This is a genomic window from Phyllobacterium sp. UNC302MFCol5.2 (assembly GCF_000686005.1).
GTDB lineage: Bacteria > Pseudomonadota > Alphaproteobacteria > Rhizobiales > Rhizobiaceae > Phyllobacterium > Phyllobacterium pellucidum.
Genome location: NZ_JMLL01000014.1, coordinates 113,721 through 170,863, shown reverse-complemented (window position 1 = coordinate 170,863; position 57,143 = coordinate 113,721). Strand labels below are relative to the sequence as shown.

The window sequence follows — 57,143 nt, the reverse complement described above, 5'->3', positions numbered from 1 at the left end:
GACGCCGAGAAAACGCGCCATCTGGCCTATGATCCACCGTGCAGTGTCGTTCGTCCACCTGTCCGGGCGGAAGATATAGGCGGCCCATACCTGACGCATCTCAGGCGGATATTTCGCCAGCAGATCAGCCTCCAGCCGCATGAACGGCTCCCAACTGGCATGGAGATGACCATCGCTGATCAATTTCACGATATCGAGGCGCTTGTCCTGTGTGGCCATGAGCAAAAAGGCGACCAGAAGTTCGTCTTGCTTGGCTGCTGCCACCATCGCCTCCACCGAGAGCGACAGGGCGTTGGCGAGTTTATCCAGTCCGACCGGGACGAAGGTTTCGTTGAGCCAGGCCATCACGGTGTTTTCCCTGACCGTTGCGGGCAATTCCAGCGTGAGGCTTTTCTTCTTGAAAAGGATGCCGGACGTCGTGACCTTGATGCGCTCCAGTGCAGCGCGCAGGGGCGGATCGTCCCCTTCAAAGCCGGGCAACCGAACCAGCAGTCTTGCAGCAAGGTCGCGCACGCGGGGCGCGCGATCCTTGTCGAGACCCTTGAGAAAAGGGGCGTCGGCTTCCGACAGGTTCTCCCGCAAAGCTTCGAGAAGTCGTACGCGGCTTTCGGCGCTTTCAGCCTGCCAGGCCGTTGTCACCAGGCCGCGCGCCGCTTCCGGGTCCGATTTGCGGCGTTCCTGGATGTATCCCGCCTTCACCGCGGGCGTCGCATACATCCAGTTGTTGTCATTCAGGCTGTCGGGCGAGAAGTAGTTCTGCTGTTGCGTGACAGGGACCTCCCGTTGCGAAAAAGCAAGGGCTTCGGCGCCGAGATGCTCCGCATACGCCCTCACCATGGTCTCGAGCTTTGGCAGGTCGAACGGATGCAACCGAAGCCTTCTCTCGGTCAGTTTGCGAACGATGGCGGCTGTCAGTCGGCTCGATGCCTGGTTCTTGGCGGTGAGGAGCCGCAGCAGAAGCTTTCTTGCTGCGTCCGGAACGATTGTCGCGTGATCAACGACAGCGTTCCCGGCATCAAACTGTTCCGGCGATAAGGGACGCTCAAATCGCATCGCCTGGCCCACCAGCGCGAGAGCCTGCAGGGCGTCGCCAACACCTGCCGCGTCGAGCGGCAGACCGTCCTTTGCGCCCGAGAGAAGACGCGGCACGATCACATTTGTTAGACTGGACACGTTCACGCTGTCCACCGCCCGATTATCGTTTCCGCCCAGAACAGCGTGAACTCATTGCCATCCCAAAGACCCGCACCATCGATGTTTTCGAGTTGCAGAAGCGGCCAGACCGCATCGGCTTGCGATTTCGCCACCGGCAGGCAGATCGTTTCATCATCGAGATAGATGTTCTCCCCCGAGGTCCTGAGCCGGGCCGCGCGAAACATCACTGGAAACTCGCCGAGCCAGGGCTTGGCAATCAACGCATCCTCGTAACGGCCGTAGGCCGATGCGAGGTTTTCGGCGGGAAGGTTCAACGGTGCGTCGGACGGCATGGTGCTCCCGGTCTGCTCCGCGATCTGCGCCCGCAGCGGAACGCTGGACGGATAGAAGACGAGCTCGGCATCGAATGTATCGCCGATGCCATAGACGCCCGCGGACACACCTGCCGCAACCGGGACGTATTCGATGAGAACGGCGGGCCGGTCGCTGCCCAGGAGCCAGGTTTCGATACGCCGCAGCTTGTCAGGCTGGGTCTCGCTGCGGGTAGCCCAGACGCGCCAGGTATCCGATATGCGGAGCGCCTCCTCGTCATCGAGCAATGCGGCACGCGTGATGTTCCAACCAACCATCTGGCGGACGTCCTGACGCAGCGGATCGGCGAGGTGGACCTGACGGCGATAGGCGGCGGCCAGAAGATGCAGCATGGCAAGTTCGGTGATTGCCGCAGTGGGACGGGCCGGTGCGGGAAGCACAAAAAGTCGCGTTGACAGGGTATCAACACGCAGCGCCAGGCCGGGCGCCTTGGCATCAAACAGGCGCTGTGCCATCACCCGGCATGCGGCCGAAGCTTTGGCCGGAAACGCGGCAATACCGCCGTCCAGTTGATCGCCAAGCCAGATATCCAGTTCATCGAGACCATTGGCGATGGAAGCCTCACGCTCGATCCGGCTTCGCTCGCGGGCAGCGGCGGCGCGGGCATCCGCTTTTGGATCAGTCGGGGCCTCGGCGTCTTCAACCGCCTCGATCGAGACCCGAGGTTTATCAGCAGCGTTCGTGGCGGGCCCGGCAGAAGGACCACGGCGGCGCGATACCCATTCGGCTACCCACTCGGGAGCCGCTACCGTCGCAAATTCTGCCTCGCCTTCAGCGCGTAGCCACATGAGCGCTAGGCCGTGCTTGCAAGGAAACTTTCGGCTTGGACAACTACATTTATACCCGGCGTCGATTTCCGAGACGACTGTCCGGTAAGGCGTGGAGCCGGACCCCTGGCACTCGCCCCAGACCAGGCCAAAGCCGTCCTGGGCGAGCGTTGGCCAATTCGAGCGGTTGAGGAGTTTCTTCGCAGCCGCAAGCGATGCCTGATCCGGCGCAAGCGCTTCGAGCCTTGCCAGGGTCAGGCTCAATGAACCCTCCGGCACGGTTGCATCTGCCTGGGGCTCTTCATTCTCGCTCTGCTTTGCGAAGCTTCAGTCCGGTCTAGCATAGGCTTTGATTACAAATTCTTGCGTAAAATTCGTCTAATACAAGCTAATTGCCGCAATCTTACGTTACGTCTCATGCCCTAGTAAAGCAGCCCAAAGTTGTCTTTGGATGTGTTCGGACGGAACGCTTCATCAAGCTGCGATCAGCCCGTCCGGATTGCGTAATCTGCCGGTTCACTCCTAGGCGCCTTGCGCCTCGGCCACGAGACGCAGGTCAGCGTGAAACCGCTTGATTTCCAAGTGCTGGCGCTCGAGGTCCGGCAGGCGCAGCAGGTAGGAGGGATGAACCGTCGCAAGAAGCGATCGTGTACCATCGAGCGGCATCAGGACGCCTCGAACATCGGTCAAGCGTCCTTGCCGACCGGTCAAGGAGGCCAATGCGGTCGCCCCGAGAGCAACCACGAGTTGCGGCCTCACAAGATCGATCTCCTGCCGCAGCCACCATTTGCAAGCTTCGATCTCGCCGGTATTGGGCTTTTGATGAATGCGTCGCTTGCCTCGCGGCACGTATTTGAAATGCTTGACGGCGTTGGTAACGTAGACATTTCTGCGATCGATGCCGACTTCCGCCAATGCATTGTCGAATACTTTGCCAGCCGGACCGACAAAGGGGCGTCCCGCCAGATCCTCCTGATCGCCCGGCTGTTCCCCGACAAACATTACTCTCGCATCGGCCGGGCCTTCGCCGAATACGGTTTGCGTGGCGTTGCAGTGAAGCGGGCAGCGGGTACAACGCCGCGCTTCTGATCCAAGGTCCTCGAGCGAGCCCGGGACAGGGGTTTCGTGGTCCCCGGAAATTCGAAGCGTCGTCGCTTCCTGCAAGCGATCGTGGAAAAGCGGTGGCATCGTGGGCTGCCGCTGCCGCATTTCCATTACGCTTCGTTCGGCGTTCCCCACGAGCTCAGGTATCAAAACTGCCTCGGGAAGGTTCTTCCAGTACTTTTTCGGCATTTCCGCCCGCATTGCCTTTAGCTTCAATCGTGCCGGATTGAAGATGCTCGCGTAATAGGTGCGCCAGAGATCGTCAGTTGTATCGGAGGCAGTCGACTTTTCCGCAGGCTCCCGCGACGTGACAAGATTTTGGCCATCCCACATCATCGACCCCCGGGGAGTGGCGATGATCCAATCCATATCCGTGAAACGCCGCTGGAAAAACGGCGCCACACGCTCCACGATAAAGTGGTCGGGTTCGAACCACGCCACGAACTGTCTTCGTGCGCGGGCCTCCTGGTGGACGACCTCCTTGAAGCGCACAAACGCCTTCATCTTGTGACTGTCACGCCGCACCGATTTTTCCAGTTTCAGCACTGCCGCCACGTCCTCGTCAGAAGCCACGTTCAACAGGCTCTTGTCACTCTGCATCCGGGACAGGATACGGTACAACAAGCCAAACCGTGCGGGGCTGCTGTGGCAGATAACTGTTTCGGCGAGGTCGATGAATCTTTCAGTTGCAGTGACGGCATGGGACCCGTTCGCCGCTTCGCTCGCGTCGGGGATCGAAAGGCCGAGCATGTCTGATGCCCCTGCGGCATCGCTCCACATGACGTCGTTGGGTTCAATGCCGTGCGACAGCAGGCGCCGCGCGGCATCGCGCCATTCGATGAAATCTCCCCTGCCCTCCAGAATGACGCTTCGCATCAGAGCAATGCGAGTTGTTCGGGTTTTCTTTGAAACATGTGGTTGAGGTCGGCACTGTCTATCAGCCGGTGCGGCGACCAGCCGTCAGCGACAATGAACGCCTTGACCTTTTTCAACGACACGCCAAGCCTTTGCAGATCTTCGAGGCGTAGGCGGCGGTGCCGCCGCCCCGAAAGGATCGCCTTGACCGTCTTCGTTCCAAGCCCGGGAATGCGCAGCAGGATTTCGCGCGCCGACCGGTTGATATCCACGGGAAATCGCTCACGATGCGCCAGAGCCCAGGCGAGCTTTGGGTCCATGTCCAGATCCAGCATTCCGTCCGGCCGCGCCGATGTGATTTCCTCAATGTCGAAACCATAGAATCGATACAGCCAATCTGCCTGATAGAGCCTGTGCTCGCGTTCGAGCGGCGGCCGGATCAGCGGAAGGTTCTTCGACGCGTCCGGTATGGGACTGAACGCGGAATAATATACCCGGCGCAGCTGGTATCCACCGTAAAGGCGCGAGCTGGCGCGCAGGATCGTCGCATCGCTAGCCCCATCTGCGCCCACGATCATCTGCGTGCTCTGCCCTGCAGGAACGAAACGCTTCCGCCGCTTTGTCTGCAGCGTCGGCTCGTTTGCCGCCTCGATTTTCAGCCGCAGATCGGCCATTGATTTTCGTATTTCAACCGGCCGCTTGTCCGGTGCAAAACGGGCAATGCCCGAATCCGTAGGCAACTCGATGTTGATCGAAAGGCGATCGGCATAAAGCCCGGCCTCCTCGATCAAATGTGGCGAAGCGTCGGGTATCGTCTTCAAATGAATATAGCCGCGAAAGCCGTGGGTCGTGCGCAGTTCCCGGGCAACGCGGACCAGTTGTTCCATCGTGTTGTCCGATGAGCGGATGATGCCCGATGAAAGGAACAGGCCCTCGATATAGTTGCGCCGATAGAATTCGAGCGTGAGCCAGACCACTTCCTCCACGGTAAAGCGCGCCCGCTCAACATTGCTCGAAGATCGGTTGATGCAGTAGGCGCAATCGAAGATACAGAAGTTCGTGAGAAGAATTTTGAGGAGCGAGATACAGCGCCCATCCGGTGCGTAAGCGTGGCATATGCCTGCGCCCTCGGTCGATCCCAATCCGCCCGACCTGGACGAGTCGCGCTTCACCGTTCCGCTGGAGGCACATGAAGCGTCGTACTTTGCCGCATCCGACAAGATGGCCAACCGCTGTTTTAAGCTCTTCTTCATAATGTTCATGATATGTTCTTGCTGGAGTTACGTCAAGACTGAGCTTTCTCGGAAAGGGACCGCGCCAATCGGAAGCCATCAACCCGAAAAAATGTGCGACCATGAAATGGCAGTGCTTCCCGGCCGATCCTGCCTTGTTTATCGAGCCAACTTGAATTTTGCACCCGCGGTCTTTGTGGATCAGGCCAAGTGCCGGCGCGCTTTGCTTCAGCCTTGTCGATTTTATGTTGCACTTGGAACTTAGCGTTTGACGCGGCCTGCCAATGGTTCTCTAACTGGTGCAGCGCTGGGTCTTCTGACGGCATGCCAGCGCTTGCGAGCGTTCAATGCTCCCGCCATGACGAGCAGGAGAGCGATATGGCCAAAGGTCAACAACGTAGCAACAAGGAAGTTCGAAAACCCAAACAGGCGAAGGCCCAGGAAGTGAAAGCGGCGCCTGCAGCCTTTAGCACGACGGCGAAGCGCCTGGAGAATCCGAAAGGACGCTGACAACAGGCGAGTTCTACTATCCCCTCTCGCGGCGCAGCGCGAGAATATGCCGGATCTTGCGGGCGAGTGCCTCACGCTGATAGGGCTTGGAGAGAAGTTCCACGCCGGAGTCGAGCCGCCCGCCATGGACGATGGCATTTTCCGTATAGCCAGACGTGAAGAGCACGGCGATCTGCGGCAGACGCTGGCGGGCCTGGCGCGCAAGCTCGGGGCTTCCCAGCGGTCCAGGCATAACGACATCGGTAAAGAGCACGTCGATCGGAACGCCGCTCTCGATGATCGATAGCGCGCTCGCCGCATCCTTGGCCTTGAGCACGCGATAACCGAGGTCGCCCAGCATTTCGACGACGGTCGCCCTCACCTCCTCGTCGTCCTCGGCGACGAGGATCGTCTCCGTGCCGCCGATCGTCGGGCCAAGATCGGTCTCGATCAGTTCGTCTTCGTTCTGCTGCGCGCGCGGCAGATAGAGTTTTACCGTCGTGCCCTGGCCAACTTCCGAATAGATCTTGACGTGACCGCCTGACTGCCTGACGAAACCATAGACCATGGAGAGGCCCAGCCCAGTGCCGCGACCGACCGATTTCGTCGAGAAGAACGGTTCGAACGCCTGGGCGAGGACGGCGGGCGTCATGCCCGTCCCCGTATCCGTAACCGCCAGCATCACGAATTGACCGGCTTCCGCCTCCGGATTGCGCCGCACATAGGCATCGTCGAGCGAAGCATTGCCGACCTCGATCGTCAGCTTGCCGCCATCGGGCATGGCATCCCTCGCATTGATAGCGAGATTGAGCAGCGCGTTCTCGATCTGCGCCGGGTCAACCAGCGTATTCCACAGCCCGCCGGAGCGAACGATCTCAATCTCGATCGATTCACCGATGGTCCGTCGCATCATGTCGCCCATACCGGCGATGAAACGGCCGATATTGACGACCTTGGGTTCGAGTGCCTGCCTGCGTCCAAACGCGAGAAGCTGGCTCGCCAGCTTCGATCCGCGGCTTACGCCCGCCAGGGCGTTTTCGATCCGCCGTTCGCCCCGCGCATTGCCGGCCATGTCCTTGGCAAGGAGTTGCAGATTGCCCGATATGATTTGCAGGAGATTGTTGAAGTCGTGGGCAACGCCGCCGGTAAGCTGGCCCAATGCTTCCATCTTTTGCGACTGGCGCAGTTGTTCTTCCGTTTTCGAGCGCTCGGCGATTTCGTCGAGAACCCGCTGTTCCAGAGTGGCGTTAAGCCGTTGCAGCGCCTCTTCCGCATTACGCCGGACGGTGAGTTCGCGATCGGCCGCCTGAAACAGCCTGGCGTTGTCGATGGCTGTCGCCGCCTGTCCAGCTACGCCGACGAGGAGCGTTTCATGATCAGGCTGGAACTTGCCAGGTTCGTTATGTCCGAAGAACAACCCGCCGAGTACCTCTCCGGTGCGCGAAGTCACGGGTACCGCGAGATAGCTTCGAACCGGCAGATGACCCTTTGGCATGCCCTTGTGAGGAGCATTTCGGCCATAGCGCGGATCTGCGATAATATCGTGCGAGAGGACGATGCCCTCGCCCTTGAATGTCGGCTCGAATACCGCCGTATTGCGCGGCATCGGAAATTTCGAAAAGGCATCCTTGTCGACGCCGGAGAGCGCGTAGAGCATGTAGCTCTCGCCCTCCTTGTTGAGAACATTGTAAAAGAATGCGCCAAACTGCGCGCCCGTCAGCTCGACGCCTGCGTCAGTCACCATCTGGACCACTTTGCCAAGATCAAGTTCGCCGGCAATATTGGCGCCGGTACGGTTCAATATCTGAAGCAGGCGCGTCTCATTGCGAAGGGCTTCTTCGGCTTTGATCTTCGCAGTCGTCTCGACTACGATCGCCATGACGCCGCAGGGCATACCCTCCTCGTTGATCAGCGGCGAATAGTCCAGATTCATCCAGACCCGTTCCGGCTTGCCGCTGCGATGAAGGACGAGTTCCTGATCCAGATAGGCGAGCGTCTTACCCGCAAGCCCGACCTTCATGACATTGTCGTTGAAATCGGCGACCTCCGGCCAGCCTTTTCTCACCTCGCTGCCGAGCAGCTGGGGGTGTCGCCCGCCGGCAAAGCGCGAGTAGGCGTCGTTATAGATCATAATGCCGAGCTCGCCCCATAGTGTCACGATCGGCACTGGGGAATGAAGAATGAGCGAGATCGTCGACTTCAGACTTTGCGGCCAGGCGTCAATTGGGCCGAGGGGGGTCAAAGCCCAGTCATAGGCTGCGATCAGCCGGGCAAGTTCGCCGCCGACGCGCAGGAATGTGTGATCGTTGACAGGTGACACTCCTTCTTCAGCGCGCATATCGGCTCCCACAGCTCCAGGCGTTGATCAATTGCATGGCTAAGGACGTTAAGTCTTTGCAACTCCCCTGCAAAACGCACTAACGCAAAGGTGTGAAAGGTTGTTCCCGGCGCTGTCATGCCGATCCCTCCTGCCGCCTCATTTCGCGAGCGCCTTGGCGATCTGTGATGCAAGTTCCGCTTGCGTATACGGTTTGCCAAGCCGCGGCAGATCAATTCCCGAACCGGGCGGCAGGTCCGCATAGCCGGTTGCAACAAGGATCGGCAGCTGCGGATTTAGCGACAATGCGCTTTCCGCAAGTTCAGCACCGGTCATGTGCGGCATGGAGTAATCTGTGATCAAAAGGTCGATTTCCTTGCCACTTTCGAGGAATTTCAGCGCATCGGCGCCGGAATTCGCCTCATAGACCTCGTGGCCGAGGTCCTCAAGCATGTCCACGGTACTCATGGCAATCAGAGCGTCGTCATCGACAACCAGTATGCGCGCCCTGACGCCGCTGCTGGCAGTGCAGGCCTCTTCACTGACAGGTTCTGCTTGCCTCACGGCCCCGGTAACCGGTAGCCAAAGTTCTGCGGTGGTCCCTTTGCCGAGCCGGCTTGTCATACGGAGCGCGCCCTTGAGTTGGAGAGCAAGGCCGTGAATCATGGAAAGGCCCAGTCCTGTTCCCTTGCCGAGTTCCTTGGTCGAAAAAAACGGGTCAATCGCGCGCTTCAGCGTCTCCGGCGCCATGCCCAGACCAGTATCGCTGACCCCCAGAATGATATAATCGCCGGCACCAAGGTCATCGGTCGTCGCAGCGATGTCGGCACGCCTGAGGCTGACGATGACGGCGCCGCCATCCGACATCGCGTCGCGTGAGTTGACCACAAGGTTGAGCAGGGCAAGCTCGATCTGGTTGGCATCGGCGAGCACCGGCGGCAGGGCATCGGGAACGTCGTAGCTGATGTGAACTCCGTTTCCGACGGATTTCGCGAGGAGGTCGTGCATGCCGCCGACAAGCGCCACCAAATCGGTGGGTTCGAGCTGCAGGTCCTGACGGCGCGCGAAGGCAAGCAGACGCTGCGTCAGGGCGGCGCCCCGTTGCGCCCCTTGCAAAGCGCCGTCGACAAGCCGCGCCGCCTTTGAATTGTCGGCAACCGACTTGCGCAACAGGTCGAGATTGCCCAGCACCGCCATCAGCAGATTGTTGAAATCGTGCGCAACGCCGCCGGTCAACTGGCCGATCGCTTCCATCTTTTGCGCTTGCCGCAACTGGTCTTCGGCGACCTCGCGCTGGCGGATTTCGTCAAGCAACGTGCGGTGAGCCTGTTCGAGTTCACGCGTTCGCTTGAAAACCCGATCCTCGAGAGTCTCGTTCAGTTGGACAAGCTCGGCCTCGGCAATTTTTCTGTTGGTGATATCGGAACATACCCCGACCAGGCGTTCGGGCTGGCCGAGCCTGTCGGAAACGACGCGCGCCCGTGCGTCGGCCCAGTGGGCGCTGCCGTCCGGCCACACCGTTCGGTGTTCGACCTGGAAATCGCGTCCGGTGCCTTTCGTCGTCGCAATGGCCGTGAGGACACGTTGCCTGTCGTCAGGATCGATGCTCGCGATGAGATCGTCATAAGTCAGTGCCTGATCGCCGCTTCGACCGAAGATGCCCCTGAACACATCGGATGTGATCAGTCCGTTGTTGGCAAAATCGAGTTCCCACGTGCCGAGATTGCCGGCGAGAAGCGCCGTTTGCAGCCGCTCTTCGCCCTCCCGGAGTTCTTCAAGGCGGCTGAGGGCCTCATATTGCCGCCCGCGCGCCTTGAGCGCCGTCTTGGCGACACTGACAAAGGTGGTGGCATGGAACGGACGCTCGAGAAACGTCACGTTGCCGAGAACCTCGGACAATCGCGCGGCCGCTGGATTGCGCTCAGGACCGCCGCCGCGATGCGTCACGATTATGAATGGCAGATCCGACCAACTCGGCTGAATTTCGACCCATGCCGCGAGCGGCTTCAGGTCAACGTTCCTTATGGCTTCCTCGGTAATCACCACAAAGCTGGCGCTCTCGCTAAGTAGGGAGGTCAGCACGTCGAGGCTCGGACAAACCTCTGACGCAATTGACGCTTCCGCGAGAATGGCCGCAGCAACAGCCGCGTCGCGGCCCATCGGAGCGTGTATAAGCGCCCGAGTGACATGATCGTTAAGAATTTTCATCCACTACGCCCAACGCCAGCAGCGGTTCGGCCTTGCCGACGAATGTGGGAACGCCGCGCAAAACACCTTGGAATTCATCAAGAGGCTGGCCGAGAGAAAGGCCGTTTTTTGTTATCCGGAATTCGCGGATGGTATCCTCGTGATTTCCAGTGCGTTTCTTTATGACGGAGACCGCACGCCGCACCTTGCCGCGCGCCTCGAAATAGCGAAGCAGCACTACGGTATCGGCAAGGTACGTAACGTCGACGGGCGCCTTCATGTCGCCGACAAGCCCGTGCTGGGCCACCGTGAGAATCGTGGTCGTGCCCTGGCGGTTCAGATATTGCAGCAATTCGTGCATGTGCAGGACCAGGGCGTTTTCCTCGGGCATCGATGCCTGATAGCCATTGAGGCTGTCGATGATCACGGTCCTTAGGTTGGCGCTATCGACGCGCTCCCTCACCCTATGTGCAAATTCACCCGGCGAAAGTTCGGCTGCGTCCACCTGCTCGATGTGAAGGTTGCCTTCGTCGCGCATTTTTTCGAGGTCTATGCCGATGGCGCGAGTGCGATCGAAGAGAAGGCCCAACTCTTCATCAAAGACGAAGATTGCCGCTTTCTCGCCGCGCCGGATGGCAGAAACCACGAATTGCAGCCCAAAGGTGGTCTTGCCCGTTCCGGCAGGACCGAGAACGAGGCAACTCGATCCCCGCTCGAGCCCGCCGCCGAGAAGATCGTCTAACTCTCCGATGCCGCTCGAGAGGCGGTCGCGTGTAAACTGTTTACGATGTTCGAGAGCGACGAGGCGCGGAAAGGCGACGACGCCTCCCGTTTGAATGATGAAATCGTGATAGCCACCGCGAAATGCCTGACCGCGATATTTGACAATGCGCAGACGCCGGCGCTCGGAACCATAGTTCGGTGCCAATTCTTCAAGCTTGATGACGCCGTGGACGACGCTGTGCACCGTCTTGTCGAGCACGTCCGAGGTCAGATCATCGAGCAGCAGGACCGTTGCGTTACGCTTGGCGAAATAGTGCTTCAGCGCCAGTATCTGCCGACGATAGCGCAGCGAACCCTGCGCCAGCAGGCGGATTTCCGAAAGGCTGTCGAGAACAACGCGCTTCGGCTGGAGGCGCTCGAAAGTCTCGAAGATTGCCTTTGTCGTTTCGCCAAGTTCAAGATCGGATGAATATAGCAGACTTTGCTGTTGATCGGCGTCCAACAGGCTTTCGGGGGGTACCAGTTCGTAAACGTCGATGTTTTCATCGATGATTAGCCCATGGGAGAGCGCACCCTCGCGCAGTTCGTCCTCGGTTTCGGACAATGTGACGTAGAGGCCTTTCTCGCCCGCCGCAGCCCCTTCGAGCAGAAAGCGCAAGGCGATGGTCGTCTTGCCTGTGCCCGGATTGCCTTCAAGCAAGAAGACCCGCCCTTCGCTCAAGCCACCCGACAAAATGTCATCCAGTCCCGGTACGCCCGTGCGCGCTTTTTTCGAAGTCGTGGGTGCAACCATGCTTTGCTTCGTTCCCTTTGCCATCCAATAAGCACACGCAATTGCTCTCGCTCCCTAGCGTAGCAATTGAATGAAGGGCGGAATAGAGAAGTGCGCCCCCTGCGCTGTCTGAGAGCCAATAACGTAATGGCGAGCCAATCGTTCCACGCGGCTCGAAATTATAGACAATTAGTATAATGCAGCCAGCCGGCTGGCCTGACCCTTTGCTATGTTATTTCGGATTGACGAAGCTTCCCGGTTTGGCATCGTGCGGCAGCGACCAGCCGAAATAGACTTCAACCGCGGCAATCTTGCCATCGCGGATTGTCAGTATCTCGGTATTGCGAAACCGGTGTCCATCAGACCGCTTGCCCTCATAGGTGACGAACACCTCGTTGCCCTGCGCCACAAGGTGGATGAAGCTAAATGCCTCTATGCTATAACTCGTCGGCCAGCAGCGCTCAAAATAAGTCTGCCGGTCGATGCCGTTGTCGAGCGGGCTGGTGAAATGAAAATCCTCTGCGACGAGGCGCTCCATCGCATCTCTGTCCTTCGCCACATAGGCGTCGTAACTCGCACGGGCGACGGCGATATTATTGTCCACCATCACGATCTCCCTAAGGCAATCGTTTGACTACTGCGTTCCATTCGGTTTGGCCGGCTGTTGATCGCCTCCCGAACCCGTCTGCGGCGTGGGATTGGTCTGCGCCGGAGTGTTTACCGTGGGCTCGTTTGTCGCCGGAGCTGATGGCGATGCGGTCGTGCTGTTGTCGGCTTTCGGCGTGTTATCGGTGGTTCGGCCGTACAATTCCGCCGCGCCCCAAGCAACGATGGCAAGGAGCAGGCCACCGATGAGAATCTTGAGCACCGGGCGGCCGGGCGGTCCCTGACGGGCCTCGTTGGCAGTCTCCTGAACCGGAGCTTTCGCCGTATCATTGTCCATGACGACATCCTTTTCATTTAGATAGGAACCGACGAAACAGCGGGAAGTTCCGTTGCGCCCGACTTTCCGCAAGTGTAAAGACGCTCCCCCGACGATTGCCGGGGGAGCGCTCAAAATTCATGCGTCCATCAGAGCGGGCGGTATTCACGCGCTCGCTCGCGTTCGCGGACGAGCTCTTCTTCCGTAAGATCCGGATTACGTTCGTCAAACCCCTGCCAACCCTCTTCCCGATACATTGCGCGGCGCGCGTTGACATCGACCGGAGTGTTGTCGTCGAGGATCGAGCGGACAAGGTCGGTCTGGCTCTCTTCCGCCTGGACTGTAACCAGCGTCCCGCCTCGGCGAACGCCCTCAGCGTAGACGTGAGCATCTTCCTCACTGACACCAGCGCCTGTCATCGAACCGATGATCCCGCCGGCGGCGCCGCCCGCAACTGCGCCTGCTGCTGCACCGGCTGCCGTTGCAGCAAGCCATCCGGCCGCTACCACGGGTCCAACGCCCGGAATGGCAAGCATACCAAGACCGGCAAGAAGGCCACCGGCACCGCCTACAACAGCGCCCACGCCTGCGCCGGCCGCTGCACCTTCGCCCGCATTGCTTTCTCCGTCACCCGCGCCGCCGCGGCGCACGATGCTTATGTCTGAAGACGCGACACCCGCATCTTCCAGGGCGTTTACGGCCGCACGCGCATCATCATAATCGTCAAACAGTCCAGTAACTATCGTCATTAGGATTCTCCCTTGATCTCTTTATTTGGCGGATGCTGTGATATTGCCCTGGAAATCGAGCTTTACCTCGACCGACTTTCCGTCCTTCATGGCAGTACCGGTCCAGATCCCGTCCTCGCCCTTCGTCAGGCCACTTACATCGGTGTAACCTTGCCCTTCAATGCGTTCCTTGGCCTGACCTTCGGTGAAGCTATTTGCACCTGGAACGGGAGCCGCGGGATTGTTTGTGTCCGGCGTTGCAACCGCCGGCGTCTGCGCGTCCGGCTTTGTGGTTGTGTCCTGGGCATAAGCTGCCGAAAGAATGGAAAGTGCGCCAAGCGCAAGTGCGATACGTTTCATGGTTTCTCCTTTTTATGATTGGCGATCATGGAAGAACTAACCCATAGATCAGCGTGAAGTTCCGCGACGAACCACGGCTTGAGGGCAGTTTATTTTTTTGCCATTCCGGAACTTTTGGGGCTGTGCTGTCATCGTTCCATAACCGCTGCCCCACGGTAGGATGACGTTTCGGGCAGTGGGTCCCAGGGACCATGTTCCGCACGCCTGGGGCAGTGTCACCTTCGCGCTGAGGATAGCGCGGCAGGCGCCTCTTTCTAGATTTGAACCGGTTTGACGTTGTCTATTCTGATATTGCCACTGATAATTCCGCGCGCAAGATCGGTTCGATCGCGCTCGATTTCGATGACCGAATAGAGTTTGTCGTCTCTGAAGGCGCTTGCGTTTATGGTGGTAACATCGTCCGCCGGCGCCGCGTCGATCTCCATGAAGTCAAGTTCGCCGCCCGCAGCGACAATCCTGGCGTCGCCTGTTGTTCGGGCAGCGACCGTTACTTCGCCCTGATAGGGCGAGTTTTGCCATCGCGGATCATCCGCCGACGCAGTGGGGACCAATCGGTAAACGTTGAGCGCCTCGCCGCTTCCAACTTCTGACGAGGTCCGGCTTTCGGCATCGGCAATTTGCGCTTGGCTTTCCACGGACTGGCCAAAGCTGGTGGGACTGCTTCTTCCTGTCTTATCTTCTTGACCAATGGACATAGCGAACCTCCTGTTGAAAGTTCGCCAACGCCACCCCGCCGGGATTGTTCCACACCCGGGGCGTCCCCGAAATTGTAAGCGGCGTGAGATCCACAGTCGATTTCGACGGCCGCTCGGGATGGGCGAGTCATCAGGAAGGACGTCTAGCCGGTCTTATCTTCCCACATTGTCGAGCGGAGAAGCGCCTGCATGTGCTCAGCCAGGTCCAGTTCGCCTCGCGCCTCGATTTCCAAAAGATATCGAGCCTTGGCCTTGCGGTCCGCTTCGCCAACTGCTGGATAGGCGCAGACAGCCACCAGCGCCTTTTCTTCAGCTCGGCTGGCACTTTCGTGGTCGCGGCTGCTTCTGACGATTTTTTGGAATGCCGCGTACATAGCTTTGTGCGCCGCGATGAGCGCCCGCAGATTGCGGGACAATGGCAGATCCCGGTCTGTCGATGCGGTGGCGGGCACCGGACCCGCAACCGTTGAGGCGATGATTGCACCGCCGGAATTGAGAAAGAAGGCGCGGCGATTGATCCTGGACATGACGTCTCCACTTCACTTCAACGCAGTCGCGCGATCGTAGCACGATCGATGGCGCGTTCATGTCAGGAGAGGTCGGAACACAAGTGTCTCGCTTCTTTCTTACCCTTCACAACGCCTCCGGTTCGTAATCTCGCAGGCCCTGCTCTTTTGCGAATAGCACACAAGCGCCATAGGATCCCCGCGGGTCATAAGCGAAGCCTTTTGCGGCGAGCGCCTGCGTGATCTCACGGATGCCCGACAATCCGTAGAGATGATCGTGCAGTTCAAGAAAGACCCGATCGATGCCGGCAAGCTCAGACTTGCAAAGCAGATCCTGTTCGGCGCCCTCAATATCCATGACGAGAACGTTGATGGCATGGTGCGCGATGAAATCATCGATATTCGTTGAAGTCAGCGATATTTCGCGTTCGTAAGGACCCTGGTTTTTATCCATGGAAGACATCCAGAGATCCTTTCGGACATAGAACGGAATGGTGCGCGGTTCGCCCGCTGCCAGCAATCCTTGGGACAAAACCACGTTGCCGACGCTGTTCGCACTGATCACGCGTTGAGCAAGTGCTGCTGTCGATGGATTTGCTTCAAACGACCACACCTGGACACCTGAAATCTTTGCGATCAGCGAAGTGATCACTCCGATCCCTGCCCCCAGTTCCAGCACCCGGTCATTTGGCCTGACGGCCTTGAACACCCACTTGGCTTCCTTTGCCTCGTAGCATCCACCTGTAAGCGCCTGCCAGATAACGGGTGATACTTCATCTGATGCCAGAGGCACCGTAATTCCGTGGACGGTCAGCAATTCGAACTCAAACTCCCTTGTTGCCTGAGGATGGCAGGCGTTGCCAAGCGGCTAGCTACCCCTGCCCGACACTGCCTTCACATCAACAAGACCTTCATATTCAGCCAAGCTTACGCCATTGCTGGCCTGGCGGAGATGGTCCAGTTGCGTCGCGGGTACGGGCCGGCCGATCAAGAAGCCTTGCACCTGCTCGCATCCAACCTGTTTGACACAAGCGAACTGCTCCTCGGTCTCGATACCTTCCGCTATCGTCGTCATCCCCAGGCTTCGTCCAACGCCCGTCACCAGTTCCACGATGGCGAAGGCATCTGCGCGCGTGGTGACGTCACGGATGAAAGAGCGATCGATCTTGATCTTGTCGAAGGGGAAGCTCCTGAGACTGCCAAGCGACGAGTATCCCGTGCCAAAATCGTCCATCGCAATCTGGATGCCGACCGCCTTTAGTTGCGTCAAGGTCTCGAGCGTCTGTTCATTCTTGTCCAGGAGAACGGACTCGGTAATCTCCAGCTCCAGCCGGTCTGGATCGAGGCCGCTTTGAGTGACGATGGTGACGACGCTCTGAATGAGATTTCGACTGCGGAACTGAACCGGCGAAAGGTTGACCGCGACTTTGAGCGACCGTGGCCAACGGGCAGCTTCCGTGCAGGCCGTCCTTAAGACCCAATCACCCAATTCATGGATCAACCCGATGTTTTCTGCCACCGGGATGAATTCGGATGGGGGAACTTGCCCACGTATCGGATGAAACCACCGCAGGAGGGCTTCATAGCCACAAATCTCACGTGTAATCGTGTTCACTTGCGGTTGGTAGAATATCTCGAGTTCCCCCTTGCGTAGCGCCTGTTTGAGATCGGCTTCGAATGACTTCTTTTCCGTCAGCCTTGTTTGCATCTGCGACTGGAAGACACACGCATGCCCGGAGCCAAGCGACTTTGCTTCGTAGAGCGCAAGGTCAGCCTGTTTGAACAATTCATCGGTCCCGGACCCGATCACCGACAGGGCAACGCCGACACAGGTGCCGATCTTTATCTCACGCTCGCTGACAAGGTAGGGAAAGCTGATTTCCTCCATGACATCGCGGGCAAAATCAAAAGCCTGCTGCTCGTTCAGCCCCGCGGTCAGGATGGCGAACTCATCTCCGCCCAATCGGCAGACAAGGTCGCCTTCGCCACCAAGCTTTGTAAGGCGGCTTGCCACACCCTGGAGCAGGCCATCACCGACGTCGTGGCCCAGCGTATCGTTCACATCCTTGAAGCCGTCGAGGTCAAGGAGAAAGATCACAGCGGTTGGTCCACCGGCTGTCGCTGTTTTCAACCGGTTTTCCAGATCCTGCCGGAACAGCACACGATTGGGAAGTCCGGTCAGGGCGTCATGGTGAGCCACATGTTTCAGCCGGTAGTTCTGCAGCTTCAATTCACCTGAAGCCTCGCGGAGATTGTCTGTCAGGTCCTTCATCTTGCGGTGAGCACCGTCAAGAAGGCTGTTATGGCGCAGAAGGAGAACAACGAGCCCCACTCCGCAGAGTATGAGCCCGCCCGCAAGGCCCGTATAGATCAGATGGAGCTGTCGCAATTCCGCCTGGGCGGCGTCTATCAGACCGACATCATATTCAACTGCAGTGGATGCAAGCGCTGTCATAGACGCATCGAGGGCGGCCATGGTTTTCAGCGTCGCTTTAAGGCCTTCGGTATCGAGGGTCTCGAACCGCTGATCAAGCACATCGAGCACTTTGGTCAGCTCTGAAAGCAGTTCGCGGCGCTGCGCGTCATCCTCGATAAAGCTATGGAGACTACCCTGCTTGAGCAGCTGCAACCGACCGATCATAATATCAAGACGCAGACGTACCTCATCGCGATCGGCGTCGTCCATACCCATGGCATAGGCCGCCACGCGATGTTCGAGCCTCATATATTCGGAGACAGTCTGTCCGATGGCCCAGGAGTCATTATAGCGGGCAAACTTCTGCAGCGCAGTTTGGCGCTCCGCAATGACATAGGCGATGTAGGCCGTCGCCACGACAAAGCAACAGATAATGATCCCTAGAAACCGTTTCACTGCGTCTCTACTCGATGATCAGTTTGGCCACCTGCCACGCGGATCGTGTGTAATAAGTCTGACTTTGCAGCTGCGGATCACTTTCGTAAGGATAGACAATAAACAACGGTCCCTTATCGCGGACCGGCATGTATTCTCCATCGCGCTTGAGGGCGAGCACGACCTTGAATTTCTTGAAATCGTCCAGCGGAATCGTTGTCACATAGTCGTTGAGCGCAACCGCGGTCACTTTCGTTCCGGTGGCACCGACCAGTTCCATCAGCTTGTCGAGCGGCACACCCTCGAAGCGTACGCGCTTGTCATACCAAGGCGTTGTCGTTTCAATGGTCTGCAAGCCGATGGCTTCCAGCATCGCACGGTCGAATTCGGCCGTAGAACCCTTGTTTGTGTTTTCAATTTTCCCGGAAATAACCAGAATAGGCTTGCCATCAGGCTTGGCAAGTGAGCCAGCAGACGCGCCTGAAATCGTCGCGATCGACAAGGCCAGGTAGATGATTAGGCGGATTAGGCTCATTACATTTCTCCATGATCCATTAGTTTAATAGAGCAAATGAGCTAGACCAGCATTAAAAATAAACATCGGAAGCAATTCGCCGCACAGTTTCTTCGCATATCGACCCGCAGCACTCCTCAATCCGGCATTTTGAGGTGTAGGGTGCGAACGAACCCTTGCGGGAAATCAGGCGACAGGACCTCTGGGCGATCTCAGCAGGAACTCACAGAACTTCGCGGAGCATTCATGTTCGACCACGTCAAATTCGGCGTTACCAACTATTCGGCAAGCAAAGCGTTCTTCCTAAAGGCGCTCGAACCGCTCGGCGTAGCGGTTGTCTCGGAGGGGTCGCCGACATACGGCGTCGAAATGAGCTCAAACGGCAAGGCATCACTTTGCCTGTACCAATCCGATGAGAAGCCAGCGCATCTCCACTTGGCGTTCACGGCCGAGAATCGAAAGCAGGTCGAAGCGTTCTATCGCGCCGCTCTGGAGGCTGGCGGCAAAGACAATGGTACGCCCGGTCTGCGCCCGCACTACCATGCGAACTACTATGCAGCTTTTGTCATTGGTCCGGACGGGCACAACATCGAAGCGGTTTGTCACACAGCCGAAGCCTGAAACACGCCGTCACTTCATGTCGACAGTTTCGCCGGCAGTGTAGAAAACCATTGGAGGGCCGTATTCGTCCCCTTGCTTCACGTCCTGGCTCCAGGCAATGACGCCTGCATGCTTTGACGCCAAATCATCGGCAGCCGTCTGCGCCTCTTCCTCTGCGTCGAACCGTTGCGGTTCGCCGGATCGAAACAATTCTCCAGCTTCACCCTGATCATACACCGCTACAATAAACCTGTTTCATCCCATCTCCTGAAAGCACTGGACGATTTCGCCGAAATCGATTCCAGTCCATGACAATTTCTCGTTGTTTGTCAGACTGAAACGCGCAAGCCAAATGCGTGTTCCAAGGAGCGGTCGACCGACTCAGCCAAAAGACGTCCGATTTTGGAGGCAATGCCTCGTTCACGGCAGTTGCACGCGGCGACGGCTTTTCAGCTCACATCATCCAGGATTTTCGGTGGGCTATGGGCTTCGTTCTGGACAGATACCGCTACGATCCCCTCGTCCTCTGCCATCCACGCGTCCAGGAGGGTGTAGGCAACCGCAAGCAGGGTCGGTCCCACGAATATTCCGAGAATCCCGAATGAGATCAGGCCACCGATGACGCCTGCGAAGATCAGCAACAGCGGCAGGTCCGCCCCCTTTCGGATCAAGAACGGCCGCAGGAACCCGTCCATTGTCCCGGCGATGATGGCAAACAGCAAAAGTACTGTCGCCCAGAGGGTGTCGCCGCTGTAGTACATCCAGAAAACGGCGGGCGCCAACACCAAGGCAGGGCCGATCTGCATCAGGCAAAGGACAAAGACAAGGGCCGTCAATACGCCAGCCAATGGTATGCCGACGACGAGAAGCCCGATCGCGCTTACGGCAGTCTGCGCGACAGCTGTGACGACCACGCCGAGAGCAACGCCGCGGATGGCCCGGCCAGCGAGACGTACCGCCATTTCACCCCGGTCACCCCCAAGCCGATGCCCGAACCGGACGGCAGTCGCAGCGCCCTGCTCACCTTTTGCGTACATGATGGCGGCTATCGCGGTCGTTAAAAGAAACTCGAGGACCATGCCGCCAAGACTTCCCGCTGCCGCCGCAAACCAGTGCGCAAAGGAGCCGGCGTAGGGCTGGAGCCTCGGCCCGAGTTCATTCACGCCAAGGCGCCCAAGCCGTTCCCAGCTGTCATGCAGCCGCTCTCCGACCAGCGGAATTTCATTAAGCCAGATTGGCGGCTGCGGTAATTTGAGCGCAAGCGCAGTCTGGATGTTGTCCGTGATGCGATCCATGTTGTCCATGATGAGACTGATTGCCAGCAGGAACGGCACGATAAGGACAAGGAGAAGGACGACGGTCATGACGAACACGGCAACGCCGCGGCGGTTGCCCGTGTGACGCTGCACCCAGATCATCAGCGGCCACGTGGCGATGACCAGGGTCAAGGCCCAGATGATTGCCGCAAGAAATGGCAGCATGATCCAGATCGAGCTGACAAGCAGGCCACCAATAAAGAGGACCGCGAGTGTCACCCGGGTAATATCCTGGTTTCGAACACCGGTCGAAGGAGCAGTTCCCATCAGCTGATCGTCTCCCGTCCGCTCTGGCCCGGAGCCAGCCTTGCCATCGCGAGGACCTGGTTTGAGTACCTGAATTCGCCTGTTATCTCGATGCCCAACCAAACAGGACGCGGAAACAGGTCGCTTTCGCTTTGCAACTCGATTTCTGCAACCGTCAGTCCCTGATGAATGCCGTGGTATACATCAATTTCCCAGCGCTGGCCTGCATCGACAACTTCGTGGCGGGTCTTTTCAACAACAACGCCTATGCAGTGACGAAATATCTGGAGAGCGTCCGCGTAGGGTATTTCATATTGGAATTCTTCGCGTCGAAGTGGGCCGAGACGAACCTTTACCGTGAGTGTCGCACGTAAGTCATCGATGGTTCGAACCCGCACCGATCGCTGTGCGGCTGCCAGCAGATAGGCTTGGCGCAGAGTTGAACCGTTGGAGGCATATTTCCTCCAGCGTTTGTCCTTGACGAGGTATTTGCGTTCGATCTCGATAGCCAATTTTGCAGTTCCAGTAAGTTGTGGTTCAGTCCGTTAAGTTCGGTCAGGGCCGGCCTTAAGGATAGCCCTTGGACCCGAGCGCTTCAGCGATCTCCCTCGCGAGACTATCGGCCATCTCCGCGAATTCATCGCGCCGTTTCTCACGAATATTAACAGGCAGGTGTCGAGCATCTTCAAGCGCGCGTTCGGCTGCCGCGAGGTCGGAGCACAGCTCCTTAAATGCTTCGTTTCCCAGCATGAGTTGTCGAATGCGAAATGCGGATTCCGGAAATCTGCGAAGAGCCGCAGCCAATCCATCTTCCCGCTCCGTGTCCCAGGATCGCGACGTCATCGGTGCCTCCGCTGACTGCTCTCGTTTGTCGACGCATAGTATTGGAATAACTTCAGTTAGAGGCGTAAGATACTGTACCATACAGCCGTAAAGGACGGTTGCTTGTTCGGGGAAACAAGGGGTGAGCGTTGCCGCTGACGGCGTGCCGGTAGACAAGCAAGCTCTGCCGACGGATGCCGATGTCCTTGCGCAACTTGATCGCATTCGATCGAGTGCCGAATTCGATGTGCCTGAGCGCGCGCGCAGATTCCTGACCTATGTTGTTGAAGAGACAATTGCGGGTCGCGGCAACCGGATCAAAGCCTACTCGATCGCCATGGAAGTCTTTGGGCGCGAGTCATCGTTTGACGCGCAATTGGACCCCGTGGTCCGGATCCAGGCGGGTCTGATCAGGCGCGGCCTCGAACATTACTATCTCGTTGCCGGCAACGACGATCCAGTCATTATCACCATGCCCAAGGGCGGCTACATTCCCATCTTCTCGCGCAAGGATCCGGTAACGGCGCCCGAGAGCTATTTTAAGCCGATGCATGGAAAAAACCTCGGCCGCCTCTTGGAGCGCGCGTCTACGGGCAAATGGTCGGTACTGGTCTTGACCGCCATTGTCATTGGCTCAGTCATGTTCGCTGGCGGCTATCTGTTTCGCCTGGACCCGCTGGACCTTACGGGCGGAAATAATATGAGGCAGGCTGGACCCGACATCCCGAAAGTGCTGGTCGAACCTATCGAAGACCTTTCGGGGACACAGCGCTCTGCAAATATCGCGCAGGATTTGACTGATGAAGTCATCAGTCAGCTTGCGAAATTCAAGGAAGTCGTCGTCGTAGCAGGACGCTCATCCGACGCTTCCAGCACGTTGTTTAGGATCAACGACACGCGGCCAAGCTTTGCGTTGCAAGGGCGTGTCCGCATCGACGGGGAGAAGCTTCGTTTAAGCACCCGGCTCATGAATCGCGCCGACAGCTCCATTGTGTGGACCGGCAACTACGAGAACGACCTAAAAGCCGAGGGGTTGGTCCAACTTCAAGGCGACATAGCTCGCTCCGTGGCCACCGCGCTGGCACAACCTTACGGCATTCTCTTTCAGAAGGATTCGGCTCAACTCGCACAATCACCGCCAAATAATATCGAAGCCTATACCTGTACTTTGGCCTATTATCGCTACCGCGCAAACCTTAATCCGCAAACCCACACTGCGGTCCAGAGCTGCTTGAAGCGGGCCGTCGAGCGTTATCCGGGCTATGCTACTGCCTGGGCACTTCTTTCATTGACCTATCTCGATGAGGTCCGCTTTCGATACCGCCTGGACTCGCTGCCTGCCCCGTCGCTGGAGCTTGCGGCCTCCGCCGCAAAGCGGGCCACCGAACTCGATCCGCAGAACGTACGCGGTCTGCAGGCGGAGATGCTGACGTACTTCTTCCGCGGTCAAGTCCAGGAGTCACTGCAGATTGGCGCACGCGCCTACGCGATCAACCCCAACGACACGGAACTATCGGGCGAGTATGGATTTCGCCTCGCATTATCGGGAAAATGGGACGAAGGTTGCAAGCTGATCGCCTCGGCGGTGTCGCGCAATCCAGGACCGTCCGGATATTTCGAGGCAGCGCTTGCCGTCTGCTCATACATGGCGGGCGACTATGTTGCGGCCGAACAATGGTCGCAATTGTCGGACCTTGGCCCCAATCCGATCTTTCATATCATACGCATGGCGATCCTTGGAAAACTCGGCAAGCGCGAGGAAGCCGACAGTGAACGGAAGTGGCTTGAACAAAATGCTCCGGCTTTTCTCCCGGACATCAGGAATGTCGTCGCCACACGCATCCTTCGACCGGAAGACCAGTTGATCTTTATCGATGGACTGAGAAAAGCGGGCCTTACAATCCCGGGAAACTAGCCGCTTTGCTGCCCGCTCTGTAAGCGGGCGCCGTATATTACACGATGCTACACGTATTGCCGTTCGCATCGGTCTACACTCTAACCACATGAAACGGGCACAGCGCCCGCTCGAGGGAGGTAGCCGTGTTTCTCGATTACTCCGCGTTGGGTGTGCTCTTGTTCATGGCCTTGACCCCGATTGATGGGATCATCGCCATTCACAATATCGATTAAGATGGCCGCGGCAACGCACCCCTGGCCTGTCTTTAAGAGCCTGGCTGGCTATCGGGCCAATTGGCTGGGACGCGATGTCGGCGCGGGTCTTGCGGTTGCCGCCGTTGGATTGCCCAGTGCCATCGCTTATCCGGCAATTGTCGGCCTACCCCCGGAAACAGGTATTTACGCTAGTATCGCTGCACCAATCGCCTATGCACTATTGGGACCGTCTCAAAGGCTCGTACTCGGACCCGATGCGGCTACGATGACGGTGCTCGGCGCCGCCATCGCGTCAATCATAGCGTCGATGCCGGCGGACGCAGCGGTGGACCGTGTAACAATAGCTTCGGCGTTGGGACTCGCGGTCGGAGGAGTATGCCTGGCAGCCCGGTTGTTGCGGCTCGGGGTCGTTGCCACGTTTCTGTCCCGCCCTATTCTGGTCGGCTTTTTCGCCGGCATCGCGATATCCATAGTCGTCGGTCAGATTGGCCGGCTGACGGGAGTGAAAATACAATCCGAAGGGCTTGTCGCACCCGTGCTCGAACTGATCGGCAAAAGCGCCGAAATCCATTGGCCGTCCCTGCTGCTCGGTGCCAGCATGTTCGTTCTCCTGCAAGCGGCAAACAGATTACGGCTCCCCATTCCCGGGCCAGTCCTTGTCGTCGTCCTTGCCATGGTCCTCTCGGCGCTTTTTGGATTTCGCGAAATGGGCGTGAAGGTGGTGGGGGACATTCCCCTCGGACTCCCATCGTTTTCTATTCCCTCGTTTCGTGGGCTGCCATTGGACAAGATGCTGCTCGGTGCTGCCGCGGTTTTTCTTGTGAGCTTTGGCGCGGGCATTATTACGGCGCGCAGTTTCGCGGCGCGCTCGGGTGAAGCGGTCGACGCCAATGGTGAACTGATTGGGCTCTCGGCCGGCAATATTGCTGCCGGTCTCTTCGGCGCATTTCCGATCAGCATGTCGGACTCGCGGACGGCGATCGCGTTCGCGGCGGGCGGCAGATCGCAAATTGTCGGGCTCGTCTCGGCAGCTACCCTGATCGCCACGCTGCTCTTCCTCGGAGAAGCATTGCGGATTTTGCCCCTGCCAGCGCTTGGAGCAATCCTCGTATCAGCGGCCATCGGCTTGATCGATATCGGCGAGTTGAAACGCATCTGGCAAATCAGCCGGCCCGAATTCGTGTTCGCCATGATCACCATGTGGGGCGCGATAAGCTTTGGCGTGCTCAATGGGGTGGTCATCGCTATCGCCGCGACCCTGGTCTACTTGTTGCGCAAGTCGATGTACCCCCGCGACGCCCAGCTCGGCCGCATTCCTGGCCGCGACGGACTCTATAAGCTGCATCGCTCGCCCGAGGCCGCCCCGATACAGGGTCTCGTACTCTACATGATCCAGGGCAGCCTGCTTTTCGTCAACGCCGATTACGTTGGGGAGCGCATAAAGACCACGGTCCGCAAATTGGCGCCCGGATGCCGCTGGTTCGTTATAGACGCCAGCGCAATCGTCCAGGTCGACAGTACAGCCGCTGCAATGCTCGATGAAGTCAGGGAGGAACTTGCTGCCAAAGACATCAGGCTGTGCCTTGCGGAGGTCCACACCGAGGTGAGGGAAATACTTGAACGCAGCGGCGTGATCGAGCGTATCGGCACGCAATATGTCTTCGATGATTTGGAAGACGCGGTCGCTGCTTTTCAGACTGAAGCAGAGCAGCCTCGCGCCCAAGAAGGATTGTTGTCATCGGCATTGCCGATCCACGTTTCGGAGGTGAAAAGATGAGTAAGGACAATCACAAGTCTGCTGCCACGGAAGTTGACGACAAGAAGGGTTTCAAGGACCGCTACAACAAGGAGATGAGAAAGCTTCAGATCGAGCTTGCGCATCTGCAGGCATGGGTAAAGAAATCAGGGGCCCGTGTCGTCATCCTGTTCGAGGGGCGCGATGCAGCCGGCAAGGGGGGCATGATCAAACGGATTACCGAGCGTGTGAGCCCGCGGGTTTTTCGTGTAATCGCCCTGCCAGCGCCAAGTGATCGGGAAAAATCCCAGATCTTCATGCAGCGCTACATTGGATACCTGCCCGCTGCCGGGGAGATCGTGATCTTTGACCGGAGCTGGTACAACCGGGCAGGCGTCGATCGCGTGATGGGCTTCTGCAGTGAAAAAAAGGCCCGCCGCTTTCTTGAGCTGGCTCCGCGTTTTGAAGCAGCCATCGTCGAGAGCGGCATCATTCTGTTGAAGTATTTCCTGACAGTCAGCGAGGAGGAGCAAGACCGCCGCTTCCGTCGTCGCATTGACGATCCGTTGCGGCAATGGAAGCTCAGTCCGATGGACATAACATCCTATCAGCGGTGGTGGGATTATACGCGGGCCTATGACGAAATGCTCAAAATGACGGACAGCCAACACGCACCGTGGTGGATCGTGCCATCCGACGACAAGGAGCGCGCGCGTATAAATTGCATTTCTCACATCCTCAAATCGATCCCTTATGAAAGGGTCAAGTTTGACGAACCCGATCTTGGCAAACGCCAAAAGCGGCCCGGCGACTACATCGACCCCGAGATGACCCTAAACGTGGTTCCGAGGATTCTCTAAGCGACGAGGTGCTGGCCTCATATTCTCGACGAAGTGGAGGAAAGAGATGTCTGACAAAAAAGAACTTGACGTGAACGCGATGCCTCCGAGTGCGACGGAGCTTCGCCAGGAAGTTAAGAAGCGGGAGTCGGAGGAGACAAAAAAGCAGGCGAAAGCCAAGTCCGTCCAAGAACAGAAGATCGCCGATTTCGCCGAAGACTTTCTCAAGAACCATGTCGGCGAGGCGGACATTCTCGCTGTACGCCGCGCCGTGGCGGCTGCGGTCGAAAACGGCAAATTCGAAGCCATGGTCTATACCTTCTCCTCAGACCTTTGTTCGGACAGCGGCCGCGCGATCAATAGCGGCGACAAGAGCTGGCCTGATACCCTTCAGGGGAAGGCGAAGGAATTTTACGATCGCTACCAGAAATTCGGTAAGCCGCAAGGGTTCAGGCTCAAGGCAATGATCATCAGTTTCCCCAATGGAATGCCCGGCGACGTCGGCTTCTTCCTGAATTGGGGTTCCGATCTAGGCAGCTGAACAGCAAGTTACTCAAAAGGAAGCCGAAACATGAAGTTAGCGCTTTTGCTGGTCTTGCTTTCAGTGTCGCCGGTCAACGCAATGAGTGCAGCCGAACTCTTGAAAGCCGATAAGGGATTCGCCTCAGGCTACATTTTCGGTGCGATCGAATATCAGATTGCCGTCGCATGCGATGACGATGTCTCGGTGCGCCGTCAGGAAATTCGCAAGTGTCTGGTCGACGGCAAATTCATGTCCCAACAGCTCTATGGGACAGTCATCAGCTTCATCCAAACTCATCCTGAACAAACGAGCGCGGTGGGTGCGATCGTGCACGCGGTGGATGAAATTTGCCCGCGCTCGGGGAGATAAGCAACAATGAAAGCCACGAACGCCTGTGTGTTGAAATCAGCGATTGCCATGCGCCAGATCTCGTTGGCATTGGCGATCTCGTGCCTCAGCGTTTCCGCCCTCGCGGAGGCGCCATCCTTCGCAAAACTTCAAGCGATGTGCGGCAATGTGAAGGACCCCTTGGACCATGGATATTGTGTGGGGTTTCTGGAAGCGGTTGCGCTTCGTATTGTCCACGACAACAAGCACTGCACGGTCCTTCAAGAATATATCGACCACCCCAACTCAAGCCTCGCATTCCCGGATTTGATCGCAGACGTGGATCCCAAGGAATATTCGGGGAGCGCTCTCGAAGGCGTCGAGAAGTATTTCCTCAACAAAGGCTGCATGTAGGGTATCGGTCAGGAAATGAGCGCGAAAGCCAGGGAAACACGGCGCATTTTCTTCAGAGAGTTCTTTCGCCAGCTCGGAGTTGTTTGGCCAATCCTGTCCGGAATTCTTGTGTTGATGATCGGGTTTGGGCTCTTGATTGGCAGAATAGAAGATTGGCAGGCAATGGACACGCTCTACTTCACCTTCGTTACCGGCCTGACAATAGGCTATGGTGATCTCGCGCCGACCCACGCTTCATCGCGCTTGCTGGCTGTAGGGATTGGTTTTTGTGGAATCGTCATGACTGGGCTCATCGCGGCGGTCAGCGTGCAAGCGCTTGTAGCTGCAGCCACAGCCAGGAAGTGATGACTATCGTATGCAGTGGATTTCAGTTTCGCATAATTTTTAATTCAAAACAGAGCACAGGAGAAGATCATGCATTTATTCGCTTGGACTACCCTAGCAGTCGCTGTCCTCGCCGTTCCATGTGAGGCCGCCGTCACCAAATATGGTTCGGCGGCGGGCTGGGACATATATGTCGACGACACCATGGGACCTGGTTGCCTTATCATGCGGGACAATCCCGATGGTGAAACACAGGCGCAGATCGGTATCGATGCGACCGCGGCCCCCCGCGGCTTTCTCGCGCTTTATACCAAGACACCCACAAAAATTACCGCGGGTGAAAAGCTTGATGTCGTTTTCGATGTCGATGGTCAGAAATACACGGGCGTAGCCAAGGGACAGCAGATGCAAGGATATGACGGCGCATATGTTCCGTTCGACAACCTCGATTTCATCTACGATCTCGCCAAGAAGAAGGCGCTGACGATCACCGCGAAAGGACGCAAAACCGTGGTGGTAAATCTCACCGGCACCGATGACGCGTTCAAGGCGTTGCGGGCTTGTCAGGCCGCCCAGAAATAGCCGGAAGCCTTTCTGATGCCCGCGACATGGGACCAACCCATGTCGCGGCAGCGCCCTTGGTCAGGCAAGCAACATCACCAGCACCATGCCCCAGATGGTCAGCAGCGTATTCCCCACCGCATAGGTGACCGTATAGCCGAGGCCGGGGATCGTGCTCTTTGCCCGGTCGTTGATCATGCCAAGGGAAGCAGTGGTCGTTCGAGCGCCTGAGCAGCACCCCAAAAGGATGGCGGGATGGAACCGGAATACGTATTTCCCGACATACATGGCGAGGACGAGCGGGATCGTGGTCACGACAATGCCCCAGAGGAAGAGGCTGAAACCGAGCTGCTTCAACCCCGCTACAAAGCCCGGCCCGGAAGAAATTCCGACTACCGCGATGAAAATATTGAGGCCGACTGAATTCATGAACCAGACGGTCGATGAGGGAATGCGGCCAAACGTTGGATGTACCGAGCGCAGCCAGCCGAAGAAGAGCCCTGAAATCAACGCACCGCCTGACGTCGACAGAGTGAGCGGAACGCTGCCGATCTTGAAGACAAACGCGCCAACGAGCGCACCGATAGCGATAGCCCCGCCGATGAAGGCGACATCGGCGATGTCGGTCTGCCGGTCGGGTACTCCGAGAGCCTTGGTCGCTGCTGTGGTATCCTGGGTCCGCCCCACGATTGTAACGATATCGCCGCGGTTGATTTGAGTGTTAGGCAGGATTGGGATCGATATTGCGGTGGCGCCCCGCGTTATCTTTCGCAGAAACACACCACGTGCTGACGGCATTTTTGCGAGTTCAGCCAAGGTCTTTCCATCGACCTCCTTATTGGTCACAAATACGTCAACGCCTTCAGCCGGAACCGCCAAAAGCTGCGGATCGTCGATTTCTTCGGCGGTGTGGCCAATGACATTTACGAGGACTTCGCGGCGCCCGGCGACGGCGACGATGTCGCCCGCCTGAATCACAGTGTCGGCGGTGGCGTCCAAGAGCTTGCCGCCGCGGCGTATGCGCTCGATGAAAACTCGTTGCTCTGGAAGGAGTGCTTCGGCTTCGTGGGCCGTCTTGCCGACTATGGGTCCGCCTTCGCGCACCCGGTAGGCACGCAATTCGTAGTGGTGCCAGGCCGTACCAGCGCCCCCGATTTCCTTGTCGCCGCCGCCTTGTTCCTGCTCGTAGCGCTTGCACTCCGCCTCGAGATCGATCCCGAGCAAGGCGGGTCCGAGAAGCGCAAGCACAATAGCTGAGCCTACGGTGCCGAAGATATAAGTAACGGCATAGGCAACAGGCATTGCATCAAGCAAGGCCTTCGTCTGGTCGGGCGGCAGCGCGAGGCGATTGATGGCATCGGTGGCAAGCCCCATGGAAGCCGAAATCGTCTGCGAACCCGCGTAGAGGCCGACAGCGGAGCCGACGTCATAGCCCGCGAGAATTGCGCCAAAATAAGCGGTCACCAGACAGAACAGGCAAACAACGACCGCAAACAGAGCCTGAGGAATCCCGTCTTTGGCGATGCCCCTGACGAATTGCGGGCCAACGCCGTAGCCAATGGCGAATAGAAACATCAGGAAAAATGTTGCCTTCAACGGCGGCGAGATGGTGATGCCGAGCTGTCCTATGAGGACGGCGGCAATGAGGGTGGCCGTGACCGCGCCTAGTCCAAGGCCCTTATAGGTGAAGGACCCGAAATAGTAACCGAGCGCAAGAGACAGGAAGATGGCGATTTCGGGATAGCTACGCAGCACATTAACGAACCAGTCAATCATCATGCCCCTCCCAGAAAGCTGAAAGAAACGCCCCGCCATCCAACAATTTGGAACGGTCCATCGTTGTCGGCCAGAACAGATCAATCATGCGAGCTTTACACTGCGGAGCCCAGGGAAAAAGTAGTATCCTGTATCATACTGTATGGTACGTGCTGCAAACCTATTGTGTTTGCTAGTCTCAACTGTGACGCCTTCAAGTACTTTGAAGAGTTGCATTATGGCTTACCAGCTTCTCGATTCTGCTCGCCGAAGTGAAAGCCGGAATGATTTTTCCAAAACTGCCGTGGCTACTTTGTATTACCGGGGAGGAAGACCCTATGACAGTCATCGATTACCGCGACTACGAGAAGATGAGCCCGTTTGAAATAAAGGACGGCTTGATCAAGCTCGCCAAACGCAGTTCACAGAAATCGGCAAAGGTGCTGCTCAATGCAGGGCGCGGCAATCCGAACTGGATTGCGACCAGGCCTCGCGAGGGGTTCTTCCTGTTCGGCCAGTTCGCCTTGTCCGAATGCCGCCGTACGATGGACAATCCCACCGCTGGCGTTGCGGGCATGCCGCAGCAGAAGGACATCGCCGAGCGCTTCAAGGCCTGGATCGAGAAGCATGCCGATATGCCGGGCGCAGACTTCCTGGCGAAGATGGTTGAACATGCCGTCACGGCTTTCGGATTTGACGCGGACGCCTTTGTCTTCGAGCTAACGGATTCGATCATTGGCGATAATTACCCTGTGCCTGATCGCATGCTGGTCCATGCCGAACAGGTGGCGCACCGCTACCTCATGTGGGCGATGTGCGGCGACAAGGTTCCACCCGGCAAATTCGACCTTTATGCGGTGGAAGGCGGCACTGCCGCGATGTGTTACATCTTCAAGTCATTGATCGCCAACCGCATCCTCAAGAAGGGCGATACGATCGCGCTGGGGACGCCCATATTCACGCCTTACATCGAGATCGCGGAACTTGAAGACTATGCGTTCAACGCCGTCCACATCAAGGCTACGCAAGAGCATCGGTTCCAATACTCGGACGAGGAGATAAAGAAGCTCGAGGATCCGAAGATAAAGGCCTTCTTCGTCGTCAACCCCGGCAACCCTACTTCGATGGCGATCGATGCGCCTACAATCAAGAAGATCGTGGATCTCGTCAAGAAGAAGCGGCCCGACTTGCTGCTGCTGACCGACGATGTCTATGGCACCTTCGTGCCGGGCTTCCGCTCATTGATCGCCGAGCTGCCGGAAAATACCATCGGCGTCTACTCGTTCTCGAAATACTTTGGTTGCACTGGCTGGCGGCTTGGCCTTATCGCCATCCATGAGAAGAACATCCTGGACGAGATGACAAAGAAGCTGCCGCAAAAGGAACTGGAGGCCGTCGACAAGCGCTACATCTCGATCACACTCGAGCCCCGCAAGCTCAAGATGATTGACCGGATCGTTGCTGACAGTCGCGACGTCGCTCTCAATCACACCGCAGGTCTGTCCCTGCCGCAACAGGTGATGATGACCATGTTTTCGCTCAGCGAATTGATGGACACAGAAAAGCTCTACCAGAAGGCGTGCATGGATATCTGTCACAGCCGCGTCGATAGTCTTCTTGAAGGCCTGCCGCTTGATGTCCAGCCAAATCCAAACTTTGCCTATTATTACGGCACGATCGACTTCGAATTTTGGCTGCGCAGATATGTCGGCGACGACATGGTAAAGTGGCTGAAAAAGCATGTCCATCCGCTCGACCTCGTCTATCGCCTGGCGGAAGACCATTCGATTGTGCTTCTCAATGGCGGCGGTTTCGATGCGCCGAACTGGAGCGTCCGCGTCTCCTTCGCCAATCTTTCCGATGATGTCTATGACGATATCGGCAGAGGCGTCCGCGCTGTCGCACGTGGATACATTGATACGTTCAATGCATCGAAAAAGGGAAAATAGGCTTGGCGCGTGCAATTAGCCGGCAAACTCACTGTCGATCGTGCGAACTGACAGTCGATCGGCAGAGGGAACCATTTGGAGGGCAATATGTACAGGGTTCGAGTAGCGCTTTTGGTCACGCTGTTTGCCACAGTGACCGGATATGGTGCGCAAGCGGCCACGATAGAGGATCTCCAGGGTGCCTGGGCGATGAAAGGTAGCAAATGCGAAGAGATCTTTCAGAAGGTCGGCAGCAAAATCGAGTTCAAGGATAGGATTGCTTCAACCACAACCGGCCTCCTCTTCGCTGGCAACAAGGTTGCGGGGCCAATGGCGGTCTGTACGGTCACGAAGATTCGAAAGAAGTCGTCGCATCTTTCGGCCCAGCTAACCTGTGAGACGTCGATGATCGTTGAAAACGTTTCCGTCGGTTTCGACATTCCCAACCCGTCGGAGCTTAAGCGATTCGATCCCTTCGGCGAGAACACATATGTAACTTACCGGAAGTGCGATTTATAGCGGCAGCATGCGGCATGGATTGACAGAACGAATTGTCTGACCTAAGTCAGATAAATGCCGTACGACCCAGTCTTTCGCGTCCGTCGCTTCAACCGTGCTGTCACCGCCGAAGTTGGAGCCCTCGATACCTCGTTCCTCGGACGCGGCCGGCCGCTTGGCGCGGCACGCGTGCTTAATTTGATCGGCCAGGGGCAATCGGATGTTGCGGCTATCCGCGATGATCTCGATCTCGACTCGGGTCTCATGAGCCGTCTGCTGCGCAGCCTTGAAGAGGAAGGTCTCATTGAGACTGTATCGAATCCGCAGGATGCGCGTCGGCGCATCGCCAGGTTGACCGAAACCGGCAGCTCGGAGTTTCAGGCATACGAAGCGCTTTCCAATGCGCAGGCGACAGCATTTCTGGCGCGCCATTCCCAGCCGGAAGAACTTCTGCGCGCCATGGATATTGTTGCTTCCGCGCTGAGGCGCAGCCACATCGCGGTCGAGGAGAAAGATCCGCGAAACGCAGACGCCTCCTATTGTCTCGGTGAATACTACGCCGAGCTTGGACGCCGTTTCGAGAAGGGTTTCGACGTGTCGCTGTCGCGGGATCCGGACGCCGGGGATATGATCCGCCCGCGCGGCGTATTCCTGGTAGCCACATCGGATTCTCTGCCCATAGGCTGTGTCGGGTTGAAGGGCAGTGGCGGCGACGTTGCGGAGATCAAAAGGCTTTGGGTCGCGCCATCGGCACGGGGACTTGGGCTGGCAAAACGGCTTATGGCTGCCGCCGAAAATTGCGCCCGTGAACTATCCATAGAGGTCCTGCGTCTGGATACGAATAGTGCGCTGACCGAAGCACAGCAGCTTTATCGCAGAACCGGTTGGACTGAGATCGCACGTTTCAATGACGACCCCTACCCTGACACCTTCTTCGAGAAGCGCCTCTAAAGCGGCGGCGGCCCAGACCGCCGTTGGTCTATCGTGCGTGGTTTGATCCCGTCTACCCATTATACGGCCAGCCATACCCTCCTTGTTAATGGATGAGCGAACCTATGCTTTGGTATCGCTGCCCCATGCTGCAGGGCCATCAGCTTTACCAGCGCGCGTAACATTTGCCCTCGCGCGCCGAATGGTGCGCTCGAAGGCAACCCCAATTCTGATGCCGCCAAAGGCTGCTCGAAACGCCGTTTTGGCGGCACTATAGCCCGTTTCCCCTGCGTTGGTTCGCCCGTCGGCCGTGGTAGCCGGACCTATACGACCGTATGGCCCGGTCTGTCCCTGACACCAATTGTCCGCAAGCAGGGCGAGAAATAACCTCAACCATGCCGTGCACAAGACGGCGGTCAGCAGGCGAAGAAACAGGAGAACTGATATGAACTTACAGACCTCACACCCCGCCGTTAAACCTGCGCCCGACGAGCTGGTCCCGTCGCGCTACGCGTTGAAGATCGGCGAGATTTTCGTAATGGTTGTAAGCGATGGTGTACTGCCGTTGCCAGGCAAGATGTTAGGCCACAACGCCGATGCTGCCGACCGGGCGGCTTGGCTCAGCTACAATTTCCTGCCGACGGATAAGCTAGACTGGGGGTTGAACGTGGTCGTGGTGCGTAGTGGCGGCAAGACCATCCTCATCGACGCCGGGCTGGGGGACGACCCCAACTTGAACTTGCCGCGGGCCGGGCAGCTGGCCCATCGGCTGCAGGCCGCCGGCATCGAGCTTGCGTCGGTGACCGACGTGATCCTGACCCATATGCACATGGACCATATTGGCATGTTTCTTGTCGACGGGGTGAAGGAGCAGTTGCGTAAGGACCTGCGAATCCACGTGGCGGAAGCCGAAGTCAAGTTCTGGACCCACCCGGATTTTTCCCACGTCTCCATGCCTGAGGGGTTTCCGGATGCGCTTCGTGCGGCGGCCAAGCGGTTCGCTGAAGAGTACAAGAGCAATTTGCAGACATTCAAGGAGGAGTACGAGGTTGCGCCCGGGGTGGTCGCCAAACGCACGGGCGGTCATACCCCGGGGCACAGCGTGGTGCGCCTCGCGTCTGGCAACGACCGGTTGATGTTCGCCGGCGACGCCGTGTTCGCGGTCGGCTTCGAGCATCCCGACTGGTTCAACGGCTTTGAACACGACCCCGAGGAGGCGGCGCGCGTCCGCATTCGTCTTTTAAAGGAGCTGGCAGCGACCGGCGAGCTGCTGGTAGCAACGCACCTGCCGTTCCCATCCATCGGCCATGTGGCGGTCGAGGGGGATGCCTTTCGCTGGGTGCCGATCTTCTGGGATTACTGACCGGACCGGGGCGTGAACCACTACGTCGCGTGGTCCACGCCCTGGCTCAGTCTGCATTACTACAGTCGTCCGTACCGACGTGCCCGCGTCACGGGCTGCTTTGAGCATGAGATCGATAATTGATGGCTTAGTGAAAGAATCGGCCAAGGACCACGGAGAACCCCATCCGCTCATTGGTCCCGATGAATAAATTGGCGTGCCCGCGTGTTTAGTTTGAATGGCCTTGTTCGAGGAGGGCATTGAATGCCTGGAGCAGGATAGACAGGACTGGGACATCGAAAACACAATGGAGCGAGCCGCTGACGACGACATTCGCCAAATCCGCTCCACCAGCTGAAACGGCCGAATTATTCGGTGGAATGACGCTTGCCCGTCAGTTCATCCTCGCTGCGAGCGCCGTGTTGATCGTAGGCATGGCCATCATTGCCTTCTGGGTCACCTCCCGCATCGAAGAGTCCGTTACCCGCAATGCGGCATCCGCCACCGCGCTCTATGTCGATAGCATCATCGCCCCCCTTACCCAGGAGCTGGCCGACTCGGACACTCTTGGGGAAGGTGCGCGCCTGGCATTAACGGAGACACTTGGCCAGGGTGTGCTAGGCGACAAGATTGTTTCCTTCAAAGTGTGGAAGCCGGATGGGAGCGTAGTGTTCAGCAATCAACCTGAAATCGTCGGGCGCCGTTTTCCAATCAGCCACCGTTTGCAGGGAGCTTTCGCGGGTACGGTTCAGGCGGAATTCGACAAACTTGACAGCGCTGAAAATGCGCCGGAACGCGCCAAGGGAATTCCGCTCCTCGAAATCTACAGTCCCATCCGGCAACCATGGTCCGGCAGGGTGATCGGCGTTGCGGAATTTTATGAGATCGCCACGGACCTGAAAGCCGATCTGAACCGCGCCCGCCTGCGCAGCTGGATTGTCGTCGGTCTGGTCACACTTGCCATGCTCGGGGTGCTTTTCGGGATCGTGGCGCGCGGCAGTCGCCTGATCACACGGCAAGCCGCGATCTTGAGAGACAGGTTCGACGAACTCAATCGTCTGCTGAATTCAAATCGGGCGCTTCGATTGCGAGCCGAGCAGGCCGCGCACCGCACCGCGGCGCTCAATGAGCGATATCTTCGCCGCATCTCCGCCGATCTGCACGATGGTCCCGCCCAACTCATCGCTTTCGCCTGTCTGCGGCTCGAAACTGCAACAAAAGGATCGGTGATGGGTCCTGATCTCGAAACAGTCACGACTTCGCTCGAGGAAGCACTGCAGGAGGTCCGCAATATCTGTCATGGACTGATGCTGCCGGAACTCGATGATCTCGAAACACGGGAGATTTGCATGCGCGTGATCAAGGCGCATGAAAGCAGAACCAGAACGAGCGTTGAATTCCAATGCGGTGACAACCTCCCGGAATTGAACCAGGCCGAGAAGATAGGCCTATACCGATTTGTCCAGGAAAGCCTCAACAATGCGTTTCGCCATGCGAACGGGATAGGCCAGAAGGTCACCGTCGTATCGTCAAATGACGGGCTAAGCGCGACAGTAGCCGATCGAGGCAAGGGCTTTGATCCAGTCAAGGCAGACAAGGGCCTCGGATTGACCGGACTTGAGGAGCGATTTGCAGGTTTGGGTGGCACATTCGTCGTCAACTCATCGCCGGGGCACGGCACGATCGTTACAATGCATCTACCGGGAGGGCGGGACGCATGAGCACGGCAAGCATCAGGATCATCATCGTTGACGATCATCCATTCTTTCGCCAAGGCGTTGCAGTCAGTCTTTCCGAGCAGGGATTCACAGTCGTCGGCGAAGGCTCTAGTGCCGATGATGCCGTCCGCCTGGTCAACGAACTGCGACCCGACGTAGCCCTTCTCGACCTGTCGATGCCGGGCGGCGGACTGAGTGCGCTCCTCACCATTCTGGAAGCCAGCCCGGAGTTGAAGGTCGTCATCCTCACCGTCTCGGAGAGCGACGAGGATGTGTTGCAGGCACTACGGTGCGGGGCCCACGGCTATGTTCTGAAGGGCGTCCGGGCAGCAGGCCTCTGCGAAATCATCCAGAATGTCGTTGCCGGCGAACGCTATGTTTCACCGGCGCTCGCAGCGCGCATCCTTACGGAGATGCGCGGTTCAGGCGCTGCGGTAGCGCCGAGCCAGCCTGTCGCGGAAATTGCCGATGCCATTCACTCCCTGACGCCGCGCGAGGAACAAATCCTTACGCTCGTCTCCAACGGCAAAAGCAACAAGGAAGTCGCACGCGAAATCGGCTTGCAGGAAAAAACCATCAAACATCACATGACCAGCATTCTGCAGAAACTGCAGGTGCGCAATCGCACCGAAGCTGCCTTGTTGCTGCGCGAGGCGCGCTGGCAATCCTGAAACGGCCTAGCGGGAGCTGCTTTTGTCGATGCGGAGCGCATCGGCAGGGATCGCCTTCCTGTTGATGACTGAGCGGCCCTGTGGGTCGAAGATCTCATAACGGCCGTTACGGATGCGCTCGGTCCATCCTCCCTGATAGACGCGTTCCTGCCCCGCGGAAAGGGAGGGTGTTGCATGCGATTCGCTGTCACTTGAGTTTGCGCGCGAATTCTCTGAACCGGATCCCGAACTACTTGATCCTTGCGAACCGCCCGATCCGGAGCCTGAATTGCTCGATCCGGAGCCTGAATTGTCCGAACCCCCACTTGACCCGGAATTCGACCCCGATCCGGAACTGCCGGAACCGGAGCTACCGCTGCCCGATCCTCCGCTTGAGCCGGAACCGGAACTTCCCGAAGATCCGGAACCCGATCCCTTGTCGCCCCAGGCATAACTCGTCGGGCCAATAACCCCCGACAACAGGGCCACGGCAAGCAAGGAGACACGGATTGCAGAGGCTGCTCTGCAATCTGTCGCGATGGAACGGATACCTGCCCGACTCAAAACTCACCTCATATGACTCTGTCTGGCCAGATTCTGTGCCGCCGCTTCGTACGGCGCGACGACACAGTGTTTCGGCAGCGTAGGTCAGCCACTGTCAGCAAACGCCTATTCCGGCGTCACCTGTAAGCATAACACGTTGATCGCTGACTTTCCTGCGTTGATGCAATCCACGATCGTCGTTCTGGTCGTGGATACCCCTGTGGATGCCGTGATCATCGTTCTGATCGTGGATACCCCGGTGGATACCGTGATCATCGTTCTGATCGTGGACGCCTTGGTGGACGCCGTGATCGTCCCCTGGCGCATCGTCAGCGCCGCGTCCGTGCCTGGCTTCACCGCGACCGCCATGATCGTCGCCTGCGGGATCATCGGCCCCGCGACCATGATGGCCTCCGTCATCATTGCCCCGGTCTCCGTGATCATCGCCGCCGCCGTTGTCACCGCGGCCGCCGTGGTCATCGCCACCGCCATCGTGATCGCTGCCCCGGCCACTATTGTCCGAGCCACTGCGGGCCATCAGGATCATGTTGGTCGTGCCGGATTTGGTCAGATGTGAATCGAACTGAGTGGAAGCGCTGGTACTGGCAGTCAGTCCGAGAAAGCTTAGTGCGATCACTCCGGCACCAGTCATAATGGATTGAGCGATTTTCATGGTCAAATCTCCCTAAGGAGGCCGTGGCCCGCCTTGGCGGGAAGGGCCGGCGAGCCACGGTGGCCCGTCTTCTTCCGCAACTAAACCGCCGTCCATCAGGAAATTATACGTCCTACAGACCTATACGCGACCTGTTCGGACCTTAGTCCTACCAGACCGACCTGGCGCGCCAAGTCGAGGTTTCTTCATCCTCGAACAGTTTTCAACGAGCGCCGCCCCCGCAGCAGGATGACTGTTTTACGAAACGCGCGAATCTTGAAAAGAATAGTCTACCAACTTGGTAGACATTGTGAAAACCTTTCGTCTCGTCCTCGCCACTTTGGCGTATGGGTAAATAGAGAGGGTACAACCGTGCGCATCAAAACAGTTCTCGGAGCTTTCGGTCTGATTGCTTCGCTTATCGCCTCGGCGCATGCAGAGGATACGAAAAAAGTCGTCATCGCATATCAGACCGGCGCGGTTCCATATCTTGTCGGCATTGCCAATGGCGAACTTGCCAAGGGGACCGGATGGGATATCGAGTTCCGCCGCTTCAACTCCGGCGCCGATATTTTTGCGGCGATCGCTTCGGGCGACGTCCAGATCGGCGACGTCGGTTCCAGCCCCTATGCGGCGTCGGTCAGCAAGGACCTCGACGTCAAGGGAATCTACATTACGGCGGGTGCTGGCGACAGCGAGGCCCTGGTCGTTCGGCCGGAGATCAAGTCGGCTGCCGATCTCAAGGGCAAGAAGTTTTCAGCAGCTCCGGTCTCCACCGACCACTATCAGTTGTTGGCCTATTTGAAGCAGGAAGGCCTGACCGAAAATGATGCTCAGGTCATTGCGATGCCTCAGCCACAGATCGTCGCCGCATGGAAGCGTGGCGACATCGACGGCGCGTTCGTCTGGGATCCGGCGCTTTCCGAGCTGAAAAAGGATGGCAAAGTCTTGATCACATCTGGCGAAGTCTCCAAGCGCGGCGCGCCCGTGTTCAGCTCGCTCGTCGTAACCGGCGACTTCTCGAAGAAGAACCCTGACTTTCTCGCCAAATATGTCGGCCTCATCGACAAGTATTATGTCGATTTTGCCAACCACCCTGATGCCTGGGGCCCGGCGTCCGACAATATCAAGCTGATCGCCAAGCTTCAGGGCGGCACACCCGAAGAAAACGCTGGCTGGCTTAACACCACCGTGGTTGTTCCGCTGGAGCAGCAGGTCACCGATGCATGGCTTGGCGGCGGGGACAAGGGGAGCGTCGCCAAGACGCTGAAGGACACGGCTGCATTCCTCAAGGAGCAGAAGAAGATAACGGCGGTCAAAGACGGCTACGGCGACTTCGTCGACCCGCAGTTTGCAGCGGCCGCACTTGCTTCCAACTGAAATCTTGCAACCGTGTGGCGGCCGCCACTTACCGGCCGCCATCCTCTTTGGAACTCGACAATGCTTTCAATCCGCAACGCCACCGTAAAGTTCGAAGCCGCCGACGGAACGGAAATCCACGCGCTCGATCGGGTTTCGTTCGACATTCCGCCGGACTCCATCGTTGTCGCACTCGGCGCGTCGGGATGTGGAAAGTCAACCCTGCTCAATGCCATTGCCGGCTTTCAATCGCTTACCGAGGGACAGATTCTTATCGATGGGCTCCCCGTCGACAAGCCCGGCGGGGATCGCGGTGTCGTCTTCCAGAAGGATACACTCCTGCCCTGGTCGAATGTCATCGACAATGTCGCGCTTGGCTTGCGCTACCGCGGAGTGCCCAAGCTTGAAAGGTATCGTCAGGCGCGCGAACTCCTGCAGCTGGTCGGCCTGGCGGATTTCGAGAACAAGCCCCCTTATGAACTCTCCGGTGGCATGCGTCAGCGGGTCGGCATAGCGCGTGCACTCGCCACCGACCCCAAGATACTGCTGATGGACGAACCCTTCGGTGCGCTTGACAGCCTCACCAGGGAAAACATGCAACAGCTTCTGGCAACGGTCTGGGCCAAGACGCGAAAGCAGGTCTTCTTCATCACGCACTCGATCGAAGAAGCTCTGGCGCTCGGCACCCATATTCTGGTGATGTCCCCACGGCCTGGGCGTATCGTCGCTCGCTACGAGGCCGATTTTGTCAGGACGTTTGCAGCAACCGGTGACCTCGGACCCATCCTTGCCGATCCCCGGTTCGTGTCATTACGTGAAGAAATACGCTCGATCATCCATACGCCCGCCAGCCACAACGAGCGACACGCGGCCTGATAACTACGCCGCGATTGCAGAGAGGAGCTCATGATGAGCGCAGTAATTGACCCCGCAGTGGCCATTTCGGAAGTCAAGAGACAACGGACGCAGCAGCCGCGTCGCATGAAAAAGACGCATGGGACCGCCGTGATCAGTTTTGCAACCCTGATCGGATTGCTGGCCTTGTGGATCATCGCAACGAAGTATCACTTCGCCTCAGCGTTATTCCTGCCCTCACCGTCAGATGTCGCGGTGCAGGCCGTCGCCGTCGCTTCGGACGGCTATGCGAACGGAACCCTCCTCGATCACATCCTTGCCAGCCTTGGACGCATAGGCGTCGCCCTCGCTTTCGGGATCGGCCTCGGCATTCCTGTTGGCCTGCTCATGGGCCTCAACCGCTGGGCCAAGGGCATCCTCGGTGTTCCCATCGATATCTACTGGGGCCTTCCGCCTCTCGCTTACCTGCCGCTCATGATTATATGGCTCGGAATCGGTGAGGCGTCGAAGATTGTTCTGCTCAGTCTGGCGGCGTTCGCCCCCATTTGTTTCGCGGCTCAGGCGGGCGTCCGCTCGGTACCGCAGGAACGCATCAACGCTGCCCGATCGCTCGGCGCAACATCTTATCAGGTATTCACCTCCATCATTTTTCCTTCGGCGCTTCCGGAGATCTTTACCGGCGTGCGCATTGCAATTGGCGCAACCCTTTCAACCCTGGTGGCGGCGGAGCTCATCGCTGCGCAGTCCGGCGTCGGCTATATGATCATGTCGGCTGCCAACTTTCTTGCGACAGACGTCGTCTTTGTCGGGCTCATCGTCATCGCAATCTTCGCCTTCGCGTTCGCCACGGGGATGCGCTTTCTCGAAAATCGTATCGCGCCCTGGAAGGGCAAACTCTAATTTAAGGTTGGAAACCATGACTGCACCTGCTGGTCCACTGGACATATACTGGTATCTGCCGACCCACGGCGACGGCCCATATCTTGGTAGCGACGAACGTCATCGCCCGCCGACTTTCGGCTATATGCGCGACATCGCCCAGGCGGCGGACCGTTTGGGCTTCAAGGGCGTGCTCCTGCCAACGGGACCGTACTGCGAAGACGCCTGGATCACGTCAGCGGCGCTCGTGCCGCTGACGGAACGTCTTCGCTTTCTCGTTGCGCTTCGCCCCGGGAGCGGGACCCCTGCAATGTTCGCACGTCACGCTGCCGCGCTTGACCGGATCTCCAACGGACGGGCGCTGTTCAATGTCGTGACTGGAGCCGATCCCAAGGATCTCGCGGGCGACGGCAACAAACTCGGCCATGGTGAACGCTACGAACAGACCGACGAGTTTCTCACGATCTGGCGACGGATACTTTCTGGCGAAGCAGCAGATTTCGAAGGCAAATATCTTTCTTCCCACGGCCGCGGCCTCTCCTTCCCTCCAGTCCAGTCGCCGCATCCACCAATCTGGTTCGGCGGCTCTTCAGACGCTGGCATCGACGTTGCCGCGCGGCATGCGGATGTCTATCTGAGCTGGGGAGAACCCGTACACCAGCTTGGAGAAAAGCTCGGCCGCGTCCGGGCACGCGCTCTTGCCCAGGGCCGCAGGATTCGTTTTGGCCTGCGCATCCATCTCATCGTACGAGAGACCGAGGAGAAGGCCTGGGCTGCCGCCGACGACCTTATCAGCCGGATCACAGACGATCAGATCGCCGCAGCCCAGAACGAGTTCCTTAATGTTTCGCAATCCGTCGGGCAAAAGCGGATGTCGGCGCTGCATGGCGGACGCCGTGACAAGCTGGTCGTCGGCCCCAACCTATGGGCTGGTCTTGGTCTGGTGCGGGGCGGCGCCGGCACTGCGCTCGTCGGAAGCCCAGAGAATGTCGCTGCCCGCCTCAGGGAATACCAGGCAATCGGGATCGACACGATTATCGGTTCGGGATATCCGCATCTTGAAGAGGCGTTCAGTGTGGCGGAATTGCTTTTCCCCCAACTCGGGGTCACAAGCGAAAGCGCACACACTGTCGGCGCTGACAACCAGACCTTCGAAAGCGGTGTGAGACCCAAGCGCACGGCCTGAAATCATGAATGGTGTCGACGACCTTTGACGGAACCGATGCACGGGCCGGCAAAGGGGTCGCATCGTTTATGCGGCTGTTGACAGCGTGGCAGCCCTCGATCAGCCTTGGCTAACGCCGATAGCGATTTAAACTCCAAGCCTTGCTCGGGTTGGTCGCGGGCGCGTTGCTGAGCTGGAGGAGTCGATGGCAAAACACAGGATCTATGCGACGAGCTTCGCCAGCGTCTATCCTCATTATGTTGCCAAAGCCGAGAAAAAGGGACGCACAAAGTCAGAGGTCGACCAGATCATCACTTGGTTGACTGGTTATGACGCGACGGCGTTACAAACTCAGCTTGAACAACAAACCGATTTTGAAACATTCTTTGCCGAGGCCCCTCGTCCCAATCCTTTGAGAACCTTGATCACGGGTGTGGTTTGCGGCGTTCGAGTGGAGGACGTCGAGGAGCCGACCATGCGCGAAATCCGCTACCTCGATAAGCTCATTGACGAATTGGCTCGCGGAAAAGCCATGGATCGCATTTTGCGAGAGAATTAGTTCCGGACGATCGATCCTTTTCCGTGTTCGCTGATTGCCCATACCGGTGACGCCAAATGGCACAACCCAAGTTGGGTTTGGGCGGCCACGCCTCTGCATCGCAGTGGACTCCCTCAGCCGCCTTTCTGACAGATCAATAACCTTGCGGTGCCGCACCAACTGCGGCGGGAACGCGGGCGGCTTCACCACGGTGTATGCGAACACAAGAAGTTCATCGCACCATAAAATAGTAATCTGTTGACAGTCTTCAATTTGCTCCCTACCTTCCCTGCAGTGGCCAAAGTTGCGGCAACACGTTGCCGCCAACACTTGGGAGGTGTGATGGCATTTCTGGAACTCGACGGTTTGACGAAGAGCTATGGTAGTCTGACAGTCGTAAAAGGCGTGAATTTGTCAGTCGACCAAGGCAAGCTGGTTTGCCTGCTTGGCCCATCCGGCTGCGGCAAAACCACGACCTTGCGCCTTATCGCAGGATTTGCTCCAGCGAATGGCGGAGAAATACGCGTCGGCGGCAAGGTGGTCTCTTCTTCGCGCGGTACCGTCCCGCCCGAAGCCCGCAACATGTCTATGATCTTCCAGAGCTATGCGCTCTGGCCGCACATGACAGTCTTTGAAAACGTGGCTTACGGCTTGAAATTGCGCCGGATGCCGCAATCTCAAGTCACTGAGCTCGTCCGCACCATACTCACCGCCACTCAGCTTATTCAGCTTGCGGACCGCTATCCTGGCGAATTGTCCGGAGGGCAGCAGCAACGTGTGTCGTTGGCGCGGGCATTGGTGATCAAACCCGAAATACTGCTGCTCGACGAGCCCCTGTCCAATCTCGACGCCAATTTGCGCGAGGAGATGCGCTTCGAAATACGCAGGCTCCATGACGAATTCCGCTACACGACTGTCTACGTTACCCACGATCAGGCCGAAGCAATGACCACGGCAGACATTATCGTGGTGATGAATGACGGGCGCATAGAGCAGTCAGGGTCCCCCGAGGACATCTACGAGCGTCCCGCGACTGAATTTGTGGCGAGGTTTATCGGCGGGACCAATATCCTCAGCGGAACGCGGAACGACAAGGAAAGCGTCCTGTGTCAGTCCGGCCTTGTGCTGCGCTGTGGCAACGGGACGGCTGACGGCACCACAAAGACAGCGGTTTCGATCCGCCACCACGACATTGAACTCTCGACCAAGCCGAACGGTGCCAACACCAACACGACAATTGGCACGGTTACTCGGCAGATCTATCTCGGTTCGCACCGGGATTACCTCGTTTCCATCGCCGGTGGAGAAATGGTGCGCACCGTCGCGCCAGTCAACGTCGCGATCCCGGTCGGCCAGGAGGTATGGCTGCATTTCCCGCCAGAGAAATGCCGGGCGCTCGCGCAATAAGGGAGGAACTACGCATGTGGAAGAAAGCGCTGTCTGCCGCGCTGTTCGCTTCGGGGCTCGCGGTATCGTCCGCGGCCTTTGCCGAGGCGCCAGCCCCCTATCAGATTACGCCAGAACTGGAGGCTGCCGCCAAAGCCGAGGGCAAGGTCGTGTTCTATACGGCCACCGACGTTGCGGTCGCCGAGAAATTAGCTGAGCAATTCAAGACCAAATACCCGGGCATCGATGTCCAGGTGGAACGCGCCGGATCGGAACGAGTCTTCCAGCGTATCGGCCAAGAATATTCGACCGGCATCTACAATGCCGACGTGATCGAAACATCCGACGCTGTGCATTTCGAATATTTCAAACGCCAGGGCTGGCTCACCCCCATGGTGCCGCAGGAAGTCGCGGATAAATGGCCGGCGGACGAACGTGACCCCGATGGCAATTTTGCCGCCTATCGCGCGCATCTTTCCGTCCTTGCATACCGCTCCGACCTTATGAAAGAGGAAGAGGCGCCGAAAACGTGGGAAGACCTGCTCGACCCGCGCTTCAAGGACAAGATGGTGAAGGCGCATCCGGGCTATAGCGGCACCGTGATGACCTCAACCTTCGTACTCAGCCAGCTTCTCGGCTGGGAATATTTCGAGAAGCTTGGCAAGCAGAACATCATGCAGGTCCAGTCCTCGACCGAGCCGCCGAAGAAGCTTGCGCAGGGCGAACGTGCTCTCGAGGTGGATGGCAATGAATACAACGTCTTTCGTTTGATCGATGAAGGCAAGCCGATCAAGATCATCTATCCGGACGAGGGCACGCCGCTGGCGGTCGGAAATGCGGCCGTTCTCAAGCAGGCACCGCATCCCAATGCTGCCAAGCTGTTCTATGCCTATCTGTTCTCGCTCGATGCGCAGCAGCTCAACAGCGATTTCGGCGGCTTGAGATCCTTCCATCCCGATGTGAAGGAAAAGGAGGGGCGCACCCCGCTATCCAAGATCAAGATCCTTCATTCTGATCCGGCAAAACTCGAGCCTGAGATCCAGACTATCAAATCCAACTACGAAAAGTATTTCGGGACATAATTGATCATGACCAGTATCGCTCAGGTTCAGGGTCGGCGCAGCGGCATCGACCTTTCATGGCCAACTTTCGCTCTGTTATCCCTCATCCTGAGCGTTCTGGTACTCCTGCCACTGTTCTGGCTCGCCTTCTACAGCTTTCGTAGCGATACGGGTGGAGGGGCGACGCTCGACAATTTCATCGCACTCGTCGCCGATCCGACCTTGCTTCGGGCATATGGGCTGGCGATTGCCATGGCGCTCGGCGTGGGATTGCTGTCCTGCGTCGTTGCCACGCCAATGGCCTGGCTGGTGGCAAGAACGGATCTGCCCGGCCGGCGCATCATCCGCATGCTGGTGACTGCATCGTTCGTTACACCGCCATTTCTCGGCGCCATCGCCTATGAGATTCTTGCCGCGCCCAATAGCGGGCTTGTGAACATCATCTACCGGAGTGTGTTTCGCCTCGATTCATCCCAGTATCTGGTGAACATCTACACGTTCGGCGGCCTGATCTTCGCCATTGCCTGCTTCACGTTTCCATACGTCTTTACCCTTGTTGCCAACGCGCTCGACAAGGTCCCGTCGGATCTCGAGGATGCGTCCTCGATCCTTGGTGGCAAATCCATGACCACATTGCGCAAGGTGACGATTCCACTGGTATTGCCGGCAATGCTCGCGGGGACATTGATCGCCATCCTGCAGGCCCTGACCATGTTCGGCTCGCCGGCCATCCTGGCGCTTCCCGCAGGATTTCACGTGATCACTACGAAGATCTGGAGCCTGTTTCAGTTTCCGCCCCGTCTCGGTCTCGCAGCTGCGGCGGCATTGCCGCTGCTGATCATCACCATCATTCTTTTGCGCGCGCAGAAGTCGATTCTCGGCCGGAAGGGATACACCGTTCTCGGCGGCAAGAGCGGAACCCCGCGGGTAACGGAACTCGGGCGCTGGAAATGGGCCGCCATTTTATTCGTGTTCTCGATCCTCAGCCTGACGATCCTCCTGCCCTACCTTGCCATCCTCAAAACGGCCTTTACGGGCACGGTGGGCGACCCGATCAATCTTTCAACGCTGACCCTTAGTCACTGGAGATTCGTGCTGTTCGAGTTTTCGGCGACGCAGCTTGCTCTGCGCAACACGTTCCTTCTTGGCTTCCTAACGGCGACGGCAGTGACCGCTATTGCTCTGATCGTGTCGTACCTCGTTACGCGCCGTTCAGTGCCGGGTTCCCGCTTCCTGGGTGTCCTTGCGACGGCGCCGGTGGCGATCCCGGGGATCGTGCTGGGCGTCGGCCTGTTCCTTAGCTATGCCAACCCGACATTCCAGCTTTATGGGACCATCTGGATCCTGTTGATCGCCTTCATGACCATCGAATTGCCCGCAGGATACCAGCAGATGTCATCTGCCTTTTCGGGAGTTCACCCGGAGCTCGAGGAAGCGGGGCGCATCATGGGCGCTTCACGGTTGCGCACCCTGTGGGACATCACGGCACCGTTGCTGCGTACGAGCGTGGTGGCTGCCTGGTGTTTCGTTTTCGTCGGCACCATTCGCGAACTCTCGGCAACGATTTTGCTGACCACTGCCAATACCAAGCTGGTTTCGGTCATTATCTACGATCTCAACGAGAGCGGTGATCTCGGAGCGATCTGCGTTCTCGGCATTATCCTGCTCGCCGCTTCCTTCGCCGTCGTTTTCGTGGCCAACCGGGTGCCGGTGCTCGGGGGATCGCAAATGAATGCGCGGGGTTAAGGCATATCGTGTGCTAAAATCGCGGTGGACCCCGCCATCGAGCAGGGTCGCCAACCTAAGCATTTGCTGCTAAACGAAAGCTTGGGAGCAAAACTCGAAAGGACTGAGTTTGGACCCGTTTCATAGACCCGTCACGATGGCTTGCTCATGACCGACACAACGAACGCACCACAGAATTTGTCCGCGATCGATTTTCTCCGCACCCGTTCGCTTGCAAATGTGGTCCAGGCCGAGATCGAGCGGATGATCATCGACGGCGAACTCAAGCCCAACGAACGGGTCAACGAAAACGGCCTCTCCCAACGCCTGGGCGTGAGCCGGGGGCCAATTCGCGAAGCATGCAGCGCGCTCGCGGCGATGGGGCTCATCGAAATCATCCCCAATCGGGGGTTCTTCATTCGGGCGCTGACCAATGATGAAGCACAGGACCTTTCGGAAGCGCGCGCCGGGGTTTTCGGATGCATGGCGATGATCCTTGCCGAGCGCATAACCGATGCCCAGATCGGGATCCTGAGAGCGCTCCTTGCCCGGATGGACGAGATCGTCAAACTTGGGGACGTTCACGTCTACTATCCGGTCAACCTCGAGTTTCACAAGCAGATCACCCACATGGCCGGCAATAACCGGCTGGAGCTCATTTATCAGAGCTTTGTGCGCGAATTGCACATTCAGCGGTACCGTGCGCTCTCGAGCCACGATGTTTTGCATATTTCAAACGAGGAGCATCGCGCCATTGTCGATGCGCTCGAAGCACGCGACCCGATACGCAGCCTGATTGCGGCGCGTACGCATATTCTGAACGGCATCGTCCGCACCCGCCGCGCCGGCCAGCCGACAGGCACCTAAGGACCGCGTTTCTCAAAAATCCCTTCCCAGACCGCACGTTTGGTCAAGTGAACGCTTGCTTAGCTTTTGTCCGATTCTCAACTATCTTGCCAACATAAAACTGTTGACAATTAACAATCTCACCAGCATGGTCAAACTCGAATTGCCGCAAGGCAGCGCCAAAAGAGGATTGAGCATGAACCAGAATAACCAGGCAGATGCCGAACTGACGAAGTACGTTGCCAATTTTGTTGTCGAGACGAAATTTGACGACCTTTCGAGCGAAGTTATCGAGCTCGGCAAGAAATCGATACTTGATGGTTTCGGCCTCGCCCTCTCCGGTTCAGTCGCGAGGAGCGGCGAATTGGTTCGCCAACACCTGGATGACCTTGGCCTCGCCGATGGTGCGGCAACGGTGATCGGTGGCGGCCGGAAGGTCGCCCCTCGCTTTGCGGCCTTCGCCAATGGCGTCGGCATCCATGCCGACGACTATGACGACACGCAGCTCGCCGTCGCCAAGGATCGCGTCTACGGTCTGTTGACGCATCCCACCGCACCGGCATTGCCGGCGGCACTCGCGGTAGCCGAACTCGTCAATGGCACGGGCAAGGATCTGATGCTCGCCTATCACCTCGGCGTGGAAGTGGAATGCAAGATCGCAGAGGCAATTGCTCCCCGGCACTATCAGACGGGGTTTCACGCCACTGCGACCTGCGGAACCTTTGCGGCGGCGGCGGCAAGCGCGCGGCTTATGGGCTTCGACGTGCCGACCACGCAACGCGCCCTGTCGATCGCAGGAAGCCAGTCCGCCGGACTGCGCGAGAATTTCGGGACCATGACCAAGCCCTTCCACGCGGGCCGTTCCTCCGAAAGCGGCGTCGCGGCGGCGCAGTTTGCGTCCTATGGCTGGACTGCCGCTGCTCGTATTCTCGAGGCGCCCCGGGGGTTCTTCTCAGCTGCCGGCGGCGGATATGACCAGAACGCGATCCTAAACAAGCTCGGTGCGCCGTGGACATTCGCAAGCCCCGGCATTTCCATTAAGCCGCATCCATCAGGCTCGCTCACCCATCCCGGGATGACCGAGATGCTACGGCTCATCAAGGAGCATGACATCCGGGCCGAAGATGTGGAACGCGTTCGTGTCGGCACGAATTCCAACATGCCGAACGCCCTTATCCACCACCGGCCGAAGGACGAATTGCAGGCAAAATTCTCGATGGAATTCTGCATGGCAATCCTCTTGCTCGACGGCCGTGCCGGTCTTAACGAGTTCACAGACGCAGCCGTCGAACGTGACGACGTCAAGGCAATGATCGAGAAGGTCGACTTCGTCATCGATGACGAAGCCGAGGCAGCGGGCTACCATCTGATGACGACATTGATCGACATCCATCTCAAGGACGGACGCAAAATTTCCGGACGCGCGGATTTCGGCAAAGGCAGTCCTGCTTTCCCCATGAGCTACGATGAAGTCGCCTATAAATTCCGCGAGAATGCCGAATTTGCCGGCATGGCACGGGCAAGGGCAGACGAGATCGTTGAACTGGTCCGCGGCCTGGAACGGCTGGCGTCATTGGACGATCTGACATCGCGCCTGATTTCGGTCGGCTGACAAACGGCCCGGAATGCCCGATTCAGGAACCCTTTGGCGTGGGCAAGGTCCAAAACTCTTCGACCGCGCTCCCGCCCGGGTCGCTCTGGCGCTGCTTATCGGCGTATTGGGGGCAATCGCTGCCAGGATGGTTGCGATGCCCCTGCCCTATCTTCTCGGTCCGCTGCTGACGTGCGCTGGCGCGTCCATACTCAGCGCGCCGATCTCGCCCGTACCCTATGGCCGCGAACTTGGACAGGTTGCTGTGGGACTTGCCATCGGCTTGCGGTTCATCCCTACGGTCGTCATCGCCATCATCGCCATGCTGCCATTCATGCTGGCGGCAACGATCCTGATGATCATCGCGACCATGATTGCCGCGTTCATGATCAGCAAACTCGCCGCGCTCGACCTTAGGACCTCGTTCTTTGCCACCGCGGCTGCGGGCTTGGCCGAGATGGCCGTGGTTGCCCATCAGAAGGGCGCCGACAGCGACACGGTGGCGGTCGTCCACTTTATTCGCGTGACATCGATCGTAACGGTCGTGCCGTTCCTCGTCACCATTTTCGGGGAAGATGGCGGCATCACCACGGTGCCAATACCGTTCCGGGCCGAGGCAATGCCACTTGTTGCGCTCTACATCCTGGCTGCCGTTGCGGGGTATTTGGCGAGCCCCTGGAAGATCCCCAATACCTGGCTGCTGGTTCCTGCGCTCGTCGGCGGACTCGTGGCGGGCTTCGGGTTCGGCCCCTTTGCCGTCCCTTCGACTGTCCTTGTCATCGCGCAAGTCGTCATCGGAATCTGGCTGGGCTGCCGCTTTCGCCGTTCCTTGCTTGGGCGCTTGTCCAGGGTGACGTTCTCTGCATTTGCAACTACGGCATTTCTGCTTGCGGTCGCCATGGGCTTGGCCTGGCTGCTTTCGGCGGCAACGGGCCTTTCCTTTGTCACCAGTCTCCTCGCTGTTGCCCCCGCGGGCGTAACCGAAATGGTGCTCACGGCAACGGCAATGCACCTCGACACGACAACCGTGACAGCATTCCAGATCACACGAATAGCGGTCGTCATGACCACGATCCTCATCAGCTTTCGAATATTTGAACACCTTGCGCGTCGCTTCGGCGCCGCATCTGAATGAAAGGACTGCACAGATGACTGCCCATCTCGTAATCGGGATACTGAACGGGGATGATATCGGCCATGAAATCGTCCCCGCAGCGGTCGAAGTCACCCGCGCCGCCGCAGCGAGGACCGGCCTCGAGATCGACTGGCGTCCGATGCCAATCGGACGCAGCGCGCTGGATACGCACGGCTCGACCTTTCCCGAAGGTACCATGGAGACCCTCGCCAAGATGGACGGCTTCATTCTGGGTCCGATCGGGCATCAGGCCTATCCGAAGGTTCCGGGGGCGATCAATCCGCATCCGATCATGCGCAAGGGGTTCAATCTGTTTGCCAATGTCCGGCCTACAAAATCCTTTCCAGGGCTGGGCGCCATTCACGAGGGCATCGACCTTGTGATCGTGCGGGAAAACAATGAAGGTTTCCAGCCGGACCGAAATGTGGTGGCAGGTTCTGGCGAGTTCCGGCCGACCGAAGATGTCACCATCTCGGTCCGGGTTATCACGCGCGTTGGTTCAGCACGGGTGGCCCGCGCCGCGCTCGAGATTGCGCAGCAGCGCAAGAAGCGCCTGACGCTCGTTCACAAGAACACCGTATTCAAACTTGGCTGCGGGATGTTCGTCGAGGAATGCCATCGGGTGGCCAAGGAATTTCCGGACGTTACTGTTGACGAGGTGATCGTCGACACGATGGCCATGCGTCTTATTCGCGATCCGCAGAGCTTCGATGTGATCGTCACGACAAACATGTTCGGTGACATCCTGACGGATGAAGCGGCCGGTCTCGTCGGCGGTCTCGGCATGGCGCCCGGCCTTTGCATCGGCGAAGGCAATCTGGCCATGGCGCAGGCCACTCACGGGTCCGCGCCCGACATCGCCGGAAAGGGCATTGCCAATCCCTTTGCCATGATCGAATCCGCCCGCATGATGATCGAATGGCTCGGGCACAACCGCGGGATAGCGAAGGCTGTCGAGGCGGCATCGATCATGGAGCGGGCAATCGCCGTTGCGTTGGCCGATCCCGCCACCCGCACGCGCGATATCCGGGGAACTGCCGATACCGCCGGCATGACCCGAGGCATACTGGCGGCAATCGGTTAAGGGCCGCCCGCCCTCACCGCTCATCTAAGGTGGGCGGGAGGGCGGTGATGCTCAGGCGGCAAAAGGCAGCGGCTCTTCCCCGGTAAAGAATTTGCCGAACGCATCATAGACAATGTCCGGCCGTTGCTCGGCGGGATAATGCCCGGTCGGGATTGCCCAGCCGCGCAAATCTGGGGCCCATGGTTTCCAGGCTTCAAGCGGTTTGAAGTGTCGCCCGCAATGGCTGTTTGAGCCCCACAGCACCAGAACAGGACAAGCGATCGTCTTCTTGCCGAAATCGGCAGTATCCATTGCTAGATCAACGCTTACAGTGGCCCGATAATCCTCACAGACAGCATGTATCTGTTCAGGCGTGGTGCAGCGCTTGTACTCAGCCATTGCTTCGGGGGAGAATATTTCGAGGCCCACACCCTTCTTGTTGAGTTTGTAATCGATGTAGTAGGCGAGATCGGCGGTCAGCAGTTTTTCGGGAAAGGGCGCCTTCTGCGCCATGAAAAACCAATGATAGGCCTCGATACCCCACCCCAGCGTCACATTTGTCAGCGCATGATGGGTTGGCACGATATCGAGGGCGGCCAGGCGCTCGATACGATCGGGATAGTCCAGGCCCATTCGAAAAGCGACACGCGCTCCGCGGTCGTGACCGGCCACCTGAAACCTGTCGAACCCCAGCTTCGACATGATTTCCGCATTATCCTCGCCCATTGCCCTGAACGAATAGCCGGAGTGGTCCTCACCCCCATCCGGTTTCGAGCTGTCGCCGTAGCCGCGCAGGTCGGGAGCCACAACGGTAAACCGCCTGGCAAGTGCCGGTGCTATCCTGTGCCAGCTCACATGTGTCAGCGGATTGCCGTGCAGGAGCAGTAGCGGCGGACCCTCACCGCCAATCGCGACGTTGATTTCGGCGCCGGCCGTTGGGATGCGCTCATAGCGAAAGCCGTGCATGAGCTTTCCCTTTTCTTCAGCGAATGGCGGCATTGCGGATATCGGTTCGATCGGCGCCATAATATGTCTCCTTGCTTTGGTCCAGACGAGCATATGCTTTCAGGTACAGGAACTCATGCCCTTTTTGGTAAATTGTCAACAGTTTGTAATTGACAATCTTGCGAATATTCGTCATCGGAGTATCTTGGGAGCGCAGCAGCGGGAGTTATTTTCATGAGGACACATCAGATAGCGGCAATTCCTGGGGACGGAATTGGCAAGGAAGTGGTCGCCGCCGGCCTGCGCGTTCTCGATGCAAGTGCCCGCCGCGACGGCAACTTTCAGGCTGCGATCACAGAGTTTCCGTGGGGATCGGACTTCTACAAACAACATGCTCATCTCATGCCTGATGACGGCATCGAGCACCTGAAGAGATTCGACGCTATTTATTTCGGGGCTGTCGGTGCCCCCGACGTGCCGGATCACCTGACCCTATGGGGTCTGCGTCTCGCCATATGCCAGCCGTTCGACCAATATGCCAACGTCCGCCCGACGAGGATCCTGCCGGGGATCGAAAGTCCGCTGCGTGGTGTAACAGCCAAGGACCTCGACTGGGTCATCGTCCGTGAAAACTCGGAAGGCGAATATGCCGGCCAGGGCGGTCGCTCGCATCGGGGGCTGCCGGAAGAAATCGCTACGGAAGTCTCGATCTTCACCCGCGTCGGCGTTACCCGCATCATGCGCTTTGCTTTCGAACTCGCGCAGTCGCGGCCGCGAAAGCTGCTTACCGTCGTCACCAAATCCAATGCACAGCGACACGGCATGGTATTGTGGGATGAAATCGCCAAGGACGTTGCAGCTGAATTTCCCGACGTGACCTGGGACAAGATGCTCGTCGATGCAATGACGGTGCGCATGACGCTCCATCCTGCCTCTCTCGATACGATCGTCGCGACCAATCTTCATGCCGATATTCTTTCCGATCTCGCGGCAGCCCTTGCCGGATCGATCGGCATTGCACCCACGGCAAACCTCAATCCGGAACGGCGATACCCCTCGATGTTCGAGCCGATCCATGGTTCGGCATTCGACATCACCGGCAAGGGGATCGCCAATCCGGTTGGAACCTTCTGGTCAGCCGTGATGATGCTCGAACACCTTGGCGAAACGGCAGCTGCTGCGCGCCTGATGCGCGCAATCGAGCGCGTGACCGCGGACCCGTCATTGCACACACCGGACCTGCGCGGCAGCGCCACCACGGACATGGTCACGGAAGCGGTCTGCGCTGCCATCCTCGGCGACAACGAATAAGGACGCATTCTCATGACTGCAAACAGCTTCAGGATTGCCGTTTTTGCCGGCGACGGCATCGGCAAGGAAGTCATGCCGGAGGGACTACGCGTCCTTACGGCGGTCGCCGAAAAGTTCGACCTCGATCTCAAATTCGACAGCTTCGACTTTGCCTCGTGCGACTATTACGCCGAGCATGGCCGTATGATGCCGGAGAACTGGAAGGAACTCATTGGCGGGCACGATGCCATTTACTTCGGTGCTGTTGGCTGGCCTGAGACGGTTCCCGATCATATCTCTCTATGGGGCTCGCTTCTGCAGTTTCGCCGGGAGTTCGACCAGTATGTGAATTTGCGGCCCGTCCGCCTGATGCCCGGCGTGCCGTCCCCGCTGGCCGGACGAGAGCCCGGCGATATCGACTACTTCGTGGTTCGCGAGAACACCGAGGGCGAGTATTCCTCCATCGGCGGCAAGATGTATCCGGGAACCGAGCGCGAGATCGTCGTGCAGGAAACGGTGATGAGCCGGGTCGGCATCGACCGCATTCTCCGTTTTGCCTTTGAGCTTGCCCAAAGCCGTACCGAGAAGCATCTGACGTCCGCGACAAAATCCAATGGCATTTCGATCACCATGCCCTACTGGGATGAGCGCGTCGAAGAGATGGCCAAGAGCTATGGCGACGTGCGCTGGGACAAGTATCACATCGATATTCTTTGCGCGCATTTCGTGCTCAATCCGGATCGCTTCGATGTGGTCGTGGCCTCCAATCTCTTCGGCGACATTCTCTCAGATCTCGGTCCCGCCTGTACGGGGACCATTGGAATTGCGCCATCCGGCAACATCAATCCGGAACGCCTGTTCCCCTCGCTCTTCGAACCTGTCCATGGTTCGGCGCCGGATATCGCCGGCAAGGGCATCGCCAATCCGATCGGCCAGATATGGGCGGGCGCCATGATGCTCGATCATCTGGGTCATCCACAGGCGGCAGCGGCAATCGTGACGGCAATAGAAGGCGTCCTGATGGATCCGGCGCTGCGTACGGGAGATCTGGGCGGACGAGCCGACACCATCACCTGCGGTCGTGCGATCGCCGAGGCCGTACGGCTGCCCGAAGAACAGATGAGGAAATCATGAACAGCGAACGTCCAATCATCGCGCTCACCGCCGGCGATTGTACCGGCATCGGACCCGAACAGACCGCCCGCATCCTCCATGACCAGCGCATGGCCGATGTGGCCCGTATCGTTGTCGTGGGCGACGCTCGCACCCTCGATCTCGGGAAACGGCAGGCCGGCGTATCGTTTGCATATCGAACCTACCAGTCTCCGGCTTCCGTCGACTGGTCGGATAACGCCGTGCCGCTGATCGACCTCGGCAACACCGATCCCTCGCTCTATGAGCCGGGCGTAGCAAGCGCCGAATCCGGCCGATTGACCGGAGACACGCTTGCCCGTGCGATCGACTTCGCCCTGGCAGGCGAGGTCGATGCGGTAACCTTTGCTCCCCTGAACAAGCGGGCCATGTACGATGGCGGCTGGAAATTCCCTGACGAACACAAGATGTTCGCCCATCTCCTCGGTCATCACAGCTATTTCAGCGAGATGAACGTGCTCGACGGTCAATGGATGTCCCGCGTTACCTCGCACGTCTCGTTGCGCCAGGCCGTCGACCAGATCACGCGACCGGCCATCGAGGAGGCGATCGTCCTTGCCACGACCATGATGCGCAAGGCCGGTATAGAAAAACCCCGCCTTGCGGTCGCAGCGCTTAATCCGCATGCCGGAGAGAACGGTCTTTTCGGTACGGACGAGATCGAAATTATCCGTCCAGCCGTGGAGGCCATGGCCGCCAAGGGTATTGACTGCAAAGGGCCGTTTCCATCCGATACGGTCTATCTGAAGGCCTTTGCGGGAGAATTTGATGGGGTGCTCGCCATGTATCACGATCAGGGGCAGATCGCGACCAAGATGCGGGGCTTCAACCGGGGCGTAACGGTCACGGCGGGGCTCGATACGGTGTTTACGACGCCTGCGCACGGCACGGCATTCGATATCGTCGGCAAGGGAATTGCCGATACCGGCGCTTTCGAAAACGCAATCAAGCTCGCAAGCCAATTGGTGCGCTTCAAGCGGCTTGCTTCCTAAGGTTCAAAACCCGGTTGCGGTGAGCGCAGCGACCAAGCCGCCGAGAACCAGCACGCCGAGCACCGGAAATCTCGGCATCCACAGGAAGATGGCGGCGGCGAGGCCAATGATGGCAATGGCCGATGGTCCGCCGTGCGACAGCCGGAACAGCGAGATGATTCCGGCGATGATCAGTCCAATGCCCACAGGAGCCAGTCCTTCGCGCATGGCACGGTGCCAGCGTTTCTGCCGATGGTTGTTGGTCAATTTGAACACCGCATAGCACAGCATCGAAGACGGTACGAACAGCGCGAGCGTCGCTATTGCGGCGCCCAGCCAACCTGCCACGCGCCAGCCGATGACGGTTGCCAGCATCATACCCGGACCCGGTGCCGCCCGCGACACAGCAAAAAGATCGAGGAACTCCCGGGAACTCACCCACCCATGAACGGTCACGGCTTCGTGCTGGATACCCGCCACGATGGCGCTGCCGCCCCCGATTGAAGTCAGGGAAAACGGAACGAACACGAGGGCTATGGCAATGAGTGTGTCGAACCGCACGATCACGCCCTGCGCCAAGACAGAGCGACGCTGATTGGCGCCAGCACAAGCACCACCGGTATCAGCGGCATCTCAAGCACTCCAACGAGGAATGCGGTGAGAACAATGATTGCAACCGAGGGAGGAAAGCGCATGGCCCGCCGAAGGCCGTGGATGCACATGACGACCAGCAAACCCATAGCCGCAAAGGCCACGCCGTCGGAGATGGCGGGCAGCAATGCAAAGCCTGCCAAAGCA

Annotated in this window: 57 protein-coding genes (2 of these 57 cut by a window edge); 33 read left to right on the top strand and 24 right to left on the bottom strand. The window is 58.3% G+C overall.

The annotated features are described in order from the left end of the window. The 4 genes from BR48_RS0118980 to BR48_RS0118965 form a co-directional block, all read right to left on the bottom strand. On the bottom strand, window positions 1-1,173 hold the 5' portion of the coding sequence (locus BR48_RS0118980; protein WP_155810928.1) for a DUF5691 domain-containing protein. It extends 231 nt beyond the left edge of the window; only the first 1,173 of its 1,404 coding nucleotides appear in the window; the start codon lies at window positions 1,171-1,173; its stop codon lies beyond the left edge, outside the window. A gap of 2 nt (window positions 1,174-1,175) precedes the next feature. Next, window positions 1,176-2,558: an SWIM zinc finger family protein gene (locus tag BR48_RS0118975; protein WP_027232755.1), complete on the bottom strand. Its 1,383-nt coding sequence runs from the start codon at window positions 2,556-2,558 to the stop codon at window positions 1,176-1,178. A gap of 258 nt (window positions 2,559-2,816) precedes the next feature. Beyond that, entirely contained in the window at window positions 2,817-4,274 is a 1,458-nt protein-coding gene (locus BR48_RS0118970) for a UdgX family uracil-DNA binding protein (RefSeq protein ID WP_027232754.1), read from the bottom strand. Continuing rightward, window positions 4,274-5,506 carry a putative DNA modification/repair radical SAM protein gene (locus BR48_RS0118965; protein ID WP_027232753.1) on the bottom strand — a complete coding sequence of 411 codons (1,233 nt, stop codon included), beginning with the start codon at window positions 5,504-5,506 and terminating at the stop codon, window positions 4,274-4,276. Before BR48_RS0118965 ends, BR48_RS0118970 begins: the two co-directional genes overlap by 1 nt. Window positions 5,507-5,863: 357 nt before the next feature. Between BR48_RS0118965 and BR48_RS26790 the strand changes: the two genes are divergently transcribed. After that, window positions 5,864-5,995: a hypothetical protein gene (locus BR48_RS26790; RefSeq protein WP_255453114.1), complete on the top strand. Its 132-nt coding sequence runs from the start codon at window positions 5,864-5,866 to the stop codon at window positions 5,993-5,995. 16 nt (window positions 5,996-6,011) lie between these two features. Here the strand turns inward: BR48_RS26790 and BR48_RS25000 are convergent, their stop codons facing one another. From BR48_RS25000 to BR48_RS0118900, 12 genes are all read right to left on the bottom strand, one after another. Then, window positions 6,012-8,312: an ATP-binding protein gene (locus BR48_RS25000; protein WP_051615210.1), complete on the bottom strand. Its 2,301-nt coding sequence runs from the start codon at window positions 8,310-8,312 to the stop codon at window positions 6,012-6,014. A gap of 138 nt (window positions 8,313-8,450) precedes the next feature. Beyond that, window positions 8,451-10,499, bottom strand: a complete 2,049-nt coding sequence (locus BR48_RS0118950) for a PAS domain-containing hybrid sensor histidine kinase/response regulator (RefSeq protein ID WP_027232752.1) — start codon at window positions 10,497-10,499, stop codon at window positions 8,451-8,453. Further along, entirely contained in the window at window positions 10,486-11,994 is a 1,509-nt protein-coding gene (locus BR48_RS0118945; protein WP_027232751.1) for an ATPase domain-containing protein, read from the bottom strand. Before BR48_RS0118945 ends, BR48_RS0118950 begins: the two co-directional genes overlap by 14 nt. A gap of 211 nt (window positions 11,995-12,205) precedes the next feature. Beyond that, the gene (locus tag BR48_RS0118940; RefSeq protein WP_027232750.1) at window positions 12,206-12,580 is read right to left on the bottom strand and encodes a nuclear transport factor 2 family protein; all 375 of its coding nucleotides are present in this window, start codon (window positions 12,578-12,580) and stop codon (window positions 12,206-12,208) included. 27 nt (window positions 12,581-12,607) lie between these two features. After that, complete coding sequence (locus BR48_RS24995; RefSeq protein ID WP_051615209.1) at window positions 12,608-12,916, bottom strand: hypothetical protein; 309 nt, start codon at window positions 12,914-12,916, stop codon at window positions 12,608-12,610. A 128-nt stretch (window positions 12,917-13,044) separates the two neighbouring features. Next, window positions 13,045-13,644, bottom strand: coding sequence for a hypothetical protein (locus BR48_RS0118930; RefSeq protein WP_027232749.1), 600 nt, complete (start codon window positions 13,642-13,644; stop codon window positions 13,045-13,047). 21 nt (window positions 13,645-13,665) lie between these two features. Next, window positions 13,666-13,983: a PepSY domain-containing protein gene (locus BR48_RS0118925; RefSeq protein ID WP_027232748.1), complete on the bottom strand. Its 318-nt coding sequence runs from the start codon at window positions 13,981-13,983 to the stop codon at window positions 13,666-13,668. Between the two features lie 254 nt (window positions 13,984-14,237). Then, window positions 14,238-14,678, bottom strand: a complete 441-nt coding sequence (locus BR48_RS0118920) for a hypothetical protein (protein ID WP_027232747.1) — start codon at window positions 14,676-14,678, stop codon at window positions 14,238-14,240. 143 nt (window positions 14,679-14,821) lie between these two features. Further along, on the bottom strand, window positions 14,822-15,205 hold the full coding sequence (locus BR48_RS0118915) for a hypothetical protein (RefSeq protein WP_027232746.1): 384 nt from the start codon (window positions 15,203-15,205) through the stop codon (window positions 14,822-14,824). A gap of 106 nt (window positions 15,206-15,311) precedes the next feature. After that, window positions 15,312-16,001 carry an FkbM family methyltransferase gene (locus BR48_RS0118910; protein WP_027232745.1) on the bottom strand — a complete coding sequence of 230 codons (690 nt, stop codon included), beginning with the start codon at window positions 15,999-16,001 and terminating at the stop codon, window positions 15,312-15,314. 51 nt (window positions 16,002-16,052) lie between these two features. Next, entirely contained in the window at window positions 16,053-18,056 is a 2,004-nt protein-coding gene (locus BR48_RS24990) for an EAL domain-containing protein (protein WP_081815950.1), read from the bottom strand. A 7-nt stretch (window positions 18,057-18,063) separates the two neighbouring features. After that, window positions 18,064-18,570, bottom strand: coding sequence for a molybdopterin-dependent oxidoreductase (locus BR48_RS0118900; RefSeq protein ID WP_027232744.1), 507 nt, complete (start codon window positions 18,568-18,570; stop codon window positions 18,064-18,066). 225 nt (window positions 18,571-18,795) lie between these two features. On the opposite strand from BR48_RS0118900, the gene BR48_RS0118895 reads away from it, so the two are divergent. Further along, window positions 18,796-19,170, top strand: coding sequence for a VOC family protein (locus BR48_RS0118895; protein ID WP_027232743.1), 375 nt, complete (start codon window positions 18,796-18,798; stop codon window positions 19,168-19,170). 9 nt (window positions 19,171-19,179) lie between these two features. On the opposite strand, the gene BR48_RS24985 is transcribed toward BR48_RS0118895, so the two are convergent. The 4 genes from BR48_RS24985 to BR48_RS0118875 all read right to left on the bottom strand — a co-directional run bounded on the left by BR48_RS24985 (window position 19,180) and on the right by BR48_RS0118875 (window position 21,554). Then, window positions 19,180-19,386, bottom strand: coding sequence for a hypothetical protein (locus BR48_RS24985; RefSeq protein WP_051615207.1), 207 nt, complete (start codon window positions 19,384-19,386; stop codon window positions 19,180-19,182). A gap of 212 nt (window positions 19,387-19,598) precedes the next feature. Then, the gene (ydiK, locus tag BR48_RS24980; protein WP_036814913.1) at window positions 19,599-20,732 is read right to left on the bottom strand and encodes an AI-2E family transporter YdiK; all 1,134 of its coding nucleotides are present in this window, start codon (window positions 20,730-20,732) and stop codon (window positions 19,599-19,601) included. Beyond that, window positions 20,732-21,223 (bottom strand): CYTH domain-containing protein, encoded by a 492-nt coding sequence (locus BR48_RS24975; protein WP_051615205.1) that lies wholly within the window; start codon window positions 21,221-21,223, stop codon window positions 20,732-20,734. The genes ydiK and BR48_RS24975 overlap by 1 nt, the downstream gene beginning before the upstream one ends. 55 nt (window positions 21,224-21,278) lie before the next feature. Then, on the bottom strand, window positions 21,279-21,554 hold the full coding sequence (locus BR48_RS0118875) for a hypothetical protein (RefSeq protein WP_155810927.1): 276 nt from the start codon (window positions 21,552-21,554) through the stop codon (window positions 21,279-21,281). A 121-nt stretch (window positions 21,555-21,675) separates the two neighbouring features. Between BR48_RS0118875 and BR48_RS0118870 the strand changes: the two genes are divergently transcribed. The 8 genes from BR48_RS0118870 (at window position 21,676) to BR48_RS0118830 (ending at window position 28,389) form a co-directional block, all read left to right on the top strand. Further along, window positions 21,676-23,448, top strand: coding sequence for a hypothetical protein (locus tag BR48_RS0118870; protein WP_027232741.1), 1,773 nt, complete (start codon window positions 21,676-21,678; stop codon window positions 23,446-23,448). Between the two features lie 216 nt (window positions 23,449-23,664). Next, window positions 23,665-25,422 carry a SulP family inorganic anion transporter gene (locus BR48_RS0118860; RefSeq protein ID WP_027232740.1) on the top strand — a complete coding sequence of 586 codons (1,758 nt, stop codon included), beginning with the start codon at window positions 23,665-23,667 and terminating at the stop codon, window positions 25,420-25,422. Next, window positions 25,419-26,240 carry a polyphosphate kinase 2 gene (gene ppk2, locus BR48_RS0118855; protein ID WP_027232739.1) on the top strand — a complete coding sequence of 274 codons (822 nt, stop codon included), beginning with the start codon at window positions 25,419-25,421 and terminating at the stop codon, window positions 26,238-26,240. The genes BR48_RS0118860 and ppk2 overlap by 4 nt, the downstream gene beginning before the upstream one ends. 46 nt (window positions 26,241-26,286) lie before the next feature. Then, window positions 26,287-26,760, top strand: coding sequence for a hypothetical protein (locus tag BR48_RS0118850; RefSeq protein WP_027232738.1), 474 nt, complete (start codon window positions 26,287-26,289; stop codon window positions 26,758-26,760). An 81-nt stretch (window positions 26,761-26,841) separates the two neighbouring features. Next, window positions 26,842-27,111 carry a hypothetical protein gene (locus tag BR48_RS0118845; RefSeq protein ID WP_155810926.1) on the top strand — a complete coding sequence of 90 codons (270 nt, stop codon included), beginning with the start codon at window positions 26,842-26,844 and terminating at the stop codon, window positions 27,109-27,111. Between the two features lie 6 nt (window positions 27,112-27,117). After that, on the top strand, window positions 27,118-27,483 hold the full coding sequence (locus BR48_RS0118840; protein ID WP_245273570.1) for a hypothetical protein: 366 nt from the start codon (window positions 27,118-27,120) through the stop codon (window positions 27,481-27,483). 15 nt (window positions 27,484-27,498) lie between these two features. Then, window positions 27,499-27,828 carry a potassium channel family protein gene (locus BR48_RS0118835; protein WP_027232735.1) on the top strand — a complete coding sequence of 110 codons (330 nt, stop codon included), beginning with the start codon at window positions 27,499-27,501 and terminating at the stop codon, window positions 27,826-27,828. A 69-nt stretch (window positions 27,829-27,897) separates the two neighbouring features. Further along, window positions 27,898-28,389 (top strand): hypothetical protein, encoded by a 492-nt coding sequence (locus BR48_RS0118830; RefSeq protein ID WP_027232734.1) that lies wholly within the window; start codon window positions 27,898-27,900, stop codon window positions 28,387-28,389. A gap of 60 nt (window positions 28,390-28,449) precedes the next feature. Here the strand turns inward: BR48_RS0118830 and aspT are convergent, their stop codons facing one another. After that, complete coding sequence (aspT, locus tag BR48_RS0118825; protein WP_027232733.1) at window positions 28,450-30,144, bottom strand: aspartate-alanine antiporter; 1,695 nt, start codon at window positions 30,142-30,144, stop codon at window positions 28,450-28,452. A 317-nt stretch (window positions 30,145-30,461) separates the two neighbouring features. Between aspT and BR48_RS0118820 the strand changes: the two genes are divergently transcribed. The 20 genes from BR48_RS0118820 to BR48_RS0118715 all read left to right on the top strand — a co-directional run bounded on the left by BR48_RS0118820 (window position 30,462) and on the right by BR48_RS0118715 (window position 52,008). Continuing rightward, window positions 30,462-32,072, top strand: a complete 1,611-nt coding sequence (locus tag BR48_RS0118820) for a bifunctional aspartate transaminase/aspartate 4-decarboxylase (protein ID WP_027232732.1) — start codon at window positions 30,462-30,464, stop codon at window positions 32,070-32,072. Window positions 32,073-32,183: 111 nt separating this feature from the next. Beyond that, complete coding sequence (locus tag BR48_RS0118815; protein WP_155810925.1) at window positions 32,184-32,570, top strand: hypothetical protein; 387 nt, start codon at window positions 32,184-32,186, stop codon at window positions 32,568-32,570. A gap of 54 nt (window positions 32,571-32,624) precedes the next feature. Then, window positions 32,625-33,500: a bifunctional helix-turn-helix transcriptional regulator/GNAT family N-acetyltransferase gene (locus BR48_RS0118810; protein ID WP_027232730.1), complete on the top strand. Its 876-nt coding sequence runs from the start codon at window positions 32,625-32,627 to the stop codon at window positions 33,498-33,500. Between the two features lie 424 nt (window positions 33,501-33,924). Beyond that, window positions 33,925-34,842, top strand: coding sequence for an MBL fold metallo-hydrolase (locus BR48_RS0118805; RefSeq protein WP_027232729.1), 918 nt, complete (start codon window positions 33,925-33,927; stop codon window positions 34,840-34,842). 359 nt (window positions 34,843-35,201) lie between these two features. Next, window positions 35,202-36,542 carry a sensor histidine kinase gene (locus BR48_RS24970; RefSeq protein WP_036814910.1) on the top strand — a complete coding sequence of 447 codons (1,341 nt, stop codon included), beginning with the start codon at window positions 35,202-35,204 and terminating at the stop codon, window positions 36,540-36,542. Further along, window positions 36,539-37,210, top strand: a complete 672-nt coding sequence (locus tag BR48_RS0118790) for a response regulator transcription factor (protein WP_027232728.1) — start codon at window positions 36,539-36,541, stop codon at window positions 37,208-37,210. Before BR48_RS24970 ends, BR48_RS0118790 begins: the two co-directional genes overlap by 4 nt. Window positions 37,211-37,499: 289 nt before the next feature. Beyond that, the gene (locus tag BR48_RS26340) at window positions 37,500-37,643 is read left to right on the top strand and encodes a hypothetical protein (RefSeq protein WP_155810924.1); all 144 of its coding nucleotides are present in this window, start codon (window positions 37,500-37,502) and stop codon (window positions 37,641-37,643) included. A gap of 246 nt (window positions 37,644-37,889) precedes the next feature. Then, a complete protein-coding gene (locus tag BR48_RS0118780) occupies window positions 37,890-38,309 on the top strand; it encodes a hypothetical protein (protein WP_027232727.1) in 420 nt (139 codons plus the stop codon). A 447-nt stretch (window positions 38,310-38,756) separates the two neighbouring features. Continuing rightward, entirely contained in the window at window positions 38,757-39,764 is a 1,008-nt protein-coding gene (locus tag BR48_RS0118775; RefSeq protein WP_051615203.1) for a glycine betaine ABC transporter substrate-binding protein, read from the top strand. A 60-nt stretch (window positions 39,765-39,824) separates the two neighbouring features. Beyond that, a complete protein-coding gene (locus BR48_RS0118770; protein ID WP_027232725.1) occupies window positions 39,825-40,619 on the top strand; it encodes an ABC transporter ATP-binding protein in 795 nt (264 codons plus the stop codon). A 105-nt stretch (window positions 40,620-40,724) separates the two neighbouring features. Further along, a complete protein-coding gene (locus BR48_RS0118765) occupies window positions 40,725-41,498 on the top strand; it encodes an ABC transporter permease subunit (RefSeq protein ID WP_245273591.1) in 774 nt (257 codons plus the stop codon). 16 nt (window positions 41,499-41,514) lie between these two features. Then, on the top strand, window positions 41,515-42,663 hold the full coding sequence (gene ssuD, locus BR48_RS0118760) for an FMNH2-dependent alkanesulfonate monooxygenase (protein ID WP_027232723.1): 1,149 nt from the start codon (window positions 41,515-41,517) through the stop codon (window positions 42,661-42,663). 184 nt (window positions 42,664-42,847) lie between these two features. Continuing rightward, window positions 42,848-43,201: a DUF2200 domain-containing protein gene (locus BR48_RS0118750; protein ID WP_027232722.1), complete on the top strand. Its 354-nt coding sequence runs from the start codon at window positions 42,848-42,850 to the stop codon at window positions 43,199-43,201. A 321-nt stretch (window positions 43,202-43,522) separates the two neighbouring features. Next, window positions 43,523-44,587 carry an ABC transporter ATP-binding protein gene (locus BR48_RS0118745; RefSeq protein ID WP_027232721.1) on the top strand — a complete coding sequence of 355 codons (1,065 nt, stop codon included), beginning with the start codon at window positions 43,523-43,525 and terminating at the stop codon, window positions 44,585-44,587. A 14-nt stretch (window positions 44,588-44,601) separates the two neighbouring features. Further along, a complete protein-coding gene (locus tag BR48_RS0118740) occupies window positions 44,602-45,648 on the top strand; it encodes an extracellular solute-binding protein (RefSeq protein ID WP_027232720.1) in 1,047 nt (348 codons plus the stop codon). Window positions 45,649-45,654: 6 nt separating this feature from the next. Further along, on the top strand, window positions 45,655-47,373 hold the full coding sequence (locus BR48_RS0118735) for an iron ABC transporter permease (protein WP_051615237.1): 1,719 nt from the start codon (window positions 45,655-45,657) through the stop codon (window positions 47,371-47,373). Window positions 47,374-47,520: 147 nt separating this feature from the next. Then, on the top strand, window positions 47,521-48,219 hold the full coding sequence (locus tag BR48_RS0118730) for an FCD domain-containing protein (RefSeq protein ID WP_091951425.1): 699 nt from the start codon (window positions 47,521-47,523) through the stop codon (window positions 48,217-48,219). A 175-nt stretch (window positions 48,220-48,394) separates the two neighbouring features. Next, the gene (locus BR48_RS0118725) at window positions 48,395-49,810 is read left to right on the top strand and encodes an MmgE/PrpD family protein (RefSeq protein ID WP_245273568.1); all 1,416 of its coding nucleotides are present in this window, start codon (window positions 48,395-48,397) and stop codon (window positions 49,808-49,810) included. Between the two features lie 13 nt (window positions 49,811-49,823). Further along, window positions 49,824-50,924, top strand: coding sequence for an AbrB family transcriptional regulator (locus BR48_RS0118720; protein WP_027232716.1), 1,101 nt, complete (start codon window positions 49,824-49,826; stop codon window positions 50,922-50,924). Between the two features lie 13 nt (window positions 50,925-50,937). Beyond that, complete coding sequence (locus tag BR48_RS0118715; RefSeq protein WP_027232715.1) at window positions 50,938-52,008, top strand: isocitrate/isopropylmalate family dehydrogenase; 1,071 nt, start codon at window positions 50,938-50,940, stop codon at window positions 52,006-52,008. A gap of 51 nt (window positions 52,009-52,059) precedes the next feature. Here BR48_RS0118715 and BR48_RS0118710 read toward each other — a convergent pair whose 3' ends face one another. Next, complete coding sequence (locus tag BR48_RS0118710) at window positions 52,060-53,013, bottom strand: alpha/beta hydrolase (RefSeq protein ID WP_081815948.1); 954 nt, start codon at window positions 53,011-53,013, stop codon at window positions 52,060-52,062. A gap of 153 nt (window positions 53,014-53,166) precedes the next feature. Here BR48_RS0118710 and BR48_RS0118700 point away from each other — a divergent pair, with 153 nt between their 5' ends. The 3 genes from BR48_RS0118700 to BR48_RS0118690 are packed head-to-tail and all read left to right on the top strand — an operon-like array spanning window position 53,167 to window position 56,366. Then, window positions 53,167-54,243: a tartrate dehydrogenase gene (locus BR48_RS0118700; protein WP_027232713.1), complete on the top strand. Its 1,077-nt coding sequence runs from the start codon at window positions 53,167-53,169 to the stop codon at window positions 54,241-54,243. A 12-nt stretch (window positions 54,244-54,255) separates the two neighbouring features. After that, entirely contained in the window at window positions 54,256-55,356 is a 1,101-nt protein-coding gene (locus BR48_RS0118695; protein WP_027232712.1) for a tartrate dehydrogenase, read from the top strand. Next, window positions 55,353-56,366 carry a 4-hydroxythreonine-4-phosphate dehydrogenase PdxA gene (locus tag BR48_RS0118690; protein WP_027232711.1) on the top strand — a complete coding sequence of 338 codons (1,014 nt, stop codon included), beginning with the start codon at window positions 55,353-55,355 and terminating at the stop codon, window positions 56,364-56,366. Before BR48_RS0118695 ends, BR48_RS0118690 begins: the two co-directional genes overlap by 4 nt. A gap of 3 nt (window positions 56,367-56,369) precedes the next feature. Here BR48_RS0118690 and BR48_RS0118685 read toward each other — a convergent pair whose 3' ends face one another. Together BR48_RS0118685 and BR48_RS0118680 are read right to left on the bottom strand one after the other, a co-directional pair. Continuing rightward, window positions 56,370-56,906 (bottom strand): chromate transporter, encoded by a 537-nt coding sequence (locus BR48_RS0118685; RefSeq protein ID WP_027232710.1) that lies wholly within the window; start codon window positions 56,904-56,906, stop codon window positions 56,370-56,372. A gap of 2 nt (window positions 56,907-56,908) precedes the next feature. Further along, window positions 56,909-57,143, bottom strand: the 3' portion of a protein-coding gene (locus tag BR48_RS0118680; RefSeq protein ID WP_197030371.1) for a chromate transporter. 320 nt of this gene lie beyond the right edge of the window; the window shows 235 of its 555 coding nt (coding positions 321-555); its start codon lies off the right edge, out of view; the stop codon is at window positions 56,909-56,911.

What these genes read in the sequence shown, in the direction of transcription:
- BR48_RS0118970 (WP_027232754.1), bottom strand. Translation starts at nt 4,274, where the DNA reads ATGCGAAGCGTCATTCTGGAGGGCAGGGGAGATTTCATCGAATGGCGC.
- BR48_RS0118965 (WP_027232753.1), bottom strand. Translation starts at nt 5,506, where the DNA reads ATGAAGAAGAGCTTAAAACAGCGGTTGGCCATCTTGTCGGATGCGGCA.
- BR48_RS26790 (WP_255453114.1), top strand. Translation starts at nt 5,864, where the DNA reads ATGGCCAAAGGTCAACAACGTAGCAACAAGGAAGTTCGAAAACCCAAA.
- BR48_RS25000 (WP_051615210.1), bottom strand. Translation starts at nt 8,312, where the DNA reads ATGCGCGCTGAAGAAGGAGTGTCACCTGTCAACGATCACACATTCCTG.
- BR48_RS0118950 (WP_027232752.1), bottom strand. Translation starts at nt 10,499, where the DNA reads ATGAAAATTCTTAACGATCATGTCACTCGGGCGCTTATACACGCTCCG.
- BR48_RS0118945 (WP_027232751.1), bottom strand. Translation starts at nt 11,994, where the DNA reads ATGGTTGCACCCACGACTTCGAAAAAAGCGCGCACGGGCGTACCGGGA.
- BR48_RS0118940 (WP_027232750.1), bottom strand. Translation starts at nt 12,580, where the DNA reads ATGGTGGACAATAATATCGCCGTCGCCCGTGCGAGTTACGACGCCTAT.
- BR48_RS24995 (WP_051615209.1), bottom strand. Translation starts at nt 12,916, where the DNA reads ATGGACAATGATACGGCGAAAGCTCCGGTTCAGGAGACTGCCAACGAG.
- BR48_RS0118930 (WP_027232749.1), bottom strand. Translation starts at nt 13,644, where the DNA reads ATGACGATAGTTACTGGACTGTTTGACGATTATGATGATGCGCGTGCG.
- BR48_RS0118925 (WP_027232748.1), bottom strand. Translation starts at nt 13,983, where the DNA reads ATGAAACGTATCGCACTTGCGCTTGGCGCACTTTCCATTCTTTCGGCA.
- BR48_RS0118920 (WP_027232747.1), bottom strand. Translation starts at nt 14,678, where the DNA reads ATGTCCATTGGTCAAGAAGATAAGACAGGAAGAAGCAGTCCCACCAGC.
- BR48_RS0118915 (WP_027232746.1), bottom strand. Translation starts at nt 15,205, where the DNA reads ATGTCCAGGATCAATCGCCGCGCCTTCTTTCTCAATTCCGGCGGTGCA.
- BR48_RS0118900 (WP_027232744.1), bottom strand. Translation starts at nt 18,570, where the DNA reads ATGAGCCTAATCCGCCTAATCATCTACCTGGCCTTGTCGATCGCGACG.
- BR48_RS0118895 (WP_027232743.1), top strand. Translation starts at nt 18,796, where the DNA reads ATGTTCGACCACGTCAAATTCGGCGTTACCAACTATTCGGCAAGCAAA.
- ydiK (WP_036814913.1), bottom strand. Translation starts at nt 20,732, where the DNA reads ATGGGAACTGCTCCTTCGACCGGTGTTCGAAACCAGGATATTACCCGG.
- BR48_RS0118875 (WP_155810927.1), bottom strand. Translation starts at nt 21,554, where the DNA reads ATGACGTCGCGATCCTGGGACACGGAGCGGGAAGATGGATTGGCTGCG.
- BR48_RS0118860 (WP_027232740.1), top strand. Translation starts at nt 23,665, where the DNA reads ATGGCCGCGGCAACGCACCCCTGGCCTGTCTTTAAGAGCCTGGCTGGC.
- ppk2 (WP_027232739.1), top strand. Translation starts at nt 25,419, where the DNA reads ATGAGTAAGGACAATCACAAGTCTGCTGCCACGGAAGTTGACGACAAG.
- BR48_RS0118850 (WP_027232738.1), top strand. Translation starts at nt 26,287, where the DNA reads ATGTCTGACAAAAAAGAACTTGACGTGAACGCGATGCCTCCGAGTGCG.
- BR48_RS0118845 (WP_155810926.1), top strand. Translation starts at nt 26,842, where the DNA reads ATGAGTGCAGCCGAACTCTTGAAAGCCGATAAGGGATTCGCCTCAGGC.
- BR48_RS0118840 (WP_245273570.1), top strand. Translation starts at nt 27,118, where the DNA reads ATGAAAGCCACGAACGCCTGTGTGTTGAAATCAGCGATTGCCATGCGC.
- BR48_RS0118835 (WP_027232735.1), top strand. Translation starts at nt 27,499, where the DNA reads ATGAGCGCGAAAGCCAGGGAAACACGGCGCATTTTCTTCAGAGAGTTC.
- BR48_RS0118830 (WP_027232734.1), top strand. Translation starts at nt 27,898, where the DNA reads ATGCATTTATTCGCTTGGACTACCCTAGCAGTCGCTGTCCTCGCCGTT.
- aspT (WP_027232733.1), bottom strand. Translation starts at nt 30,144, where the DNA reads ATGATTGACTGGTTCGTTAATGTGCTGCGTAGCTATCCCGAAATCGCC.
- BR48_RS0118820 (WP_027232732.1), top strand. Translation starts at nt 30,462, where the DNA reads ATGACAGTCATCGATTACCGCGACTACGAGAAGATGAGCCCGTTTGAA.
- BR48_RS0118810 (WP_027232730.1), top strand. Translation starts at nt 32,625, where the DNA reads ATGCCGTACGACCCAGTCTTTCGCGTCCGTCGCTTCAACCGTGCTGTC.
- BR48_RS0118805 (WP_027232729.1), top strand. Translation starts at nt 33,925, where the DNA reads ATGAACTTACAGACCTCACACCCCGCCGTTAAACCTGCGCCCGACGAG.
- BR48_RS24970 (WP_036814910.1), top strand. Translation starts at nt 35,202, where the DNA reads ATGACGCTTGCCCGTCAGTTCATCCTCGCTGCGAGCGCCGTGTTGATC.
- BR48_RS0118790 (WP_027232728.1), top strand. Translation starts at nt 36,539, where the DNA reads ATGAGCACGGCAAGCATCAGGATCATCATCGTTGACGATCATCCATTC.
- BR48_RS0118770 (WP_027232725.1), top strand. Translation starts at nt 39,825, where the DNA reads ATGCTTTCAATCCGCAACGCCACCGTAAAGTTCGAAGCCGCCGACGGA.
- BR48_RS0118765 (WP_245273591.1), top strand. Translation starts at nt 40,725, where the DNA reads ATGAAAAAGACGCATGGGACCGCCGTGATCAGTTTTGCAACCCTGATC.
- ssuD (WP_027232723.1), top strand. Translation starts at nt 41,515, where the DNA reads ATGACTGCACCTGCTGGTCCACTGGACATATACTGGTATCTGCCGACC.
- BR48_RS0118750 (WP_027232722.1), top strand. Translation starts at nt 42,848, where the DNA reads ATGGCAAAACACAGGATCTATGCGACGAGCTTCGCCAGCGTCTATCCT.
- BR48_RS0118745 (WP_027232721.1), top strand. Translation starts at nt 43,523, where the DNA reads ATGGCATTTCTGGAACTCGACGGTTTGACGAAGAGCTATGGTAGTCTG.
- BR48_RS0118740 (WP_027232720.1), top strand. Translation starts at nt 44,602, where the DNA reads ATGTGGAAGAAAGCGCTGTCTGCCGCGCTGTTCGCTTCGGGGCTCGCG.
- BR48_RS0118735 (WP_051615237.1), top strand. Translation starts at nt 45,655, where the DNA reads ATGACCAGTATCGCTCAGGTTCAGGGTCGGCGCAGCGGCATCGACCTT.
- BR48_RS0118730 (WP_091951425.1), top strand. Translation starts at nt 47,521, where the DNA reads ATGACCGACACAACGAACGCACCACAGAATTTGTCCGCGATCGATTTT.
- BR48_RS0118725 (WP_245273568.1), top strand. Translation starts at nt 48,395, where the DNA reads ATGAACCAGAATAACCAGGCAGATGCCGAACTGACGAAGTACGTTGCC.
- BR48_RS0118720 (WP_027232716.1), top strand. Translation starts at nt 49,824, where the DNA reads ATGCCCGATTCAGGAACCCTTTGGCGTGGGCAAGGTCCAAAACTCTTC.
- BR48_RS0118715 (WP_027232715.1), top strand. Translation starts at nt 50,938, where the DNA reads ATGACTGCCCATCTCGTAATCGGGATACTGAACGGGGATGATATCGGC.
- BR48_RS0118710 (WP_081815948.1), bottom strand. Translation starts at nt 53,013, where the DNA reads ATGGCGCCGATCGAACCGATATCCGCAATGCCGCCATTCGCTGAAGAA.
- BR48_RS0118700 (WP_027232713.1), top strand. Translation starts at nt 53,167, where the DNA reads ATGAGGACACATCAGATAGCGGCAATTCCTGGGGACGGAATTGGCAAG.
- BR48_RS0118695 (WP_027232712.1), top strand. Translation starts at nt 54,256, where the DNA reads ATGACTGCAAACAGCTTCAGGATTGCCGTTTTTGCCGGCGACGGCATC.
- BR48_RS0118690 (WP_027232711.1), top strand. Translation starts at nt 55,353, where the DNA reads ATGAACAGCGAACGTCCAATCATCGCGCTCACCGCCGGCGATTGTACC.